This is a genomic window from Synechococcus lacustris Maggiore-St4-Slac (genome assembly GCF_024345595.1).
Lineage (GTDB): Bacteria > Cyanobacteriota > Cyanobacteriia > PCC-6307 > Cyanobiaceae > Synechococcus_D > Synechococcus_D lacustris.
Map to the genome: position 1 here is coordinate 55869 of NZ_JAGQBK010000006.1, position 54200 is coordinate 110068.

Here is a 54200-nt window from a genome sequence, read left to right on the forward strand (position 1 = left end):
AGCGCCGTTTGATCCTTGAACAGGGAGACGACTGGCTGCGAAATGAAGTTAAAAATGCTATTGCTACCCATAATGAGGCAGTGAATTGAAGGCCAGCTGAGCCCAGATGTCGATTACAGCTGCCCTTGATCTGCTGGCTTCCACAAAGCCATTTAGTTTTTTAAGCCCGGTTGAGCAGGCCCAGGCTGCTCAAGCCCTCAAGCCCTTGGTGTTGAGGCCGGGTTCCCGTTTGCATGGTTTTGATGAGTTACCACCAGGGATCTTGATTCTTGTGGAGGGGCAGCTGCGGCTGCTGGCCCAGGATCAAAGGGGTGAAACCTTCACCTTGGAATTGCTTACGCCTGGGGCCATCGCCGGTTGGCTGCCCCTATTGCGGGGAGATTCCGGCCAAGTATTGGCGGCGTCGGTGGTTTCAAAAGGCTGGTTGCTGCCGGCGGCGCAATTTCTTGAATTGGTTAATCGCCATCAGGAATTGCTGGAGTTTTTTAAAGACGGCGGCCTGCCTGAGCGCTATGCCGTGCTGAGTGGATCCAAAGTTGCCGATCTACCCAGGGGTCGTGCCCTGCGCGATTGGGCAGCAAAGGCAGATGCCTCCCCAGCGCTTACTTTGCTTGGTGCCCAGGAGGCTGTGCCCGAAGGCAACTGGCTCTTGAGCACAGGTTGCCTGCCAAACCATGAGGTGGGTGAGAACATTCCCGCTGGTTTAGTGCTTGCTCGGCAAGGAAGATTGCCGGTGCGTTTAATTCCAAGGCCTGAACCATGGCCACCTCAAATTGGTGTGGCTGGCTCCGCTCAGTCAACAATCGCAGGTCAATTGAATCCTGAGCAAGTTGCTGTGGATGTTGATGTGCACGTGGAGGTTTTAGAGCCGGAATGGATTGAAGGCAGTGAGCTGGTGCCCCAACTCAATCAAATGGAGGCCCTGCAGGATTGGTATGGCCGCATTGGCGACGACGGCAGCTTCCCCCATATTTCCGGACAGGGGGAATTGGAGGAACCATTTGCGGTATTGCGCATGTTGTCGCGCAGTTTTGATCTTCCTTTTAGGAGGGATGTAATTCGCAGGATTTTGGCCGATCAATTACAGCGAGCTGAAGGCAAGGGCCTTGGTTTGATGCAATTAGCAGCCGTTGCTGATCTGTTGGGGTTAAGGGCCTCGATGTTGGAAGTGCCGCTTAAATCCGTGAACCGCATTCCCTTGCCAGCCATTGCCCTGGAGGCTGGCCATCCAGTGGTTATCTGGCAGGCCGATGCCAATGGCTTCTTGCTGGGCGATCCCCGCAGCGGCCAAAGAAAACTGCCGGAAGCTGAATTCAGCCAATTGCTAGATGAGAAGGGCAATTTGCCAATCCTCTCCCTTGAGCGGGCTAACACCACACCAAAAGAAAGATTTGGCTTGAGTTGGTTCCTGCCGGCAATTAAACAACATCGAGGCATCTTAATTCAGGTTTTAGTTGCCAGTTTCTTTGTGCAACTTTTTGCTTTGTTGAATCCACTTTTGATTCAACAAATTATTGATGCTGTGATATCTCAGGGTAATTTAAAAAGCTTAAATGTTTTAGGTTCGCTGCTGGTGGCAATGGCGGTTGCTGAGGCGATCTTGGGTTCATTGCGCACCTATTTATTTAGCGACACCACCAATCGCATCGATATATCTTTGGGGTCAACCATTATTGATCATCTGCTGAGGTTGCCACTCAGTTATTTTGCCAAGCGGCCCGTGGGTGAAGTTTCCAGCCGGGTGAATGAATTGGAAAGGATACGCAGATTCCTTACCGGCACTGCACTTACGGTTGTGTTGGATTCGGTTTTTTCAGTTATTTATATAGCAGTTATGTTGCTATATAGCCCAATCCTCACTGTTTGGGCCCTTGGGGTTATCCCGTTTTTCATTGGTTTAACCGCAGCTGCGGCCCCCGTAATTCGCAAACAATTGCGGGAACAAGCTGAATCCAATGCCCAAGTTCAGAGCCATTTGGTTGAAACCCTTGGCGGCATGGAAACAGTTAAGGGTCAAGGCATGGAATTACATAGTCGCTGGCGTTGGCAGCAGCTCTATGGCGGCCAGATCGCTGCGGGTTTTCGCAACACAATCACCAGCACTGCAGCTGGTTCTGCCTCCCACTTTTTAGAACAGTTATCAGGCTTGCTGGTGTTGTGGGTTGGTGCAGGTTTGGTATTGCAAGGCAAGCTAACTTTGGGGCAATTAATTGCATTTAGAATTTTATCTGGCTACGTAACAAGCCCCTTGCTCAGGCTGGCTACGCTTTGGCAAAATTTTCAAGAAACAGCCCTTTCGCTGGAGCGGCTTTCCGATATTGTTGACCATCCCCAGGAGATTGAAATCGCCGGGGAAAATCTCCCACCGCTGCCGCCAATCAGCGGTGCCATCAGCTATGAAAGGGTCAATTTCCGCTTTGCCAGCAGCGGCCAGCTGCAGCTATTAAACATAGATTTTGATATTCCAGCCGGCGCTTTTGTTGGCATTGTTGGCAGCAGTGGATCTGGGAAAAGTACACTGCTTAAGTTATTAACGCGTCTCTACGATCCCCTGGAGGGAACCATTCGCCTTGATGGCAATGATATCTCCAAGGTTGATTTATATTCCCTGCGCCGCCAGATAGGTGTGGTACCACAAGACAGTTTGCTTTTTGATGGCACCGTTCAGGAAAATATCGCCTTAACAAGGCCCGATGCTGATTTTGAAGAGATCGTTAATGCTGCAAAAGTAGCCTGCGCCCATGAATTTATTCAACAGCTTCCAGCTGGATATAGCAGTTCCGTGGGCGAAAGGGGCTCCGGGCTTTCCGGCGGCCAAAGGCAGCGTTTAGCGATAGCGCGCATGATTCTTAAACAACCCCGATTGCTTGTGCTAGATGAGGCAACCAGTGCTTTGGATGTTGATACGGAGCAACAATTAACCCGTAATTTAAGCGAAGCTTACCGCGGACGTACGGTGCTGTTTATTACCCATCGCCTGGGCAATTTGCGCCATGCTGATCATATTTTAGTTCTCCATAATGGAGCCCTGGTGGAACAGGGCCCCCATGGGGACTTAATGGCCCTTGGTGGCCGATATGCCACCTTATTCCGCCAGCAGGAGGCTGCCTTGGTATGAGCAATTTAGTTCGTCGCGATCCCTCTGATCTTCAGGAAATAAGGCTTCGGCCCTCGCCCCGCTGGAGCAAGGCGGTTGTGTGGGCTTTGATCGGCACAGCTAGTTTTGCCTTTTTGTTTGCCCTGCTGGCAAAAATTGATGAGGTGGTGGTAGCCCAGGGCGACCTTGAACCGGCCGGCGCTGTTAAGCCGATCAAGGCTGTTCAAAGTGCTGTGGTTGAGGAGATTTTTGTGAAGGAGGGGCAGGTTGTTGAACCAGGGCAGCCCCTAATTCGCTTTGATACTGATAAATCACAGGCCCAAAAAAGCAATGTAACTAGGCAGCTATTAATCGAGCAACAACGGATTTCGGAGCAGGCAAATGCCAGTAGGGCCCGCTTGGAAAACCTGCAGGCAAAACGTCAAAGTTTAATTGCAAAACGTGATAGCGAGAAGCTGTCTTTAGTTAATCAGGAGGATATTTTACGGCGCCTAGATTATTTAACTAAGCAGGGGGGGATGGGTTTAGTTCAGTATATGCAAGAGAAGGACAAGGGCCAGCAAATGCGCTCTCAGATTGCTCAAACAGAAGCTGCAATTCGGCAAACTGATGCTGAATTAGATGAGGTGAGCTCCGATTTACTTAAGCAGCGCAAGGAAAGCGATCGTCAACTATCCGATCTGGAAAGGCAAAGGGTTGAAGTTAAGGAGCAACTCCAAACCGAATTGCTAAAATCGCCTGTGCGCGGCCAAGTGTTCGACCTCACACCCACCAGTAAAGGTTATGCAGTAGCCCCTAATGAGCCGCTTCTGAAGATTGTTCCCCTTGATAAATTGCAGGCTAAAGTTTATGTTACCAGTAAAGATATTGGTTTCGTTAAAGTTGGCCAATTCTCCGAAGTGAGGCTTGATTCCTATCCGTTCACTGAATTTGGCTCGATCAAGGGTCGTGTTAAGCGCATATCTACTGATTCGTTGCCGCCAGATGAACAGAATCCGCAACCTCGTTTTCCTGTTCTAATTAAGCTTGACCAACAAAAGTTAGAAAAAAATGGTCGTTCCTATGCCCTTAAATCAGGCGAAACCCTAAGCGCGAATTTAGTGCTGAGGGAAAAGCGTGTTATTACCCTGCTCACCGATGTGATCGACCGCGCCTTTGATGCCCTGAAGCCAATCAGATCACCAACAACTTAATTGCTTTAGTTGTTTTAAATATTTATTTGTTCGTTTTGCCTCAGGCATAGGGAGCAGCAACCCCAGCGCTTTATTTCACCGGCGGGTGTTGGGATCTCGCAACGGGGGCAGGCAGCAATGCCGTGCACATCAACGCGGCTCGGGTGATTAGCCCAACTGGCGGCACTATCACCACTTGCTAAATCAGCCAGGGGACTTTGCACCCTCTGCTCTAGTTCGAGCCGTTGCAACGGAAAGCCCGCCCCCCGCAGGGCACCTAGTAATTGGTGTTTGGCATATCTCAGCGCCAGTAACCAATGGGCTTGCTCTACGCCAATCCAAAGCACCGAACCTTGTATCCGTAGTGGCCTGCAGTGGGCGGCCAGTTCAGCCCCTGCAATTTGCGGCCATGCCTGCCAAAGGGCTGCCATGGGTGCCTGGCCATGCCAGTTTGCTTCTAGTTCCTTAAGGCAATTAGCAAGGGCCTTTGCTGGCTGGGGCCGGGGTGGTTGTAGGTAATTAGGCATCAGAAAAGGCTAGGGTCGTTGTGTTGCTGCCGATGTGCTGCCCCCATGGGCTTCTTCGACCGTTTAAGCCGTTTGCTTCGCTCCAATCTCAATGATTTGGTGGGCCGAGCCGAGGATCCAGCCAAAATTCTTGATCAATCCGTTGCCGATATGCAATCGGATTTGATCAAATTACGCCAGGCGGTGGCTTCGGCCATCGCTAGCCAAAAGCGGATTGAAAACCAAGCCCAGCAGGCTGAAAGCCAAGCTAAAACCTGGTATGAAAGAGCAACTCTCGCCCTTAAGAAAGGGGAAGAGGAGCTTGCTAAAGAAGCGCTGAGCCGCCGTAAAACCTATCAAGAAACCGCAACTGCCCTAAACAGCCAACTTTCCACCCAGGCGGGGCAGGTGGAAAATCTAAAAAAGAATTTACTTTCCCTTGAAGGCAAGATCGCCGAGGCGCGCACCAAAAAAGACATGCTTAAGGCCCGGGCCCAAGCAGCCCAGGCCCAAGCCCAGTTGCAGGGGGCTGTGGGTGGTTTAAATACCGATTCGGCCATGGCGGCTTTTGATCGCATGGAAGAAAAAGTGTTGTCTTTAGAGGCCCGCGGCCAGGCGGCGGCAGAATTGGCAGGGGCAGACCTCGATAGTCGTTTTCAAGCCCTGGAAGCCGGCGGTGATGTTGATCAAGAATTGGCGGCCCTCAAGGCAAGCCTTAGCCCCACACCCCTTGCCCTGCCAGACGACAGCAAGAAACCTGAGCTTTTGCCAGCCCAGGCCGCTGAAGTAGACGACGAATTGGAGAAGTTGAAGCGTTCAATCGACAATCTTTAAATATCCTCAGCAACCTTCATCCCTACTTTTTCCATGACTGTTCATCAACTAACTGATGCCAATTTTCAAGCTGAGGTTCTAAATGCCGAATCGCTTGTCTTAGTTGATGTGTGGGCCGCCTGGTGCGGCCCCTGCCGCTTGATGGCTCCATTGATGGAATGGGCAGCAAGCACCTATGGGGAAGGCTTACGGGTTGGAAAACTTGAGGCCGATCCAAACCCAGTTGTTCGCGATCAATTGCAAATAAAAGGTTTACCAACCCTGATCCTTTTTAAAGCTGGTGTTGAACTGGCCCGTTGGGAAGGGGCCATGGCAAAACCCCAGCTGCAGGCTTTTGTGGATGCCCATCTCTGAGCGGCTTAAACGCCTTGGCTCGGGCATTTTTGCCCGCATGGACCAGCGCAAACGTTCCTATGCGGCATCAACTGCAGCCCAGCTGAATCCCCTGCTTGATCTCTCCTTGGGGAGCACTGATCTGCAGCCTCCAAGCCAGGTGCTTTCAGCCATTGCTACCAAATTGCTGGAGCCGGCCAGTGCGGCCTATTGCCTGCAGGCGGGCACCTTGCCCTTTCGTGAAGCGGTAGCCAGTTGGGTGCAGCAGCGCTTTGCGCTGCAGGTGGATCCCCAGCGGGAGGTGCTGCTGCTGGTGGGTTCCCAGGAGGGCACAGCCCATCTACCCCTTGCCTTGGTAAACCCTGGTGATCGCACGTTGTTGCTTGATCCCTGCTACCCAAGCCATCGCGGTGGGATGGTGCTGGCGGGTGCTGAACCTCTGCTGCTGCCCCTGGGCTTAGAGGATGGCTGGCGCCCTTGCTTTGGGCGGCTAGCCAGCAGTGAACTAGAGCAGCTCAAATTAATAATGCTGGGCTACCCCCATAATCCAACGGCCACCACTGGCTGCCAGGGCTGGTTGGATGAAGCGCTGGCCTTAGCAAACCGGCAAGGGGCGGTGCTTGCCCACGACAATCCCTACGTTGATCTTGCCCTTGAAGGGGAAGCGCCTGCCCTATTGCGATCGGAGGGGTGGCGCACAAATGGGATTGAATTTTTTTCCTTCTCAAAAGGCTGGTGCCTTGGCGGCTTTCGCCTCGGTTTTGCCGTTGGGGCCGCCCATTTAATTGAAGCCCTAGGGCAGGTGAAGGCGGTGGTTGATTTCAATCAGTCGCTGGCCTTACAGGCGGGTGCCACGGTTGCGTTAACGCAACTAGCCAGCTGGCCGCAGCAGCTAAGGCCTATTTATAAGGAGAGGCGTGATGCCATGGCAGCTGCCCTGGCCGCAGGCGGTTGGCGGGTGCCTCCAGCTTCAATGGCCCTTTATTTATGGCTGCCACTGCCCGAAAGCTTGAGAAGCCTTGGCAGTGAAGCTGCCTGCGCTTGGTTGCTTGAACGCAGTGGGGTGGCGCTCACCCCAGGCGTTGGTTTTGGTGCTGGCGGTGAGGGCTGGGTGCGGCTTGCTCTGGTGGCGGAAACAAACCAGTTGTTGGTGGCGGCCAAGCGGCTAAATGCAGCCCTGTTGGGGTGCTGAATTGAGTGGATTATTGGCGGCAGGCTGTGGCGGTCGATTGCTGCGTAGAACGCGTGATCTTGATTTGCGCATGGCCTGGCGGCTGCGGGTGCTGCCGGTTTGTGCCAGCACGGAACCCCTCTTAAGCCACTGGTTGGCGGCGCAACCGCTTTTGCCCATAGCGGTGGTTTCAAAAAAGCAGCGCTTTGGTCGGGGCACGGCCCAACGCCATTGGCAATCACCCGCTGGTGGCCTTTGGTTAAGTGCTGCAATCCCTTGGGGCGGAGAGCCACCAGCGGCGGATCGCTTGCCATTGTTGATGGCAGCTGCCCTAATGGCGGAATTAGAACCCCTTGGCCTAGGGGCAGAACTGCATCTAAAACCACCCAATGATTTGATGGTGGGGCAGCAAAAATTAGCGGGAGTGCTCACCTCTGTGGTGTGGCGTGGCGGGCAGGTGCGCCACGTGCGCTTTGGCATTGGCCTCAATGGGCGCCATTCAATCCGTCCTCCGGGCATCACCCTTGAACAATTGCTTGGTAGCCGCTGCCCCCCCTGGCCTAAATTGGTGCACATAGGTTTAAGAGCACTGGAAAGGTTGGCTCTGAATTAACGCAATCACCCTCAACCTGATTACACACCTGAAATGTACAAACTATTTATGTTGCCCTTGCTGCTTCCGCTGTTGGCTCAAATGTTGCCAGCGGAAGAACCACCTTTGATATTTGATAAATCACTGCAGGAGTTGGAGCGGGAGGGGGCAATCACCATCAAGGAAAGCCAGCAGTTGCGCCAGGGGGATTATCCCCAACGCAGTGCACCGGGGCAGCGAGATGTGCCAAACCTAGAAAAGTTATGTAGTTCCGGAGTGATGAGCCAAAGGGAATGCGCCCGAGCCAAGGGAGTTGCATTCGTTGCTAAAAATAAAAATGCAAAATTTGGCGGCCCAGATGGTTTGCCACTTGCACCATTGAGTGTTCCGGTTTCTGCTCTTTTAGTGGGGGGCGAGGGAAGTTTTTCCCTTAGCCAAGTGTTTAGGATTACGCCGAGGCCAGCACCTCTGCTTGGAAATGGCAATCGCAGTTTGATATTTCCTTTGATCGGTAGTGCTGTAACCAGCAGTGATTTTGGCTGGCGGATGCACCCGATTTTAGGAAGCATGATTCTCCATGCCGGCAAGGATTTAGCTGCTCCAGAAGGAACGCCGGTGGTGGCTGCCCTGGCTGGCAAAGTTGTTAGTGCAGGTCTTGCAGGTGGCTATGGAATTGCGGTGGAATTAGAACACCGCAATCCCCAGCGCCGCACCCTCTACGGCCACCTGTCGGAATTGTTTGTGCAATCCGGTGAACAGGTGCGCCAGGGTGAAGTAATCGGTAGGGTTGGCAGCACAGGTCTTAGTACTGGTCCCCATTTGCACTTTGAATTGCGCCGCCCCGACGCCGGGGGTTGGGTGGCGGTTGATCCCGGCAGCCTTTCCCCCAGTGGTGCATTAAGCAGCAAACAAGATTTACTTACGGGATTATTTGATCAATTGCTAAAGGGCCTAGAGCGCAAAACTTAGGATAGTGAACTTAAACAATTTGTAGATCGCTCAAGTTGCCACTATAACCAGTTATTTCAATCACCATATCGTTGTTGGCTTGGAATCCGGCTCTGTTGTCGTTAAGAGCAAGAAAAGTTCGGGTGCCACTACCTGAACCTAAGCTAAAGCTAGCGGCAAGGTTTGCGCCAAAGCTTCTGCTATTTAGAACTTGGCCAAGATCGCCTGCGTTTAAACTGCGAACAGAGCCAAAATTGCGAACAGAACTATTTGCAACTAAGCCATCAATTTGATCAACGCCAATTTCTAGATCGGTGATTCGATCAAAGCCCGTCAGCAAGGAGTCGCCTCGGCCAAAGCTAAATGTGTCGTTGCCTGCACCACCGGTTAGCTTATCGCTTCCGGATAAACCGCTAATTAAATCGTTACCAGCGCCGCCAGAAAGGTCGTTTTCAGCATTGCTACCGGTAATAATATCAGCATTTTCGGAGCCGCGAACATTTTGAAAATGTTCCACAGTGAGGCTGGCGCTACCGATTCCGGGTAAATTATTTATCGTTAGCAAGTTGTTGGCTAGATTTACATTTAATGAGGCTGTGGTGCCAGTGGAGCCGTCTATTGTGTTAATTCTGTTGGGATTGGCTTTAATTACTTCAATATCAAAATTTGATATTATATCCGTACCTAGGCCTCCTGATTTAGCCATAACTCCGCCGCGGGAAAAAGTGAGATCTGCATTCACTCTTGAGTAATCAATGATGTCTGCGCCAGCGCCGCCACTGAGGCTATCGCTACCTGCTGAGGCAAACATTAAATCGTCACCAGCTCCTGAGCTGTAGGTATTGCTATTTGCATCACCAAGCATTACATCGGCGTTATCTGTGCCGGTTAGATTGATTGCTGGGATTGGCCTGTTGGGTGCTGGGCGTGATTGAGTTGTTTGTTGGCGTGCCATGGTGAATTGCTTGAGGGCATAATCAAATTATTTGGCGCATTGCTTTTAGCCTTTGATTAATAGCTCAAGTTTTTGTGATCTTGATCACAGGCTCAGCTGTTTGGCCCTGTGCCTGCAATTTGAAGTACGAGTTGGCTCTCTGCTTTAAGGGCCATCCTTTCAATTTCACTAATCGGCCCCTCTAGCCAGCGGGCCACATCCAGCATTTGTTTAATACCCATGGGTTGGGCTAGGGCGCCGCCCACGGTTGTTGGGATTTCGGCGCAAGCCTCCAGCCAAAGGGTCCAATCACTGCCATCATCACTGGAAGGAATTTCAAGCGTTACTTGCAGCCTCTCACTGGGATCCAGAAGGGTTGCACTAAGGCGGTTTCCACCACTACAGCGAAATAGCACTTGCCATCCGCCCCGTTCAAACAAGGTGGCGGCCTGGTCGCGTAATAGCTGAACACCAGTGAAAGATTGGTTTTCTGGAGCGCTCAACATTTTTATGTGGGCAACTGGCAAGCTTCTAAGTGGTATTGGGCACGATCGATGGTGATTAGCAGCACCTGCTAACAAGTTGGCTTTAGTTGACGATGTGGCCATCGCGGAATAGCAACACCCGTTGGGCGCGTTGGGCCACATCTTGTTCGTGGGTAACCAGTAAAACGGTCATGCCTTCTTGATTTAGTTGATCAAAGATGGCTAAAACCTCCCGGGTGGTGTCTGAATCAAGGGCGCCTGTGGGTTCATCCGCCAGCAACAGCGCTGGCCGGTTGATTATTGCTCGGGCAATGGCCACCCGTTGTTGTTGGCCACCACTGAGTTGATTTGGTTTATTTTTTAAGCGTTCACCAAGTCCCACCCGTTGCAGCGCTGCAGCAGCACGCTCCTTGCGCTCCGCCACAGGAACATTGGCGTAGATCATGGGCAATTCAACATTTTCAAGGGCGCTCATGTTTGAGAGCAAATGAAATTGTTGAAAAACAAAACCCAGATGGCGATTCCTTAAGGTGGCGAGTTCATCGTCGCTGAGTTTATTAACCTCTTGACCCTGCAACCAATAGCTGCCGCTGCTGGGGCGATCAAGGCAGCCAAGAATATTCATGGCGGTGCTCTTGCCTGATCCGGATGTACCCATTACGGCGAGATAATCGCCTTTGAAAACCTTGAGATTTAGTTCGTTAACGGCGCGTACCTCAGTGGCTCCCGCTCCATAAATTTTGCTTATATTAATTAGTTCAGCCACGGCCCCAGGGCTGGGATTGATAGCCATGCTGATTAACCGGTGGGCAGGCGGCCGCTAGCAGCAATAACTTCTTTGAGTAGTGGTGTGCCTTCCACCGCTTGATTTGCCCAAACAAATAGTGGATTTGATAACACTCCTCCCACTGCGGTAACGAGTAAACACACCACAAGGGCGGTGCGCAGTGGTTGCAAACCAGGTAATTTCCAGGTGGGTTCTGGATAGGATTTCACCACATCGGATGCCTCTTGCGGTTCTTTAACAACCATCATCTTGATAACTGAGATGTAGTAGTAGATTGAAATTACTGAAGTAACTAAACCCACCACTACTAATAGATATTGGCCATCGGCCCAGCCGGCAAAGAATAGATATATTTTGCCAAAGAACCCAAGCATTGGTGGTATGCCGCCAAGGGATAGCAGGCAGAGGCTCAAGCCAAGGGTGATTAGGGGATCTTTTTGATATAAACCGGCGTAGTCTGAAATGCGATCACTGCCGGTGCGTAGGGAGAAAAGAATGATGCAGGCAAAGGCGCCAAGGTTCATAAATAGATAGGCGGCCATATATAAAACCATCGCCGAGAATCCCTCCTCGGTGCCACAAACCAAGCCAATCATCACAAAACCAGCCTGGCCAATTGAGCTGTAGGCAAGCATTCTTTTCATTGATGTTTGAGCAAGGGCAACCACGTTGCCAAGGGTCATGCTCAACACAGCCAACACGGTAAATAGCAGCTGCCACTGGGCCTCAAAGCTGCCAAAACAACCCACCAGCAAGCGCAATGCCAAAGCAAAACCTGCCGCTTTTGAACCCACGGAAAGAAAAGCAACCACAGGGGTTGGCGATCCTTCATAAACATCAGGGGTCCATTGGTGAAAGGGCACCGCTGAAATCTTGAATGCCACTGTTGCAAGAACAAAAACTAAGGCCAGGGCCGTTAAGGGCGTGGCGCTGCTCTGCAGGGCAATGGTGATACCAGCCAAATTTGTGGAGCCGCCACTCACGCCATAAAGCAGTGAGGTGCCGTAGAGAAATACGGCCGCGGCAGCTGAACCAACAAGCAGATATTTAAGTGCTGCTTCTGAACTGCGGGCATCGCGCTTCATGTAGCCCGCTAATAGATAACTCGACACTGAAAGTGTTTCTAAAGCAACAAAAATGCTCACCAGATCGGTGGCTCCACAGAGCAGCATTGCCCCAACGGTGGCAGCCAAAAGAATGCTGGCGTATTCCCCCACCGGTGTGCCGCTGCGTTCCACATAACGCCAACTAATCAATAGCGATAACAGGGTGGAAGTTGCCACCACTGCCCTGAAGGCAACCGAGAGGTTGTCGCTGATGAAAGATGCAAAAAATGCCGGTGCAGCCGGTTGATTCCACTGCAGGGCAAGTAAGCCCAAACAGAGGCCGAGGCCGATGTAGCAAAAAGGTGGCACGAATCTTGCCGCTGCCTTTTCCCCTGCTAAATCCGCCAAAAGGCAGGCCAGCAGGGTGACTAGGAGTGCTGCTTCGGGCGCAATTGCCCCAGCATTTAACGACTGGGCCAGGGTTTCCATTGCAGTTGGGTCGGCGCCGTCCTAAGCCGGATGGTAGCCCTGTCCATCGGACTGGTCCCGGTCCACCATGGACTGCGGATCTAACCTGCGGTTTCGGTCCTGTTCTTTACCTGCCCCGGCAGCCTGTGTCCCACACCCTTGTCATCGTTGAGAGCCCCACCAAGGCCCGCACGATTCGCGGTTTTTTGCCGCGCACCTTTCGGGTGGAGGCATCCATGGGGCACGTGCGTGATCTGCCCAATAACGCCAGTGAAATCCCAGCCAGCCACAAGGGGGAAAAGTGGGCAAACCTGGGGGTGAATACCAGTGAAAACTTTGCGCCCCTCTATGTGGTGCCGAAGGATAAAAAGAAAGTTGTTAAGGAGTTAAAAGACGCCCTCAAGGGGGCAGATCAGCTGCTGCTGGCCACAGACGAAGACCGCGAGGGGGAATCGATCAGTTGGCACCTGCTGCAGCTCCTTGATCCGAAGGTGCCCGTTAAGCGGATGGTGTTTCACGAGATCACCGAAGACGCGATTAAGCGCGCCCTTAACGACACCCGTGAGCTCAACATGGAGCTGGTGCATGCCCAGGAAACCAGGCGCATTCTTGATCGCTTGGTGGGTTACACAGTTTCACCATTGCTTTGGAAAAAGGTTGCCTGGGGCCTATCCGCAGGGCGGGTGCAGTCGGTGGCGGTGCGCTTGCTGGTGCAACGGGAACGGGCCCGCAGGGCATTCCACAGCGGCAGCTATTGGGATTTAAAGGCCCAGTTGGAGCAGGGAGGTGTGAAGTTCGAGGCAAAGCTGAACCAGCTGGCCGGCGAACGCATTGCCACCGGTGCTGATTTCGATGAAAACACCGGTGCCATCAAGGCCGGCACCAAGGTGCGATTGCTCACTGAAAGCGACGCCCAGGGCCTGCTCAAAGCGATTGCTTCCGAGGTTTGGCGGGTGGCTGAGGTGGAGGAAAAACCCACCCTGCGCAAGCCGGCCCCACCATTCACCACCAGCACCCTGCAGCAGGAGGCAAACCGCAAGTTGCGCCTTTCGGCCCGCGAAACAATGCGTACGGCCCAGGGGCTCTATGAGCGCGGTTTTATCACCTACATGCGCACCGATTCGGTGCAATTGAGTGATCAGGCGATCACAGCGGCCCGGGCCTGTGTGGAGGAGAAATACGGGGCGGACCACCTCAGCCCCCAGCCGCGCCAATATTCCACCAAAAGCAGAAATGCCCAGGAGGCCCACGAGGCAATCAGGCCAGCGGGTTCAAGCTTTCGCACCCCGGCTGAAGCGGGTTTAAATGGCCTTGATCTCTCCCTCTATGAACTGATCTGGAAGCGCACGGTGGCCTGCCAGATGGCGGATGCCCGGCTCACGATGGTGAGTGCCCAAATCGATGTGGCAAATGCTCGTTTTAGGGCCGGCGGCAAGCGCATTGATTTCGCTGGTTTTTTCCGGGCTTACGTGGAAGGCAGCGACGACCCTGATGCCGCCCTTGAGGGCCAGGAAGTGCTGTTGCCACCCCTGGTGGCCGGTGATAAGCCCAGCTGTAATTCCTGTGAAGCCCTGGGTCACCAAACCCAGCCGCCGGCGCGTTTTAGCGAAGCGGCCTTGGTTAAAACCCTGGAAAAGGAAGGGATCGGCCGGCCCTCCACCTATGCCTCGATCATTGGCACGATTTGCGATCGCGGCTACGCAAATTTGCAGAACAATTCCCTCACCCCAAGCTTTACCGCTTTTGCCGTAACGGCCCTGCTGGAGGAGCACTTCCCCGATCTGGTGGATCCTGGGTTCACAGCGCGGATGGAGAACACCCTCGATGAAATCTCGAACGGTTCAGCCCAGTGGCTGCCATACCTCGACCAGTTTTTCCGCGGTGAGAAAGGCTTAGAGCAACAGGTGGCCCAGCGGGAGGGTGATATCGATCCCACCACCTCACGCACGATTGAATTAGAGGGGCTGCCCTGTGTGGTGCGCATCGGCCGCTTTGGCGCCTACCTAGAGGCAAAACGTCCGGGGGAAAATGGCGAGGAGGAATTGATCAAGGCCACCCTGCCCTTGGATCTAACCCCCGCTGATTTAGATGCCGATCACGCTGAATTGCTGCTTAAGCAAAAGGCAGATGGCCCGGAAAGCCTTGGCATTGATCCGAGCACCGGTGAAGCCGTTTATTTGTTGTTTGGTCAATACGGCCCCTATGTGCAAAGGGGGCAAGCCAGTGAGGAAATTCCAAAACCAAAGCGGGCTTCCCTGCCAAAGGGCACCAAACCTGAGGATCTAAGCCTTGAGATTGCCTGCGGACTGCTGCAACTGCCGAGGCTGCTGGGGGAGCACCCCGATGGGGGCAAGGTGCAGGCGGGCTTGGGGCGCTTTGGCTCCTATGTGGTGCACGACAAAGGCAAAGGCGAAAAGGATTACCGCTCCTTAAAAGCAGAAGATGATGTGCTGCTCGTGCAACTTGAGCGGGCGATGGAGTTGCTCTCCGTTCCCAAAAAAGGTCGCGGTGGCCGCACTGCCCTAAAAGATTTGGGCACTCCTGAGGGCTCAGAGGAAACAATCCAGCTATTTGATGGCCCCTATGGGCTTTATGTGAAGCAGGGCAAGGTGAATGCCTCCTTGCCTGAGGGCACCACGGCGGAAAGCATCACCTTGGAGCAGGCGCTTGAACTATTGGCGGCCAAGGCTGCCACTAAGAAATCCACAGCAAAAGCGAGCAGAGCAACCAAAACAGCCAAAACACCTAAAGCTGCTAAAGCACCGAAATCCACCACCACAACAGCCAGCAAACCCAAAGCCACAAGTCGCACTACCGGCACCAAGGCTGGGCGACCCCGGGCCAGTGCGGTGCGGATTATTAGGGCGGCCGATAGCTGATGGCTTGGTTGCGGTTGGCCGCCATGGCAGTGCTGTTTGCTTTGGCGGCGTGCAGCAATACCCCAATTGGAGAGCAATTGGGCAATAGTTTTGGCCCCACTCCAGCCACAACAAAAACAACAACTCAACCCGTTGCTGTTGCTCCAAAACCAGTAATTAAGCCAGAACCACAAAAACCAGAAATACCAAAACCAGTTCCGCAAGCGGTGGAACCGATTCAACAAAAACCAGAACCGGCAGAACAGCAAAAGCCGGTGCCCTACCGGGTGCTTTTGCGGTTACCCGCCACCGACCCCGCCGCCCCTGCAGAGGCTTTAACCCGCGCCCTGAGGGCTGCCAATTTGCCCTTTGAAGTGGAAACAATCGAAAGGGTGAGGCAGGGCGATGGCCGTTGATCAGCGGCGGCGGGAGGCGAGGCGCCTAACTGAAACGGCCTATATGGCAGCCAGCACCGGTTTGCTATGGGTTGCCATTTATTACCTGCCCATTGGTGATGCCATTTTTCGATTGGCAATCCCTTTGCCTTTAGCCCTATTGCAATTGCGCCAGGGGGGGCGCGCAGCCCTTCAGGGCGTAGCGGTGTCGGTGTTGCTATTGACGGTGTTGATGGGTCCGGTGCGGGGGCCAATGATGCTTTTCCCCTATGGCGCCCTAGCGCTTTGGTTGGGTTGGTGTTGGTGTAGGCGGATTAGTTGGTGGTTTTCGATTGGTATTGGTTTGTTAATCGGCACTGGCGGCCTGTTGGTGAGGGTGGCGGTGTTGTCGCTACTGCTGGGCGAAAATCTTTGGGTGGTGATCACCAGCGCAGCGGCTGGATTGCTGGAGAATTTGGCGGAACGGTTGCAATTGCTGGGGGCGCCGGATCTGCAGCAGGTGGAATTGTTAGCCCTTGGCCTTTTGCTCTTGCAAAACCTCATCTACCTGCTGGCATTGCATGCGGTTGCCCATTGGGTATTCCCGCGGCTCAAGCAGGAACTACCGGCCCCCCCTGCCCTGCTACGCCCCCTGTTGGCCCTTGACCCTCTCTAGCTGGCGCAGCTCAGCCTCAAGCGCCCTAGGGGCAGGGGAAGCCCAGGTGATCCTGGTGCTTGCTGCTACGGCCACCGCTGAGGTGCCTGGCATCTCAGCGGCCGGTGCCACACCAGCCAGCAGGCAATTCACCGCTGCAGCTGATGCAGAGCTGCTGCTGATGGGTCCAGCGGCCAAGTGTCCCCATGGCCTGCCACCCCTGATGGCGGGGGTGAGCCCTGCTTTGATCAGTTGGTGTGTGCTGGAGCACCTAGGCCTGCCTGCTCTGGTGGTGGATGCCGGCTGCGCCGTTGCCCCTGGGATTCCCCACATCCGGCTTGGCGGTAGCCCAGCCCGTTGCCTGAGCAGTGGCAGGGCGATGGAAGATGCCGCGGTGATGCAACTCCATCGGCAGGGCCAAAGGCTTGGCTATCGCTGGGCCCAATGCCATCCGCAGGGTTTGTTGGTGCTTGCTGAATGCGTGCCTGGGGGCACCAGCACCGCAGAGGCTGTGCTCAGCGGATTAGGCCTTGATGTGGCTGGTTTGGTGAGCGGCAGCATGCCCAAACCGCCCCATCAATTGCGGGCCGCTTTGGTGCAGCGGGGGATTGCGGCAGCGATCGCCCGTGGCTGTGAGCTGGGGCAGCCATTGGCGGTGTTAGCGGCCCTGGGGGATCCATTCCAGGCCTTTTCGCTTGGGCTGCTGGAGGGAATTGCCCAGGTGCCTGGCAGTGAAGCGCAGCTGTTGCTGGCGGGTGGAAGCCAAATGGCGGCCGTTTTGGCCCTTGCGCTGGCAAGGGCAGCGCTGCCCTTGCGCCAAGTGATGGCCCAGCGGTTTGCTGTTGTTACCACTGCTTGGGTGATGCAAGAGGCCTGCAGTGAATTAGCTGAGTTACTGATTCGGGTGGGTGCCAGCTATGGGGTGGAGCCTTTGCTCAGCCATGCCAATTTGCATTTTGATAAATGCAAACAGCAAGCCCTGCGGGACTATGAGCTGGGATTTGTTAAGGAGGGGGTGGGGGCCGGTGGTCTCAGTTGGTTGTGGGAATTGGCCGGTTTTAGCCCCCAGGCCCTTGCAGCTGCCTGCGATCAGGCCTGCGCTGAACTCCTATACCGGTAGGGTCGCCCCATGACTACGCCGCTCACTCGCCGTTCGTTGTTAGCGCTGTTATCAGGTGCTGGGTTGCTGGCTGCCTGCAGCGGGCCTAAGCGGCGTTTAGGCGTTCAAAACGGCACCCTGCCACGGGCTTGGTTGCAGCGTTTACCAGCCGGTTGGGGGTTTGAAAGCATCCCATTGGGCACTGGATTACCAAAGCCTGGCCAGGGCCTTGGCCCCTTAGCACTTACCGATGGCTGGGCCACCAGCCAACCAGCCAGCCATTGGCTGCCTTGGCCCGCTAGCGCCGCTACGGAGTTGTTGATGCCAGAGGCCCAGGCCTTGCTCCCCTGGGGATTACCTGTGGCGATGGGCCCGTGGCTGCTGGTATTGCGCGATCGGCCTGATCTATGGCAATCGCTTGCCGATAAAGCTGGATGGCAATTGTTATTGCACCCCAGTTTGCGGGGGCAATTGTTGTTGCCGGCAAGCCAAAGGGTGGTTTTGGATATTGCCAAACGGATCGGCAACCAAGCCGAAATAATGGAACAGCTAAAGCAACAGGCCCTTGGTTTTAATGATGTAGATGCCCTAACACTGCTGCTGAATGGAGAAGCTCAGGCGGCGGTGTTGCCCAGTAGAGCGGTAGTGCCATTGCTGAGAAGCGATAGCCGCCTAAGGGCGTTTCTACCAATTCAAGGTGCACCGCTTTGGTGGAATTTGCTGGTGCGGCCTGCTTCTGCAGCTGCTATCCCACCCTTGGAGTGGTTGCTGGCTCCAAGTAAATCACCATTACTTGATCAATTGTTGCGGGCTGGTTTTACCCCTCCTTTGAAGCTGAAGCTATTAGCGGCAGCCCTATCTCGCCAACCCCAGGCCCAGTTGTTGCGGCCGACTGCTGAATTATTGGAGAGATGCACCACTATTATATAAATAGATACTGTAATAAATAAGCCGCAAATAGCAATTATTTAACCAAGCCAGAGAAATTTTCCGATGAAATTCATGCCTATTTATCCTGCGTTTGCTGTAATGCCTCTTTGAAATATCTATGCAAAATTGAACATGTAAAGCAGGTAATGATATATTCAAATATTCTTGCCTAAATCAGCGCCCCAGAAATATTTTGCTTTCCAAAAGGTTTGTTGCAGATTGCATTGAAAAACAAAAAATGGGTGAGAATCGTGTGCAACAAACAATTTTGCTGCGTCCGCTCCCATGGCTGATCACGAAGGGCGAAAGCTCAGCGTTCGAGAAATGATCAACGCTCACCTTTTCCCAGTTCTGGCGCTGGTGGCAACAGCAAGCTCGGTTTCTATTGCTTTGTCGCTTGGCCCCATTGCTGGCCAGGCTTCAAGGTGGAACAAGTGCTTCGACGGCGGTTTGGCTTGGTTGGATCGCAATAGCCCACGCATTAAGGGTGGAGATCGCCTGTCTATTGCAGCTAATTTTTGCAATGGTGGATCGCCAAATAAACCGGCTCGTTAATGGCTGGTTTATTTACTTCATTGGTTTGAGTTAGTGGCGATTAATCCCAAAGGCGCCTGCCGGGTTTGCTGGCTAGTAGTTGATGGGTTTCCGTGAGCAAAGCCGGAATAGGCAAATTTAAGGGGCAGCGCGGGATGCAATTGCCACAGGCAGCGCATGCACTGGCATTGTGTTGTTCAAACCAATGGCCGGCATTACCTGCCATTGCGTAGCGCTCTTTGGCATGGCTGAGCATGTTGTGGCCAAGGGCCAGATTGCGCAGCCGCAACATTTCAGGAATCGGCACTTGATTCGGGCAGGGCAAACATTCGCGGCATTGGCCGCAATGGCTATCACCCAAGCGTTGCCGCTCTTGTTGATGCAGGTTTTCGATGGCTCTGCTTTCCTCAGCTGTTAGGGGCCCATCAGCGTTGGCCAGCTTTTCGGCCCAATTCAGATCGCTTGGTTTGGCAGCCCCAAGGCTGAGGCTGCTGATCCCTTGGGCCAATAAAAATCGATAGGCCAGCTCGAGCGGCTGAAAAGGGGCGCAGTGTTGCAGCAGCAATGCTGGTGGCGCATAAAGTTGCCCGCCCTTATCGGCCGGAGAAATTGCAAGCACTCCCATGCCCCTAGCCAGCGCCATTTGGGCTAGCGGCAGCCGTAGGGGATCAAACAAATGCAAATGCAGGTTTGCAAAGGCAAAACAACCACTGCTGATGGCAGCACTAATTAATTCCGGGCTGCCATGGCTGCTGAACCCCACCTGGCCAACCAACTTCTCCCCCAGGGCCCAGGCCATAAATTCAGCGCCGGGGCCAGCTAGGGCCCAAGCCAAATGCTGCTTGAGGTTGATGCCATGTACGGCAAGATTGTTCAGATGGGTAATGCCCAAGCGTTCCAGGCTGCGTTGCAATTGCTCTTTTGCCGCTGCCAAGTTCATGCCAGGCAATATTTTAGTTGTGATTACTAGCTGTTTTGGCTTGATCGCTAAACGTTTAATTGCAAGGCCTAGGTAACACTCACTTTGGCCGTAGGCCGGTGCCGTTTCCAGGTGGTTGATGCCAATGGCTACGGCCGCCTCCAGCACCTCCTGCAACTGGCTGGGCCCAGTAAGGGCCCGCATGGTGCCAAGGGTGAATAGGGATACAGCTGGCCCCTTGCCAAAGGGGCGTTGGCCTGGGGATTCAGCTGCTTGGCTTTGAATTGGCATCACTATCGGGCTGGGCTTTGCCCTGTTGGCGAATCAAATCAGCGGGGCTTAAGCCATCAACAAAGCGGCGAAAATCGGCGATTTCTTCAGCATCAGCTTCGGCATCCACTGGAATCGAGGCATCACTTACAACTTCCTCCAGCATCCATAAACCGCTGCCGGTGCGCAAAGCAAGGGCGATGGCATCGCTGGGGCGACAGTCGATTTCGTGGTTTTCACCAACGGTGTCGGTAACTTTCAAAACAGCCCTAAAAGTGTTGGCTTCGATGCTGTGGATAATCACCCGTTCCAGCTCCAAGCCAGCCACGGCCATCAGATTTGCCATTAGGTCGTGGCTGAGCGGTCGCGGCGGCGCTAGTTCCTGCAACCCGGCCACAATATTTTGAGCCTGGGATTGATCAATCCAGATCGGCACTTGCCGCCGGCCGGAGGGATCACGCAAAAGCACTATCGGGCTTCTACTGGCGGCATCAAGGGCTATCCCAGCCACCGTCATTTCCACCATGGCAACGGTGCGGTGTGCTCCCATGATTATGGCTATGTATGCACTGCCAGGGCCATGTTTACCGGATTAGTGCAGGCCATCGGCCAGGTGCACCCCATAGCCGGCGGGCTGCGGGTGCAATGCCAAGGGCAACAGCTTGCCCCTTTAGCCCTTGGGGACAGCGTTGCTGTGGATGGGGTTTGCCTAACGGTGCGGAAATTAACCAGTGATGGTTTTGAAGCTGATGTGAGCCCAGAAACCCTGAGCCGCACCACCCTTGCCCAGGCGGGGGGGTGGGTGAATCTTGAGCCGGCCCTTGCGGTGGGTGATCGCCTCGGCGGCCATTTCGTGAGTGGCCATGTGGATGGCCTTGGTGTGGTGCGGGCAATCCAATCCCTGGGCAATTCCTGGCGCCTTGAATTGGCATGGGAAGATCAAAGCTTTGATCGCTATATCTGCGATAAGGGCAGCATTACTGTGAATGGCATCAGCCTCACCATTGCTGGCACTGGTGCGGGCGCTAGTTTTTGGCTGGCGGTTATTCCGGTGAGCTGGGAGCAAACCACCCTTAAATATCTAAAAATTGGTGATCGCGTTAATTTGGAAGCTGATTTATTAGCTAAATATGTGGAAAAACTACTTCGATCTCCCGCCTCTAACGCCATTGATGAACATTGGTTGCTTCAAAATGGCTGGACTGTTTAAATCATTATTGGTTGCCTTTCCCCTTCTGAAACCATGTTGAAAACTTTCACGATCGCCGAGGGCATTCTTTTGCTCGTTTTAGGCTTTTTAGCATTGATATTTCCGGTGGTTGCCTCTTTTGGTGTTACGGCAGTGGTGGGCATTGCATTTTTGCTCGGCGGCATTATTGGTTGGATCAATAACATCAGTCGCCGCCATGACTTAAAGGCATGGTTAGTGTTTTGGCGTTTGGTGGTTTCCACCCTATTTCTGATCGCTGGCTTTTCAATATTGCAACAAATCTCCAGTGGCCCATTTGATGCAGCCGCTCAGGTGCTGGCCTTGGCCGTGGCTATAGGCATCGTATTTTTAGTGGAGGGTGTTGTGGCAATCGTTGCTTCCCTCAACCACCGGGAAATTAACGGCTGGCGCTGGGGATTGGCAAATGGGGTGGTTACTTTGATCCTTGGAGCACTGATTATTTCTATGAAATTTTGGGGGCTGCTATCGGTTTTGGGAATTTTAGTTGGGATTAGTTTTGTATTTTCAGGTATTGATTTAATTGCTTTTGGTAGTTGCCTGCACGGCGATAACAAATCAAAAAAAGCTTGAATTAAAAACTATTCAGCATCGCTAATTTCTTGCGCTTCAGTTTCCCCCTCATCCTTAGCGGTGAGGGGCCTAAGCCAAATGGTGCCCGTTTCTTGGTGCAGTTCAATGCTGCATTCTTGGCCGGGTTCTAACCCCAAGCGTTTTGTGTAGGCATGGCCAACCAAAAGATTGCCATTGCCATGCACCCGGGTGCGATATTCAGCCTGCCTGCCGCGAAATCCATCGCTATCAACTTCTGGTATGGCAAACCCTTTTGCATGTACTAACGCTTTTAGGAATGCTTTTTTTAATACCCGTCCGCCAGGCCCCACATAACCGCATGCCTTTGCAATTTGCTCAACGCTATTGCTGCTTAGATCCCTGGTTCGATTCAATAGGGCTTCGCCCATAAGTTGTTCGCTGGGGATCATTATAAAAATCAAAGCTCAACTGATTCTGACGCCCTTGGGGTGGTGCTGGCAACCGCTTTTCAAAGCAGATAAAGAAGTCCGAACAGAACCACCCAAATCACATCCACAAAATGCCAATAAAGTTCAACAGCAGCAATGCCGAAATGTTTCTCCGGGGTGAAATAACCGGGCCTGGCAGCCTGGGCCCAAACGATCAGAATCATTAGGGCTCCAAGGGTTACGTGGAGGCCATGAAAGCCAGTGAGAGCATAAAAAGTGCTGGCAAATAGGTTATCGGTTAAGCCAAATGGCAAGTGGAAATACTCATACATCTGGCCGCCTAGAAAAGCGATCCCCATCAATGCTGTGGTGAGCAACCAGGCTCTACATGCGCCCATATTGGCTTTCATCAGCTCCTTGCTGGCCCTATGGAAGGTGAAACTGCTGGCAATCAAGATGGCGGTATTAATTGTAGGTAGCAGCAGCTCAAGTTCGTAGATGGCTCCCGCCGGCAGGGGATTAACAGCCCTGAAGGTGAGATAGGCGGCAAAAAAACCAGCAAAGGTCATGCCATCGGCCACCAGAAAGGTAGCTAAACCAAACATCCGTAAATCCGGATGTTCGTCGTGGCCGTGTGAAGAGTGTTCTGTTGAAAGAGTGTTGGCTTGTTCAGCACTTTCAATAGCAGGTTGTGTTGTTGTCATTGGGGGTTCCTCCAAAGATCACTGCCGGTGGCAACTTTTAAATCAATTACGCCCAGTTCAGTGCCATAGCCGTAAGGTTCATGCACCAATGGTGCCGCCCCCTTCCAGTTCTCTACTGGCGGGGGAGAACTGGTAAGCCATTCAGGTGTTAGAGCTCTCCAGGGGTTGTCGCCGGCTTTGGCGCCCCACCAGATGCTACCGATCACATTAATTAGAAAGGGTATGGTGCTGATCGCCATCAAAAGGGCACCCACGCTACTAACTTGATTCATCAAAGTGAATTGGGGGTCGTATTCAGCCACACGCCTTGGCATGCCATTGAGGCCGAGCCAATGTTGGGGACCAAAACAAAGGTTGAAGCCAATAACAGTTAAAAGCAAATGCAGGCGGCCCAAATGTTCATTTGCCATATGACCTGTGAATTTGGGATACCAATGATAGATAGAGGCAAATATCACAAATACTGTGCCTCCATAAACAATGTAATGGAAGTGGGCAACAACAAAGTATGTGTCGTGAACATGCACATCAAATGGAACCTGAGCTAGGGCAACTCCAGTGATTCCTCCAAATACAAACTGAAGGATGAAGGCGCAGGAAAATAACATGGCACTATTAAGGGCGATGCGACCCTGCCATAGGGTGGCGATCCAATTGAAAAATTTGATTCCAGTTGGAACTGCAATAAATGCTGTGGCAATCGTAAAAAAGAGCCTCATCCAAGGCGGTGTGCCACTGGTGAACATGTGATGGGCCCACACAACTAAACCAAGCACAACAATGGCAAGGATTGAGTAAACCATAGTTACGTAGCCAAACAATGGTTTACGGGCATGAATTGGTAATATCTCGCTTACCAAGCCAAAGGCTGGCAACACCATTATGTAAACAGCTGGGTGGGAATAGAACCAGAAAAGGTGCTGGTAAACAACAACATTGCCACCTTGGGAAGGATTGAAAAATCCTGTGTGGGCAACGATATCCATACTCAACAGTATTAATGTGCCTGCTAAAACCGGAGTTGATAGCACCACCAAGATGCTTGTGCCAAGCATCGCCCAGCAATACATGGGTAGCTGTAATAACTTCAGGCCCGGCTGGCGGAATTTCAAGATGGTTGCGATGAAATTAATACCACCAAATATTGAACTTCCCCCCAAAAGCAGCACACTCACAATCCAAATTATTTGACCCATGGCTGGGGTTGTAATACTCAGCGGTGGGTAGGCTGTCCAGCCGGCTTGGGCTGCTCCACCAATGAAGTAGCTGCTGATTAGTAATAGGCCAGCCGGGGGGATCATCCAGAAGGCAACTGCATTAAGCCTTGGGAAGGCCATGTCGCGGGCGCCCACATAAAATGGGATCAGGTAGTTGCCAAAGCCACCATTAACCACTGGCACTATCCAGAGGAAAATCATTATGGTGCCGTGCAACGTGAGCACTTGGTTATAGGTTTCTCTGCTAACGAAATCAGATATTGGTGTGGCTAATTCGGTTCGGATAACCCCTGCCAGTGCACCACCCACAAAATAGAAAAGAAAACCACAAACTATGTATTGTAAACCGATTACTTTGTGATCAAGGCTGAAGCTGAAATAGCGCAACCAGCTGGTTGGTTGCAGGCTGCTGTGGGCCTCTGGGCTTTTAATTGGCGGTAGAGCAATTGTCATGAGAGGGTGGCGGGGGTGTTTTTCTCTATCCAGGCATCAAAGCCATCAGGTTCTTGAACAACCACGTGGGATCGCATCCCGCCGTGATATGGGCCACAAAGTTCAGCGCAAACAATTGGGTAGTCGCCACTTTTTTTAGCGGTGAAACTTAGAACCGTTGTTTGGCCAGGGATAATATCTTGCTTGATTCGAAATTGGGGTACCCAAAAAGCATGAATAACATCGTTTGCTTTCATGCGTAATTCCACCATTTGACCCGTGGGAACGTGAAGTTCACCACTGGTGATGTTTTGCATTGGATAGTGGAAGATAAAAGCAAATTGCAGCGCTGTTACCTCAACGGGTAAAACATTGCTATCGCCGGTGGGGGCAATCCCTCCCCAGATGCGCTCTTGGTCTTGGGGGCCACTGGTGCGCACGGAAGCCAATTGCTCAGAGGCATGCATTGCCCCGTGGCCATTTAGATCAGCCATGCCGCCCATGCGGTCGTAGATGTCGTAGCTGTAGATGCCAATAAATAGCACCACCACCGCTGGAATTACGGTCCAAAAAAGCTCAAGCGAAAGGTTGCCTTCGATTGCTGGGCCATCGAGGGTGTCGCCTTCTTTGCGGCGAAAACGCACCAAGCTGAACACCACAAGGCCGGTCATTCCCAGCAATAAAACCGTGCCGATCGCAAGTAAAACCTTGAATAGTTCGTCGTAAACAGGCGCATTAATGCTTGCGCTTTCAGGTAGCAGATTTGAGTAATTAGCGGCCCAGAACCCTGCAAGCACTAAGGCCATGCCAGCAACCAGGGTGATAATCGAGGCGGGAATGCGCATGGGCGCGTTGATAACAAACCATTCCTTTCACCCTATGCAATTTGAATGGCTCAGCAAGGATCAGAAGGAAAAGATTTCCTTTCAGATGCTGAAAGCCTCACCGGAACCAGAACACAACACTTGCTTAAGCCTTGCAGCGCTTCAGCATCGCTAGCGTTCAAGCGGATTGTTCAACAACGCGGCTTGACACCTTTCACCCTGCCATCCCTAAACCCTTTAAAACTTTCCCGCCAGTTGGTGGTGGCATTGGTTGCGCTGGTGGTAATTGGTGGCGCCACCAGGGTTATGGAGGCAGGTTTGGCCTGCCCAGATTGGCCCCTCTGCTACGGCAGCCTCTTGCCTAGCCGTGAGATGAATCTCCAGGTGTTCCTGGAATGGTTCCATCGCCTTGATGCCTTTTTCGTTGGCATCGGCCTGATTGTGTTGCTGGTTTCTTCGCTGATTAACCGCGCTAGTGGCCCCCGATGGCTGCCCTGGTTAAGCGGTTTAGCCCTGCTGTTGGTGGCAACCCAAGGGGCCCTAGGCGCCCTCACCGTTAGCCAATTACTGCGCTTCGACATCGTTACCGCCCACCTAGCAACAGCGCTGCTTTTAGTTGCCTTGCTAAGCGCCATTGCCCAATTGCTAAATCCAGCATTGCCTGGCCCGAGGCCTCGGGGTGCAGGCCTTTTAGCTGTTGTTGCCGGTGTGTTGGTTTTTGGCCAATGCGTTGCCGGGGCATTGATGGCAACCCAATGGGCCTCTGGCCGTTGTTTGCGTTTGGCTGAGGGCTGCGCTTGGCTTTCGGCCCACCGCAGCCTTGCTACCCCTGCCGCCAGTTGTTGTGCCCTGTTGGCAATTCTGCTCTTGGCTTTCCCTTGCCCCATCGCTGCCCGCAGGCTTGGGGTGGCAGCCGGTGCCTTGGCTGCCTGCCAAGTGGTGCTTGGTGTTCTCACCTTGAAGCTCGCCCTAGCGGAGCCTTTAGTAACCGTTGCCCATCAATTACTGGCTGCACTGTTAGTTGCCACCTTGCCCGCCGTTGCCTTGGCCCTGAGGCCCAATTCACCTTTGGAGTTATCCCATGGCTGAAGCCGTTGCCATTGCTGTGCCTCTTTCAACCCGGGAGCAGGTGGTTCCCAGCCGCGCCAGGTTGAAATTGCCCCCCTGGCTTGAAATTGCCAAACCGCGCCTCATCCCCCTACTGCTTGCCACCACCCTTGGCGGCATGGCACTAACGGAAAGTTGGCCAATGCCTGCCCCCCGTTTGGCCTGCACCCTTGGCGGCGGTGCCTTGGCAGCAGCAGCAGCCGGAGTGCTGAATTGCCTTTGGGAGGAACAGCTTGATGGACGCATGCTGCGCACCAGCGGCCGCGCCCTTCCCTCCGGCCGCCTTAGTGCAGCTAAAGCGTTCAACATTGCCGTTGCCCTTGCCTGCAGTGCTGGCTTGCTTCTGGTGATGGGGGTGAATTGCCTGGCGGCGAGTTTGTCGCTTTTGGGGCTTTGCAGCTATGTGTTGCTCTACACCGTGGTGCTTAAGCCCCGCACCACCCAAAACATCGTTATTGGTGGTGTGGCTGGAGCGATTCCACCCTTGGTGGGAGCGGCGGCGGCCACTGGTCACATCGGCCTTGGCGGCTGGTGGTTGTTTGGCCTTGTAATGGTTTGGACCCCAGCCCATTTTTGGGCCCTTGCCCTGCTGCTGGAAGACGACTACCGCTCCGTAGGCATCCCGATGTTGCCTGTGGTTAAGGGCCCTTTTGTGACGGGTAACGCGATTATTCGCTACGCCTGGGCAACCATTGCTGCCAGTTTCCTCGGTGTTTTTATCCTCCCCACCGGTGGTTTGTTCTATGGCTTGATGCTGCTGCCATTTAATGGCCGCCTGCTGCAGATGGCTCAGCAGCTTCATCAAGATCCCTGCGATCGCGTGCGGGCTAAGGGTTTATTTCGCTGGTCGATTCTTTATCTTTTCGGCATTTGTTTATTGCTTTTGCTAGCGAGAACCACCGCTGCCGCCCAATTCAACCTTCAGTTGCCAAGCCTCTTCAACATGTTTAGTGGTGCACCTTTTTAAGCTGCTATTGAAGCCAACACGTCTGTGATCACCCTCGAGCACATCAGCAAGCGCTACGGCGGCATTACGGCCCTCGATGGAATTTCCCTTGAGGTTCCAAAGGGTTGCCTCTATGGCTTGCTTGGTCCTAATGGCGCCGGTAAAACCACAGCCCTACGCATACTTTGCACCCTGCTGGCGCCAGACCAGGGCAGGGTTGTAATCGCCGGTGTTGATGCCTTAGCCGATCCGCGCGGGGCAAGGCAGCAGTTGGGCTATGTGGCCCAAGAGGTGGCGATCGACAAAATTCTCAGTGGCCGTGAGCTTTTGGAGCTGCAGGCCAGCTTGTATCACCTGAGCGCCGCCAGGGCCCGGGAGCGGATCGCCATGCTCACGGCCTTGCTTGGCATGGATGAATGGTTGGATCGCCGTTGCGGTAGCTATTCCGGTGGCATGCGCCGCCGTTTAGATCTTGCCTCTGGTTTGCTCCACAACCCTGCTGTTTTAGTGCTGGATGAGCCCACCGTTGGCCTCGACATTGAAAGCAGGGCAGCCCTTTGGGATGTGCTGCAGCAATTGCGGGAGCAGGGCACCACGATCCTGTTGAGCAGCCACTACCTGGAGGAGGTGGATGCCCTGGCTGATCGTTTAGCAATTTTGGATCGCGGTTCTGTGATTGCCGAGGGCACACCAGCTGAATTGAAACGGGAGCTCGGCGGTGATCGCATCACCCTGCGGGTGCGGGAATTCGCAAGCCATGATGAGGCCCAAAAGGTGCAGCAATTGGTTCAGGGCCTTAAAGGGGTGAGCCAGGTGTTGATCAATCGTGCCCAGGGCCACGCGATTAATTTTGTGATTGAGGCGGAGGGCTCAGAAGCTTTGTTGCAACTGCGCCAACAATTAGATGCTGCCGAGGTGCCTGTGTTCTCTTTGGCCCAAAGCCGCCCCAGCCTCGATGACGTTTACCTGCAAGCCACCGGCCGCACCTTGATGGATGCCGAGTTGGCGGCCGTTTCTAGCCGTGATCCCAAGGCGGAGAAAAAGCAGGCCATGCGTTGAACCAGCGGCTTGATCTTTTCAGCTCATTTTCCTATTGATTTTTGCCCGTGTTTGCCTCCACTGCCATTGCTGAACTAAGCCAAGAAACCCTCGCCTTAAGCAAGCGTTTGTTTCTACAGCTGCAACGCAGGCCATCCACCTTGGTGGCTGGAATTTTGCAACCGTTGATCTGGCTGGTGTTGTTTGGTGCCCTATTTGCTAAGGCTCCCATGGGCCTGTTCCCCGGTGGCGGCAGCTACGGCAAATTTTTGGGGGCTGGAGTGATTGTTTTCACTGCTTTTAGCGCTGCCTTAAATGCCGGCTTGCCGGTGATGTTTGATCGCGAATTCGGCTTTTTGAACCGTTTGCTGGTGGCACCGCTGCGCTCGCGCTATTCAATAGTGCTGGCTTCTGTGCTCTACATCACCAGCCTGAGCTTGGTGCAAAGTTTGGCGATCATGGCAGCGGCTTGGGGTTTGGGTTATGGCTGGCCAGGTGGCACAGGGCTGCTTGTGGTGCTCGGCACTTTGCTGTTGTTGGTGGCTGCCGTAACGGCATTGAGTTTGGCTTTGGCTTTTGCCTTGCCTGGTCATATTGAGTTGATCGCAGTGATCTTTGTTGCCAACTTGCCCCTGCTGTTTGCAAGCACCGCGTTGGCACCAATCAGCTACATGCCTGGCTGGTTGGGCTGGCTTGCATCCCTAAATCCCCTTACCTTCGCGATTGAACCGATCCGAGCTGCATACCTGGGCCAGTTTGCCTTTGATGCTGTGGTGCTTGAGGCCCCCTATGGAGCCCTCACCGCCGCCCAATGTTTACTGTTGCTTTTGGTGCTTTCTGCCGGTTTATTTGTGTCTATCCGGCCCCTTCTCAGCCGGAAATTGAGCTGAAACCGTGGCACCCCATCTGCTTTCTTTTTCCGCCCGCGCCCGCCAGGAGCAGGAGGCTTTGAAAGTAGCCCTGGCAAATGGCGATGGAGCCAGCCTTAAAAGCATCAGCGAACGGCTCGTCCATCGCCAAGGGCCAGGGGCTTTGCAGTTGCTGATGCGCAAACTTGCCAGCAATGCAGAGGCGCTTGCTTTTTGGCAGCAGCAATTGTTGCCAGTTGATATTTTAGCGCTTGAAACTATACCTATTGAAAGTATATCTAATGAAACTAGGTTAGTTGAAAATATGCCAGTTCAACAAATTTCAGCCAAATACTATGAAGAAGTTAAAGAAGTTAAAGAAGTTGTTGAAAGTTGCCCGCCCGAGCCAATAGCTGAGAAAAAAATCGAAGTTGCTAGGCGACTGCGAGGCTGGTTGCCCAGCTGGAATGGCCCCCTGCGCCAGGCCAGTTGATTGCCATGGCTCACCCATCTGTTCCTAAAGGTTTGATCGTTTCGGTGCAAGCACCTGAGGGTTCTCCCATGCGGGAGCCTGAGGTGATTGCTGCCATGGCGGAAGCCAGTTTGCTCAATGGTGCTGTGGGGGTGCGACTAGAGAGTCCCGAGCACATTGGTGCTGTGCGGCGCCGTTGCCCTAAGGCCCTGATCATTGGCCTATGGAAACGCAGTTTTCCAGATAGCTCCGTTTATATCACCCCCGGTTGGGATGAAATTCGCCAGGTGTGGTCTGCCGGGGCAGATGTGATTGCCATTGATGCCACCGAACGCCCCAGGCCAGGGGGGCAGCAGTTAGCTGAATTGGTGCGGCGGGTGCAGATGGAATTGAATGCACCTTTGATGGCTGATGTTGATAGCTTGGCCAATGGTTTGCGGGCCGCTGCCTTGGGGTGCCAATGGGTGGGTACCACCCTATTTGGCTACACCGAAGCCACTGCTCAGCTGGAGCCCCCCGCCTGGCAATTACTCGCCCCCCTGCGTGAACAGTTACCAGCAGAAGTGGGCTTGATCTGTGAGGGCGGCATTGCCAATGCAGCAGAAGCAAGCCGTGCGTTAGTGGAAGGTGCGGATGCGGTGGTGGTGGGCACGGCGATCACTGGGGTGGATCTGCAGGTGGCCCGTTATGTGGAAAAAATACAGAGCCAATTAACCCCCTAAACCAGCAGGGCTGCTTAGCCTTAGCGCGAGTGAATTCTGCCGATGACCTTCCTGGTATTAGCGGCTTTAGGCCTGCTGATGGCGCTCATATACATACCCTTGCGCATCACCCTCACCCTCACAGCAAGGGGGAGGCGCTTGAAATTGCTTCAGAGGATCCGCTTGTTGCGTCAACAATTAGCCACCGAACTCACCCCATCAACATCCCCCCATCCACCTGCAACACCTGGCCCGTGATGTATGCAGCGGCTGGATCAGCGGCTAAAAATCGCACGGCCCCAGCCACCTCAGCCACTTCCCCGTAGCGCCCTAGTGGGATTGCAGCAAGTAAAGCTTCGGCTTGTAGATCCTTGGTCATATCGGTTGCAATAAAACCAGGTGCCACCGCATTAACGGTGATGCCGCGGCTTGCTAATTCCTTGGCGCTGCTTCGCGTAAAGCCGATCACCCCCGCTTTGGCGGCGGCGTAGTTGGCTTGCCCCGCATTGCCCATTAAGCCCACCACCGAGGTGATATTCACAATCCGCCCCCTTTTTTGCTTGAGCATTGGCCTGGTAACAGCCCTGGTGCAAAGGAACACACCGGTGAGATTGAGGTTGATTACCGCTTGCCAATCGCTTGTTTTCATGCGCATCAATAGGCCATCACGGGTGATGCCAGCGTTATTAACCAACACATCAAGGCTGCCGCTGCGTTTGATAACAGCCTCCACCAAGGCGTTTACCTCCTCTTCTTGGCTCACATCTGCCTGGAGGGCATAGGCGCTGCCCCCTTGGGCTGTGATTTCAGCCACCACAGCATCGGCGCCGGCATTGGAATTGGCGTAATTAACAGCAACAGTGGCTCCAGCGGCTGCGAGTTCTAAGGCAACGGCTTTGCCAATTCCCCTGCTGGCCCCCGTAACTAGGGCGGTTTGGCCCATTAGGGGGGAGGTGGCTTGGCTCATGGCGGCAGCGAAACTGGCGCGATCGTACGGTTGCGCTTAACCCTGCACCGCACTGCTGCTTTCAAGGGCAGCACCCAAAAGCCTTTCCAGGGCCTCAAGCTGCTTGGGGCTACCCATTACCACCAGCCGCTGGCCTGGGGCCAAGGTGGTGTGGCCGCTGGGATTAGCAACTAAGCCCTCCACACCATGAATTGCCAGCACTAGGGCACCGCCGCTGCGTCTGCCGAGGTCTAGGTCGATCAAACTGCGGCCGATCACCTCATGGGCCAGGTTTGGATTATTTACCAGTTGAAATTCCTCAACTTCGCAGTTGGAACCCGCCAGTAGATCAAGAAAATTAAGGGCTAGGGGCCGCAGGGCGGTGGCCGCCATGATTCGCCCGCCGGCGATATAGGGAGAAACCACTGAATCGGCACCGGCTTGCCGCAATTTGCGCTCTGCTTCACCACTATCTGCCCTTGCAATCAAGCGGCAGCTGGAGCACAAACCCCTGGCGCTAAGCACCACATAAAGATTGGCGGCATTGTTGGGCAAGGCTGCCACTAATGAACGGCACTGCTTAATACCAGCTTCTTGCAATGTTTCATCAAGGGTGGCATCACCATTGAGAACCTCTAAATGGCGGTCGCGGGCGGCTGTTATTCGGCCTGGATCGGTTTCGATTACTAAAACAGCAATACCTTCAGCGCTTAGCTGTTCGGCAATTTCCCTGCCGATGCGTCCGTAGCCGCAAACGATTACGTGGTTGCGCATGCGTTGGAGTTCTTGCATCCGTTGCCAGCGCCGGCGCCGCTGGAAATAACCAGTTTCCTGCAGACTAAGCAGCCATTGCAGGGTTTGCTGCACCACCACAATGCCGCCTAGCAACATCAATACCGTTACCCAGCGGCCAGCTGGGCTAGTTATCGCCTGATCGCCATAACCAACGGTGGTGAGCGTGATCGCCACCTGCCAAAAACAATCACCCCAATCCCAGCCTTCAGTGAGGCGATAGCCGCTGGCGCCACCAAAAATCACCACTGCTAGGGGCATTAATGGTGTAGTTAGCAGGGGGGCAAGGCGCTTTCGCCAGCGTGGACGCCAGCGTGAACGCCTTGGTAAAAAAGACGTCATCAGAGCTCAAGCAAAAGCTTGGAATGGTGGAGGGATTGAAGCGTTTCCACAGAGAAGATTCAGCAAGATGTTCCCATTGAAGGTCAGCAACAACAGTGCGTTTGGCTTGTAGACCTAAGGCGAGGGAAGCTATGAGCTTTTAAAGGGATTGCGAATCTCAAGGCCTTCAAAATGCTGGCCAACATTGAAGTCCTCGCTGTAGAGAACCGAGCAATGGCTTCTGATTGCTGCTTCCAAGATCAAAGCGTCGAACCAGGCAATCTGGTTGGCTGCTGCCAATTCGTGGGCATCAAGCACAAGGGCCGTATCGGTTGGCACAACTTCAAAATCCGCAAGCGCTTCCAGGGCTCTACGAGCTTCCGAGGCGGAAATGAAAGGTTGTAATTTGCGCGCCATCACGGCTCGCAATTCAATTAATACCTGGGTGCTGATAACAATCTCATCGTGTTGGGCTAATTGGCGTAGCCAATTTTTGGTGAATTGCCCTTTTTGGGCTTCCCGTTGATCCAGGCGATAAACCCAAAGATTGGTGTCAACAAACACTCGCATGGTCAGCCCAGGCTGCGCCCGTGGAGCGACTCCCGGCTCCATGGGGCCTGGCTGGCGCTACTGGAGCGATCAGCAACCGCATCAAAGGCATCAAGAGCCTGGATTCGTCTGGAGCGGGCATCCACGTAGCGGCTGAGGTAATCACGCACCAAGGCGTTCACTGAGGTTTTCTCCCGCAGCGCTGCTTCCCGTGCCTTGCGCAAAAGGTTGTCATCAAGGCTGAGGGTGAGGTTTGCCATCGCCATGGATTTGAGCGCAACCTGATCCTAACGATAAAATCAGTGCTACACAGAACCCGTGCTGAAATTTGCAAACGGATGAGTCTGTCAAGGTTCTAATTTTTTGAGCGAGCTGCAACTGCTTTTAGTGGGTTATGGCAACACGATTCGTGTGAGCAGCCCAAAGGAGCAAATAAAACAACAGTGCGTTTGGTTTGTATCGACGCGCCAGAAATCAGCCAATACATCGAAGGTTGTGACCGTGAAACCTATTCACGCCTTGAAAATGAAGCACGCTTAAAAAGTTTTGGGGTGTGGGCAGTGCCCGGTGGCATTAAACGGCCCTGGGATTACAGAAGGGGTAGGGAAGCAACCTGATTTGGTGTGGATTAATCAACCATTGGAAGTACTAGGAACAAGCCTCCAAGTGTTCTTTGCAAGGGATGCGCAAAACGCTCCTAAGGGTGACATCTTTCCTGGCAGCTACCGCCACCACTGCCAGCAAAGTTGTCACCCCTGTTATTTAAATCCCTGGGGGCTTAATGGAGCAGCTTAATAACTACTTACAGCTGAGCTTTCCATGTTGATGAATTTTTCAAGCTGCCGTTGCAAACCCCAAGGCTTTGAAAACTGATTTTTGATTTAGTTGATTTAAGGGTTGATCCCCCCGCAATTGCTCTAAATCAACAAGGGTTACGCCCGTTAAGGCTGCTAAGCGGCTTGCCACTGGGTTGCTGCTCACCAGCACATCCGCACTTGCCACCTGGGCGGCCTGATTGATCAAATTGAGGCCTGAAAACCCACAAATCCTGGCTTGGGGCAAATGTTGTTGCACCCCATTTGGCAGGGCATCCCATTGGCTTTGGGGCCAATCATCACTGCCACCAGCAGGGGCTAACAACAAAAGTGGTCCATTGCCCTGGGGAAATTCAGCCTGGGCTTTGGCAAGGGCCTTGGCGGGTAATTTGAGTTGAAATGGCTTGGGGTTTGGGCTGAGCCCTAGCGGTGCAAGAAAATCAAGCAAATCAGCACTCGAAATAATGCTGGTGGCGGAGAAACCAGCGCGGGCAACCCTCACTGGTATGTGGCTAAGGCTTAGCAATAGATCAAGGCGCCAATTGGAGGCAAGGTTGAGGCAGGCTTGAAAATCGGGCTCCCTAACGCAGCCCAGCAGGTTGGTCCAGTCGGCTAGTGATACGGCGGCATCAAAACCAAAGGGCAATATTTTTTCTACGGCTGGCAGCAATTTCCATAGCGGTGCCATCGCTGCTGGACAAGCCACCTGCAGTTGGGCGGCCAAGCCATCAGCTACCTGAGCTGCAAGGGGCAGGGCATCCAGCTGGGCTTTGGCCCCACCAGGGACGAAAAACAACACACGCATCAGCAGAAACGAGCCAACCCTGGTAACGGGATGGTCGAATTGTATGGAGCTGATTCCGAAACGCTTGCATCTGCTGATCGTTGCTGCCGGCAGTGGCCGGCGGATGGGCCACCAGCGCAACAAGTTGTTGTTGCCCCTAGAAGGCAGGCCCTTACTGGCCTGGACCCTGGAAGCGGCCCTGCAAAGTGATGAAATTAGTTGGCTGGCGGTGGTGGGTCAGGAGCAGGATCGCCAGGAGATCAACATCATTCTTGCCAGCCTTGCGCCTCAAAAGCCCGTGGTTTGGGTGCAGGGCGGTGCCACTCGCCAGGCTTCTGTGGCCCTGGGGCTTGAGGCTTTACCGGCCGCGGCCGCCTATGTGTTGATCCACGACGGTGCCCGTTGCCTGGTCGAACCAGCCCTGTTTAACCGCTGTGCGATTGCCTTAAGGCAAGGCGCTGAGGCCTTGATCGCTGCGGTGCCCGTAACCGACACAATTAAGCAGGTGGATAGCGATGGCTATATCCGCAATACCCCAGAGCGGTCTGGGCTGTGGGCCGCCCAAACCCCCCAGGGCTTTGCCTTGCCAGCCTTAAGGGCAGCCCATCAAAGGGCAATGGCTGAGGGGTGGCAGGTAACTGATGATGCGGCCTTATTTGAGCTCTTGGGCTTACCGGTGCGGGTTTTAGAGGCAAGCACGGCCAATTTGAAGGTAACCACACCTCTGGATTTGGAGTTGGCCGCTGCTTTATTAAGGCGCCGCAAGGCTTAGCAAACCCCTGTCGCCATCAAGGCAGGCCCTGCGGCCAAGGGGCAAAACAGCATTGGCGCTGCCATGGCCCACGGGTAAACCGGCCAGCCGCGGTATGCCAAGGCTTTCGGTGCGTTCTTGCAGCACCTGTTCCAGTTGAAATCCCTGTTCAGAATCTTGATCACAGCCTTCAAAACTGCCAAAGCCGATCGCTGCCAATTTCTGCAGGGCGCCGCATAGGCGCCAATGGGTGAGCATGCGATCGATTCGATAGGGCGCCTCCCCCACGTCTTCAAGGATCAACACAGCCCCCTCTAAATCTGGGCACCAGCGGCTGCCGAGCAGGTGGGTGGCAACCGTGAGGTTTGCCACCAGTAGGGGCCCCTCCCCCTTGCCGCCGCCCCAGCCCCTACCAAGTAGCGGTGGAACAGCTGCTCCCTGCAGCAGTAGCCGCAGCCGCTCTTGGCTCCAGCTTGGTTCCGCCGCAAGGGTTGTTACCAGGGGGCCGTGGAGGGCACCAAGCCTGCCACTGGCTTGGTGGGCCCAAAGCAAACTTGTTACATCAGAAAAACCCAACAGCAAGCCCTCTGGTGGCTGCCAGCCAAGTTCCAGCAGCCGCGCTGCCCCCCAGCCACCGCGGGCGCAGGCCCATAAATCAGCTGTTGCATCAAAATCCGCCAGCCTTTGGCCATCGCTGCCGGCCAGATAACCCCAGCGACGGTTTGCGATCTGGGGCAGCTCCAATTGAATGCCCCAGCTGCCCAGCAGCTCTAGGCCCGCCTGCAAATTTTTTAGCTCCCCCAAAGCCGAACTAGGGGCCACGATGCGCGCCTTCATTGGGGGTAGCGGCCAAGGATTAAGGCAAATAGCAACAGGGAACCAAGCAGCACTTGGCGTTGAAAATGTTTGCCACTTTGCAGTTTGCCGTTTTGTTCATCCCGTTTCAGCAACCACCACTCCCTGATAAAACCGCAGGCCGCCAGCAGGGCAGGCAGCAGAAACCCAGCTCCCATGCCGGCGCTAAGGGCCGCTGATACCAGCAGCAGCCAAGTGGCCCCATAGCAAATTCCCACCACCGGCACCACCTGCTGCCCAAGGCTGAGGGCACTGCTGCGTATCCCAAGCCTTTGATCGTCGGCCCTATCGGCCATCGCATAAACCGTATCGAAGCCAAAGGTCCAAAAAATTGTTGCGCCGTAGCAACCCCATAGGGGCCAGCCACCAGTGAGGCTGCCCCGGGCTGCAGCCCAGGGAATTAACACCGCAAAACCCCAGCAAAGGGCTAAAAGCAACTGAGGAAAGCCAAACCAGCGCTTAGCTGAGGGATAAATCAACACCAAAGGCAAGCTGATTAGGGCAAGGCCAAGGCAGAGGGAGCGCTGCGGCAGGGCGAGCACCACAGCAAGGGCTACCCCAAGGCATAAAAGGAGCAAAGCCAGGGCAAAACCAGGGCCCAGGGCACCCCTGGCTAGGGGTCTGGCACTGGTGCGACTCACCTGGGCATCGATCTTGCGATCCCAAAGGTCGTTAGCGATGCAACCTGCCCCGCTAACAGCCAGGCCCCCCAACAGCACTAATGCCACTAAAAAAACATCTGGTTTGGCTTGCTCAAGCCAGAGGCTCCAGGCTGCAGGCAGCAATAAAATCAAACGCCCGCTGGGTTTTTGCCAGCGCAACAGCTCTAGCCAGGCGGGCCAATCGAACTGTTTTGGCTTAGAAGCGGAACGAGGGGTTGATGCCACCAAGAGCGGTGTTGCGATGCGAGAGTGTGCCACGGCTCTACGGGATCCTGCGGTGACAGCACAAACCACGTCGCCAAAGGAAGGCATGCGGCGGGTTGCAGCCATTGATTTAGGCACTAATTCCACCCATTTAGTAATAGCGGCAGTGGATCCATTGCTGTGCAGTTTTTCCGTGCTTTTAGCGGAAAAATCAACCACCAGGTTGGGGGAACGGGATGCCGATAGCGGTGAATTAACGCCCCAGGCGATGGAACGCACCCGCTTGGCGCTGCGCCATTGCCGTGAGCTGGCCCATAGCCATGGGGTTGAGGAAATTGTTGGGGTGGCCACCAGCGCCATGCGCGAGGCGCCCAATGGCCTTGCCTTTCTGGCGGAATTGAGGGAAACCCTTGGTTTAAACCTTGAGGTGATCAGCGGCACGGAAGAGGCGCGCTTGATCTACCTGGGGGTGCTATCTGGCATGGATTTTGCCGATCGCCCCCATTTGATTTTGGATATTGGCGGTGGATCCACCGAATTGGTTTTGGCCGATGCCCAGGAGGCCAGGGCCCTTACCAGTGCTCGGGTGGGGGCAGTGCGGTTGCAACGGGATTTTGTTAAGAGCGAACCCTTGGAAAGGGAAAGGGTGAATTTTTTGCGGGCATTTATTCAAGGTTCCCTAGAGCCATCGGTGGACAAGGTGCTGCGCCGGCTGGCACCAGGCGAAACCCCAACGATGGTTGCCACAAGTGGCACCGCCATGGCTGTGGCAGCTCTGCTGGAAGCGGAATCAAGCCGCAGTTCAGCCCGCTTACATGGCAAAAAGGTAAGCAAAGCTGAGTTGGATGCCTTGGTGGAGCGGATACTGCCGCTCACGCCCCTGCAGCGGGCTGCGTTGCCGGGAATTAATGAGCGCCGCGCTGAAATTTTGGTGCCTGGTTTGCTGGTGCTGCAAACCGCCATGGCCCTACTCGGGATGGATCAATTCGTGGTTAGCGATCGAGCCCTAAGGGAGGGTTTGATCGTTGATTGGATGTTGCGCCATGGCTTGATTGTTGATCGATTTGCATATCAAAGTGAAATCCGCCAACGCACTGTTTGGCATCAAGCGCGCAAATTCGGTGTGGATGGCGGCAGGGCTGAACGGGTGGCAAGCCATGCCTTGGAACTATTTGATCAAACCAAAGCAGGGTTCCATAATTTTGGCCCAGAGCAGCGTGAACTGCTCTGGGCGGCAGCAATGTTGCACAGTTGCGGCTTACACATAAATACCAGTGGTTATCACAAACATTCCTGGTATTTGATTAATAATGGCGAGCTGCTTGGCTATTCACAAAGTGAGCAACTTGTGATTGCTTCATTGGCCCGTTATCACCGCCGCAGCCTACCTAAAAAACGCCATGAAAGCTGGCTATTGCTCGATCGCGAGCAGCGCCAAGTGGTTGAAAGCCTCTCCCTGTTATTGCGCCTTGCCGTGGCGATGGATCGCAGGCCGGAAGCTGTTATTGATGGCTTACAATTAGTTATTAAGGATCGCGTTATAAATCTGCAACTTCTACCTTTAAATCCTACAGACGACCTTAGCCTTGAGCTTTGGAGTTTGGAAAGTTGTGCCGCCGCATTTCGCGATGGTTGCGGCTACAACTTGTGTTGTAGTTTAACAACAACTAGGGTTTCGGAGCAGTTGCGGGCGGCATAAATTTCAGCCATTCAACTTTCTCGATGGGCCCTAATGTTTTACTGGGGCCATCGCCTAATTGAATTTGCACTAGATCTGGTCGGCCGGCGCGCAGCTCCAGGCCTTTGCCAAGTGGGAATAAGCGATTTCCTTTGAAATTTCCCTGGAAAAGTATTTTTTTATCATCCAATTGCCGCACTGATAGCCAGGCATTCTGCTTGGCGGTTATGCGCAAATTAGTGATGTTGGATTTCTTGTTTTGCGGTTTCGGAGCTGCTGATGTTGGCGTAGAGATTGATTGATTGAGCGGTTTAGCTGATGGTTGTTGCTGATTTGATAGTTGCTTAAAGGTGATGCTGCCAATGCCTGCAACTAGGGCAATAGCCAGTAGCCAAAACAAGCCTTGGGGTTTTGATGAGCTAGCAGGTTTAGTGGTGGATGCCGTTAGCCAATCTTTGGTGCCCTCTTCCCTATTTGGCATATTTTCACGGCGCTTGCTGGAAGCACCCATCACCGCTATGGCAGCCAAGCTGGGCGACTGGGCAGCAGCTTGCTCCAGAAGTGGCCGTAATTCGCTAACCAGTTGATCGGCATCAAGGTTGAGGGCCCCAGCCAATCGGCGCACTTGGGCCACGGCAAAGGCGTTCTCTGGCCATTGCTGAAGGTTGGCGTTCTCCAGGGCTTCGATTTGCTCAGTTCGCATGCACAGTTGCTTTGCCAGGGCCTCCAGCTCCACCCCTTGGCCCAAGCGCTCCCTGCGGAGGCGTTCGCCAAAGGCAACCAAGCCTCCGTTATCTAGCAGTGGCTGTTCAGGGGCGCTCAAAAGTAATTTTCCTTTTAAAACACTGAGTAATTTTGGCGCAAAATCGCAGTTTGTCACTAAATTGTTAATTAGAACTACAGATTAAAGTAATTATATTGTTAATATGAATGAAAGCTATCTATTAATAATATGGGCGATACTGGATTCGAACCAGTGACCCCTTCCGTGTGAAGGAAGTGCGCTACCACTGTGCTAATCGCCCATTAACCAAAAGTTTACCCCCCGGTGGCGCCCAGCTGCAGTAAAGAATGGGGGTTGGGTTTGTTGCTGGCCAGTGCGCGAGGTTGATGTGTTGATCGTGGGGGGAGGTGTTTCAGGCACCGCCCTGCTCTTTTGCCTTGCTCGCTACACCAGCCTTGGTTCGCTGCTGCTCTTGGAAAAGGAAGGGCAGCTGGCGACCATTAATTCCCGGGCCACCAACAACAGCCAAACAATCCATTGCGGCGACATCGAAACCAACTACAACCTTGAAAAAGCCCTCAAGGTGAAACGCCGTGCCTCGATGTTGGTGCGCTACGGCGAGCTCTTGCCTGAGGCTGAACGCAAGCGGGTGTTGTTTTCTTTCCCAAAGATGGTGCTTGGGGTTGGCCCCAAGGAATGCGAGTTCCTGCAGGAACGATTCCAGCAATTTCAGCCCCATTTCCCTGGAATGGAATTGCTTGATGCGGAAGCCATCGCCCGCTGGGAGCCAGCTGTTGCCATTGGCTCCGATGGCTTACCCCGGCCTGAACAAATAACTGCCATCGGCATTGCCGATAGCGCTTCTGCGGTTGATTACCAGGCTTTAGCTGAATCATTTGTTGCCCAAGCAAAGGCGGCTCTTAACTCAGGGCCTGAACAACAACAGCAGAGGCAATTAGAGGTGCTGTTAAACCAAAAGGTGCGCAGCATCGAAAAGCAAGCAAATGGATATTTGGTAACTACTGCAACAGAAACAATCAGCGCCAGATATGTGGTGGTGAGCGCTGGCGCCCACAGCCTTTTATTGGCCCAGGCCATGGGCCATGGCTTGGAGTATTCCTGCTTGCCGGTGGCGGGTAGTTTTTACTTCACACCAAAGCTTTTAAACGGCAAGGTTTACACAGTTCAAAACGACAAATTGCCATTTGCCGCAATTCATGGCGATCCAGATGTGCTTGTGCCAGATAAAACTCGCTTTGGCCCCACCGCTCTTTTGCTGCCGCTTTTGGAGCGTTATAAACCTGCTAGTTTTTGGGAATTCCTAAAGGTTTTGCGCCTTGATAGTGCCGTTTTAAGTGTTTTATGGCAGTTGTTTAGGATTCACGATATTCGTAATTATATTCTGCGTAATTTGTTATTTGAGGTGCCCTGGTTAAGGCGGTGGTTGTTTTTGCAGGATCTGCGCAAAATAGTGCCTGGGGCAAGCCTAAAAGATTTACATTTTGCTGAAGGTTACGGTGGTGTTAGGCCACAACTTATTGATAAAAAAAATAAAAAATTGATGTTAGGGGAAGCGCGAATTAGCTGCGATGGGCCGATTGTTTTTAACGTAACGCCATCGCCTGGGGGCACCGATTGCCTTGGTAATGCAGAGCAAGATCTGTTGGCAATTGTGGAGCGGCTGGGCTGCAGCTTTAAGGCTGAACAGCTGCAGGCGGAATTGCATGGCCCTGGGGCCTAAATAGGTGGTTGTGTTCGGCGCTGTAGAGCTTTGAGCGTGCAGCCCCAGAGGCGCCAAGGGCAGGGCTAACCAAATACAGGGTGGTGCGCTCCAAGCCCTTGCTTTGGCTGAAATTAGCCAAGCCTTTGAGCGGCACTAGTTGCAACTTTTGATCTGGCCAGCTCACCCGATAACCCACGGCTACCAAGGTATCCGCCGGGTAATGCTTTAAGAGCACCTGCTCCACCTCTTCCACATGGCGAGCGCTGAGATAAAGGCACAGGCTGGCCCCTAGAGCTGCCAATTTCTCCAGGGATTCCCTTTCTGGCGTGCCGGTGCGACCGCTGGCGCGGCTAAGCACGATCGTTTGCACCAGGCCTGGGATTGTTAGTTCAGCCCCTAGGGCTGCTGCCGTGGCTTGATAAGCACTTATCCCAGGGATCACCTCCACCTCGATTTGAGCATCGGCTAATCGGGCGATTTGCTCCTGGAGGGCGCCATATAAACAGGGATCGCCGTCGTGGAGCCGCACCACCCGCAATCCCTTGTTTACCCCTGCCACCATCGCGGCCAGCAGTTCCTCCAGGGTGAGGTTGCCACTGCGCAGTTTTTCGCAATCGGCCGGTGCTAGCGCTGCAATCTGGGGGGACACCAGGGAATCGGTCCACACCAACAGTTGGGCTTGTTCAATGGCTCTTATGGCCCGAAGCGTGAGCAGGTCGGGGGCGCCGGGGCCAGCTCCAACAATTTGAACCTTGGCTTGATTAATCAATTGGCCTGCCGGGGTCGGGGAGGGGGCGCTTTAGGGCAAGCAACCAAGCTAAACCTGCTGCACCAGCTAGGGCCAACAGCAGGCTCACCAATTGCGCCATCCGGAGGCAATTTGCTTGCTCAAGGCTGCCCCAAAGGCAGAGGGGATCAAGCCTCAAGCCCTCAATCCAATATCTGCCCAAGCTATAAACCAGTGCGTAGATGCAGCTGATTCCACCCAGGGGCAAGAGCCAATCACCATTGCTGCGGCGACGCCTTATCAGCAGGATTAACAACACAAATAAACCTAGATCCCAGATTGATTCGTATAAAAAAGTAGGGTGAAACCAGTTTTCGCTTAGGTAAGCGGCGGGGCGATTAGCCACTGGAATCCATAATTTCCATGGCAGGGAAGTGGGTAGCCCAAAGGCTTCCGAATTAAAGAAATTGCCCCACCTGCCAATCGCTTGGCCGAGCGCTACCGATGGCAGCAGCACATCCATTAAGGCCCAAAAAGATAACTTCATCCACCGGGCATAGGCAACTACGGCAAGGGATCCCCCCAGTAATGCCCCATGGATGGCGATGCCACCTTTCCATATTTGGAATGCTTCAAGCCAATTAATTTGATATTGGCGCCATTCAAATATCACGTAATAAAGCCTTGCTCCAATAATTGCACCCAGAACTATTAGGGGCAAAAGATCAGAGATAACTCCAGCCTCAAGGCCCCGCATTTTTGCAAGGCCGCTGGAAACCCATAGGCCCAGTAGAACTGCTAGGGCAATCAATAGGCCATACCAACGGATGGCCAAGGGGCCAAGCTCCACCAGCAGCGGCCCCGGCGACTGCAATACAGCTAAGGGCATTGAATCAAACGCCCTCGGCGGCTTGAACCTTCTCGATCTGACGCTTTTTCAGCACCAACATGATCTGGGCGATGGCAACAGCTGCAAGGAACGCAAGCAAGCCATAAATACGCACTGGATTTTGCAGCACCACCTCAGCATCGATCTGGCCAAAACCGCCCACATTTGGATCAGAGGTGAGGGGAACGCCAGCGGTAACGCTGTCGCCAACTTTGATTAGCAGTTCAGGGCCAGCCGGTATTACCTCATCCACACTGCTGCCATCTGCCGCGCTGATGCTTACGGTGGAGCCGCCCTTGTCGTTGCTGCTGATCGCGCTTACCTGGCCGCTCACTGAAGCATTGAAGGCACCGTTATTGCTCTTTTCGCCGGTGGGATAAACCTGGCCGCGGCCGCGGTTGCCACCGATATGCAGTTGATATTTACCGAAATGGATCGAAGAATCAGTGGCGGGATCAGGGGAAAGGATCGGGAACACAATTTCCCTGTGCTCATCGCCGGGTAGGGGCCCCACCAACAAAATGTTGGGCTGGCTATCGCTGTATTGGGTGTAGTAGACGCCTTTTGTTTCTTCTTTTAGTTCCTCAGTGAGGCGATCTTGAGGGGCGATTACAAAGCCATCGGGCAACATCACCACCGCGCCCACATTGAGGCCGCTGCGGCTGCCGTCGGCAGCAACCTGCTGCACAGCTGTGTCGTAGGGAATCTTCACCACCGCTTTGAAAACGGTGTTTGGCATCACCGCTTGGGGCACTTCAACCTGGGTGAGCTTTTTAGCTAGGTGGCAGTTGGCGCAAACGATCTTGCCGGTGGCCTCCCGGGGGTTGTCGTAGTTCTGCTGAGCCCAGAAGGGATAGGCCCAACTGGCCTGGGGGGCCACCAAAAGGCTGATGGCCAACAGCAAGGAGCTGAGCAGCAGGGATAGGGAACGACGCATCAGAAGAGGTTTAAAGAGGTGTAATTAAATGACGGCTTTTAGGCCCACCAGGGCTTCTCGCCGTTGCGGAAGTCGGTTTCAGTCCACTGGCTGAGGAACACATTGTCGTTTTCCACCGACACATGGGCCAAGGCAAGCGAGAGGGGAGCAGGACCCCTAACCACCATGCCGGTGCTGTCGTATTGGGAGCCGTGGCAGGGGCACATGAACTTATTGGCGCCACTATTCCAAGGCACCACACAGCCCAAGTGGGTGCAGATGGCATTGATGCCGTAGTTGCCGATCGCTTCTGGCCCTTCCACGGTCAAATAGGTGGGATCGCCCTTGAGGCCCTGCACCAAATTGCGGTCACCATCCTTATGGCTGGCAAGCCAGCCGCTTGCTGTAACTACATTTCCAAGTTCGTCTTTAGCGGTGGTGCCGCCGCCGCCGCCGGCAGCTTTAGGGGGTATGAAGTAGTTGGCCACTGGGTAGAGCGCCCCCAGGGCAACACCCGTTACGGATCCGAAGGTGAGCAGATTCATGAACTGCCGACGGCCCATGCCGGGCACGTCCTTGGCCGAAATCTGGGTCATAGGGGAACGCACCGCCGTAGATCAACCCATTATGAACCTTGCACTCCGCCATGCTGTTGCCCTGTTGCATCACCAGGCAGTGCCCCTCAGCGCCGAGGAGTTGATCGCAATCCTGCAAAGCCGTTGGGGCGTTTCCTACCACTTGCAGTTCCATCGCCGCGCAGGACGCTTGTATTTCCAAGTGATGTGGGGCTATCTGGAGCAGCAATCCTTCCCATTGGATGCCGCTGAATATCAACTGCACCTAGGGCAGTTGGCGGAGCAGTTAAACGGCCTAGGGGTGGCCGATCAGGTGAGGCAATGGCTGCTCAACAGCCGCGATAAACCACGCCTTGGCAAGGCCCTTAGCTTCCCTTTGCCGGATCAGGGGCGGCTGAGTGAATTCCTTCTGTGAGCGCCACAAGGCCCACCCCCACAAGGAATAGGGCGCTGATGGCGCCACTTAGGAGCAACATCGTTACCGGATCCGTGGAGGGGGTGAGCACAGCTCCCCCAACGGCTGAAAGCAAAATCACAAGCCGCCAACTGGCCAGCATTGGCCGCCAGCGCACGAGGCCAAGCAAACCGAGCAGCAGTTGCAAAACGGGCAGCTGAAAAGCCAGGCCGGTAGCCACCATCAGTAGCAAAACGAAATCCAAATAGCGCTCAATCGACCAAATCGGCTCCACCACATCAGCGCCGTAGCTCACTAAAAAACGCAAGGCGGCAGGTACCAGCGCCCACCACGCAAAAGCAAGACCCACAAGAAAAAGCACGGCTGATGCGGCCACGGCGGGGGCCACCAGCTGCCGTTCGCGTTTATTCAGGCCGGGCATCACAAAGGCCAATCCCTCGTAGAGCACATAGGGAAGGGCAAAGGTGAGGCCCGCATAACCGGCCACCTTGAGCGATACAAATAAAAATTCACCTGGGGCTAGCTGCAGAAAGCGAATGCCTTGGGCTGGTTCCTCCAGCAATTTCACCAGAGGTCGTACCCAGAGCAGGCAGAGGGCTGCTGCGGCCACCACTGCCCCAAGGCTGCGCAATAGGCGCCAGCGCAATTCCTCTAGGTGGTCGGTGAAGCTCATCTCCACCTCAGCTGGGAACTCCGTTTTATTCATTGGCGCAGGCTAGGTAGTAGCGCTAGGGCACGATCCGGTTCCGCCCAGATGATTTCGCCACCCCCATGGCGCACCAAACCCGCCTCCATGCCGGGAATGCGTTGCAGCTGTTCCACAGGCACCATCACCACGGGTACCCGGGCATTGCCGCGGCTGCGGCTGAAATGGGCGGCAAGGTTGGCCGCCGCCTGGAGATCAGCTTCGCTGGCAAGTTGCTCAGAGCCCTTCAGCACCACGTGGCTGCCGGGTTGCTCCTGGGCATGGAACCAAAGGTCGCCGCGACGGGCTTGGCGAAAGCTGATCCAATCGTTTTGGCGATGGTTGCGACCCACCAGTAAGCGCAGGCCCCCAGGACTGATTAAGGCCATTGGTTGCGGCTCCCCTTCCTGGTGCCTTTGCAGCCGTTTGGTTTGGGAGCCCGTTGCTTGAAAAGGGCTGAGGTCTGTTTGGAGTGCCTCCAGCAGTTCCAGGTCGTTTGGATTAGCTAGTTCCAGTTGCAGCAGGCTGTTTTCCAATAGTTCAAGGCGGCGGCGGTGGTAGCTGAGCCGTGGCTCGATCGCTGCTACGGAACGGCGCAACTTGCGGGCTTTTTTATAAAACTTTTGGGCTTGAAACACCAGGCTCAGCTGCGGGTTGAGCTCCACGGCAAGGCTTGCGCCACCTGCGGGATCAGCCAAAAGCAGTTGCTGATGGCCCGTGCTGGCCACATCAGGCCTACAAAGGAGCAGATCCGCCTGTTTCTGCAGCAGGCTTTCGCCGGCGCAGCGGCTTAGTAATTCCTCTTGCTGCTGCAATTCCCGCTGTTCGCGGCCCAATAATTGCCCTAGTTGATGGCTGAGTTTTTGCTTGGTTAGTTGCCATTGACGGCGTTTCTCGCCTGCGGCATAGAAAGCGGCTAGGGCGTAGTTCAGCCGGGGCTCAGCTTGATTATTTGCTTGTTGATCTGTTTGTTGGTTGCTGCCCCAACAGCGATAACCCTCACCCCATGGGGTAAAACCCAGCTGGCCTTGATCCAGATCCCTAAGCCAATGGCACCAGGCTTGATGGAGCTCAAGCCATTGGGATTCGCCCAGCTCGTTTACCAAATCGCTATTGCTGAGGCCCGCTGCCTGCAGCAGTTGGTCCCGCAGGGCGGGCCCTAGGCCGCGGTAGCTCTGCAACATCGCCTTAGCCAATGTTTCTGGCCGCAGGGATAGCCGTTGGCGCCACTGCTCAAATGATTCGTTCAGGCTGGGAATTGCCCCCTGCAGGGGCGGTGGTGGGCTGTAGCTATCGCCGGTGCCGATGGGTCTTAGGCGTGATTGGTGCGCCTGCACTTGGCGGCCGATGGCGATCACTTGATCCTGTTCATCAAGCAGAAACAAGTTGCTGTGGCGCCCCATCAACTCGATTACCACCTGCCGTTTGAGGCTGCCCCCAGGCCGCTCAGCAAAACCAAGCTGCACAACCCGCTCCCAAGGGGGCTGCTGCAGGCTCACCAGGGCTAAACCGCTAAGGCCATGCTGCAGTTGTTGGGCCATGGTGCTGCCTTCGCCAAGCCTGGCTGGGGCGGGCAGGCAATGGAAGCGGGCAGCATCTGCTTGCCAGCGCAATTCAAGCCACAGCCTTTGGCTAAGGGTGCGAAAGCCAAGCTGCACAGCGCCAGGGCAAGGTTGTTGGGCCTTTTCAAAGCGGGCTGGCAGCAGCAGTGGCTGCAGTTCAGTTACCACTGCTTTTAGGCAGGTGGTGTCTTGGGGTTGCATGGCCTTAGTTTCGCCAAGCGTCAATACCCGGAAGGATTAGTAGCGAATGAACTTGCAGCGAATGAACGTGCAGCAACCCAGGCTCACGGTGTTGAGCGGCCCCAGTGGAGTGGGGAAGGGCACTTTGGTGAAGGCGCTACGAATGAAATATCCCCAGCTATGGCTTTCCGTTTCAGCCACCACTCGATTGGCCAGGCAGGGGGAAGTGGATGGAATTGATTACTTTTTTAAAAGCAGCGCTGCTTTTAAAGCGCTGGTGGCCAGCGGTGGCCTGTTGGAGTGGGCTGAATTTGCCGGCAACTGCTACGGCACACCAAGGCAACCGGTGGAGCAACGGCTTGCTGCTGGTGCACCGGTGTTATTGGAAATTGAATTAGAAGGCGCCCGCCAGGTGCGCAAATCTTTCCCCCAGGCTTTTCAAATCTTCCTGAAACCACCATCCATGGCGGTGCTTGAAGCCAGGATTAGGGGAAGGGGTACAGAACAGGAGGAGGCAATCCAGCGGCGTTTGGCTAGGGCCGAGCAAGAATTAAAGGCAGAGGTTGAATTCGATGCGGTGGTGGAAAACAACGAATTAGCTGATGCCCTAGCCCAACTGGAGTTGCTGATGGGGTTTAGCCAGGAACAAACAACATGTCCGGAAACAAATGATTGAATTCAATCATGATTACGGCAGTGATTGTGAACCAAAATGCAGCAAATACTGGGGCGGTGGTGAGAAATTTTTTCATGGTTTGTGGCTAATTTTTTGTGGCTGCTAAATGAAAGGTGTTTTGGGTGCTGTTTCCTTTGATATCAGCGGGGCGAAACGGTTACTTTGCTGTCGTCTTCCGTAAGTTTGTTGGAAGTTAGTTCAGCAAAAGCAGCCAGGGGCCACTTGGCGGCATCAAGGGTGCACTTGAGGGCGATGGGAAGGTCGATCTGGATCTCCTTCATGTTCGCGTCTTTGCCCTTAACGGCCTGGATGTAGGAGCGGCCAGCCCAGCCAATGCAGCCGGTGATGTAGAGGAAAGCGATGCCGGGAAGCATGAAATCACCGGCGTGGCTCCAGCGGCCATCCACTACCAGGTGGGGTAAGCCATCGCTGCCGCAAAGGGCCTGGCCATAGCGCTCGAAGCGAGCTTGGGCCGAAGCGGTTTTGGCTGTTTTTGCCCTGGATTGAAAGCGAACGTTCTCACTGCAAGGGGTGAGACCGGCCAGGCTCGCATGGGCCAATGGAGCAAAACCCAAAAGCAGATAGCCGCAGAGAGCCACGGCAAATACTTTTGAAAACGCTTTGGAGATCAGTTGTTGCATGATGCGCATGATGGGCAGGCCCGCTCTGCGGTTGCTGCCAGCAGATTAGTTGTGGTTACTCCCCCTAATGCCAACGGTTCTTGCCCTCGAAACAAGTTGTGACGAGTCTGCGGCCGCGGTGGTGCAAAACGGCCTAGTGCTCAGCAGTGAAGTGGCAAGCCAGGTGGAGGAACACGCCCTGTTTGGTGGGGTGGTGCCGGAACTTGCCTCCCGCCGCCATGTGGAGGCACTACCCCATCTAGTTGAAAGCGCTTTAACAAAAGCCCAGATTGAGCTGAGCAGCCTCGATGGCGTGGCGGCCACCGTGGCACCAGGCCTTTTAGGGGCCCTGATGGTGGGATCCGTTACGGGACGCTGCTTGGCCCAATTGGCTGGGGTGCCGTTTATCGGCATTCACCACCTAGAGGGTCACCTTTGTTCGGCGCTGAGTGGCAACCCAGCCCCTGAACCGCCCCTAATGGTGCTCCTGGTGAGTGGCGGCCACACCGAATTAATAGCGCTGAGGTCCTTTGGTAATTACGAACGCCTAGCCGGCAGCCGTGATGATGCGGCGGGAGAAGCTTTCGACAAAGTTGCCCGCCTCCTCGGTTTGGCCTATCCGGGGGGACCGGCCCTTGAAATTGCCGCCCGTGGCGGCGATCCGCTGCGCTTTCGGTTCCCGCCAGGGCGGATCTCCCTGCCGGAAGGGGGCATACACCCCTACGACTTCAGCTTTAGTGGCCTAAAAACCGCAGTGCTCAGGGAGGTGCAGCGCTGGCAAAGCGCCGGTAAGCCTTTGCCGGTGGCGGATCTAGCCGCCTCTTTTCAGCAGGTGGTGTGCAAAGTTTTGGTGGAACGCAGTGTGCGCTGCGCCATTGATCAGGGCTTGCCTGGCTTAGTGGTGGTTGGTGGGGTGTCGGCTAATGGGGAGTTGCGGCGCCAACTAACTGGCGCATGTAGTGCCGCGAGCCTCAATTTGCATCTAGCCCCCCTGGCCTGGTGCACCGATAACGCAGCGATGATTGGTTTAGCTGGCTGCAAACGCCTGCAATTAGGGCAAAGTTCAGCCTTAAATCTTGGCGTAGCGCCCCGCTGGCCCCTGGCAAAAGCCCACAAGCTTTATGGAGCTGCGCCTTTTTAATTAAAAAAATCATTTAATATTTCCAAATTAATTTCGCTTTGCCATGGCCCCCACCAACCAGCTTGATCGAACTGAGTTGAACGCTTGGCGCCGTGGTTTCACCCCCCAAGCCGAGATTTGGAATGGCCGTTTGGCAATGCTTGGCCTTTCCCTGGGCCTTGGTGCCTTGGTGGTTTGGCGTTTGATTGCCACCGCCTAGGGCTCTTTAGGATCAACCTGCTTGTTATTTGCCCTTGGCTTCCCTACCGCGCGTCACTCTGGTGCTAGGCACCAGACCGGAAGCCATCAAATTGGCACCGGTAATTTTGGCCTTCCAGGCGTCGCCACTATTTGAAACCAGGGTTGTTTTAACCGGCCAGCACAAGGAGATGGTTGCCCAGGTGATGCAGTTGTTTCAACTGCAAGCCCAGCGGGATTTGGAATTGATGACCCCAAGGCAAACCCTCACCCACGTAACCTGCGCTGCCCTCGAGGGTTTAAGGCTTGAATTTGGAGAAAACCGCCCCGATTTGGTGCTGGTGCAGGGTGATACCACCACAGCCTTTGCTGCAGCCCTAGCTGCTTTTTACGATCAAATCCCAGTTGGCCATGTGGAAGCTGGCCTGCGCACCAATAATTTGTTTGATCCATTTCCTGAGGAGGCAAACCGGCGCTTAATTTCCCAGGTGGCTCAGTTGCATTTCGCACCAACAACTGAATCGGCCAAAAATTTGCAAGCATCAGGTGTGGTGGGGGAAATACACACCACTGGCAACACAGTTATTGATGCTTTGTTGTTGATGGCAGCTGCCGCACCCCGTTGTGATGTGCCGGGCCTTGATTGGCAAAAACACCGGGTGATTCTCGCCACGGTGCACCGGCGCGAAAATTGGGGAGCGCCCCTAAAACACATCGCCATGGGTTTTTTAAAGGTGCTGGAACGCCACCCCGATACGGCATTGCTATTGCCATTACATAAAAATCCAACGGTGCGGGAACCATTGCAGGAATGGCTTGGTGATCATCCACGCGTATTTCTCACCGAACCGCTTGATTACGACCGTTTAGTGGCTGCAATCCGTGGCTGCACATTATTACTTACAGATTCAGGTGGTTTGCAAGAAGAAGCTCCATCTTTGGGTAAACCAGTGCTTGTTTTAAGGCGCACCACCGAACGCCCAGAAGCAGTGGAAGCAGGCACAGCAAAATTAATTGGCACTTCCACTGAAGCGATAGAAGCTGAAACCTGCCTGTTGCTTGAAAACAAGGCTGCCTATGAAGCAATGGCCATGGCCCACAACCCCTTTGGTGATGGCAAGGCCAGTGAACGAATCGTTGCAGCTAGCGCGGCATATCTAGCGGTTAATTAATTAGATAGTTAATTCTCTTTGCGTTTCTTTGCCCATGGTGGTAGATCGATAAATACCCTTTCGCCTGCTTTAATCCCACTGAGTATTTGAGTGTTGCGGCCGCTGCTACTGCCAAGGCTTACCTCTTGAAAGCGCGGTTGGTTGCCAGGCCCCGGCACCAGCAGGCCAGGTTTGCCGTTTTCAGTTACGATTGCAACTGTGGGGACCAGGGGTTTTGGCGGCAGGCGGCCCGCATCAAAATCTATGTCGGCAGTCATGCCGATGCGTAAGGTATTTGGTGGTGGATTAAGTAAACCTAATTCAACTTTTACAGTTGTTACGTTGCTGCTTTTTTCCGTGCGAGGTGAGATGCGTTGCACTTTTGCTTCAAAACGTTTTTCTGGAAATGCATCAACGCGAATGCTGGCAGCTTGCCCATATTTAATGCGGCCGATATCACTTTCAGGCACCTTGGCATTTACCTGTAAACCAGAGGCCAATTCAACAATTGAAGAGCTGGTGGCTCCTGCTGTTGCACTGGCAGCGGTGGTGGGGGTTACGTAGGAGCCGGGATCTGCGTAGCGGTTGGTGATAGTGCCTGCAAATGGAGCGCGAACAACTAAATCGCCAGATTCAACCGATCTTTGCGCTAAGCGTTGGCGGGCGGCATTGTAAAGGGCTTGGCTGCTTTCGTAGGCAGCTTTGTAGCGGCTGATGTCGTCGCCACTGATTGCACCATCACTAAACAATGAACGCCGGCGTTCGTATTCATTGCGGCTGCGATTTAGATCAACTTTTGCTGAATCAATTTGGGCTTGGAGTTCCTCTAAACGGTTGCGGATGTCGCTGGGATCCATGCGGGCCAATGGTTGGCCAGCTTTAACTACATCACCCTCATCAACATAAAGTTCTAATAATTGACCCTGTTTTTTAGGGCTTACATTTACCCTTTGCTGCGCTTCTATTTCACCGCTTGCTGTGATTATCCCAGCCAGGCTGCCCCGGCGCACTTCGGTTGTGTAAGGGGTGATGTTGCGCTTTGGGCCCTTAAGCAGCTGCAGCACTAAAAAGCCACTGCCGCTGCCCAGCAGCGCCAATAGCAATATTGCTGGCCACCAACGCCGCAGTAGGGGTGGCGGGGATTGGCTTGAGGTGGGTTTGCTGATGGCTGAGCAACGATCTGCAAGCATTCTTGATGAATTTGCCAGCAGTGGCGAGTGCGGCTCCCCCAATCTAGATTGAATCAATGCTGAAAGCCGGAATCGTGGGGCTGCCCAATGTGGGCAAATCCACCCTTTTTAATGCCCTTGTGGCCAATGCCCAAGCCCAGGCGGCCAATTTCCCGTTTTGCACGATCGAGCCCAATGTGGGCACTGTGGCGGTGCCAGACCCAAGGCTTGAGCAATTGCGGCAGCTATCCAATTCAAAAGATGTGGTGCCCACCAGGGTGGAATTTGTTGATATCGCTGGCTTAGTGGCAGGGGCCAGCCAGGGGGAGGGGTTAGGTAATAAGTTTTTGGCCAATATCCGCGAGGTGGATGCGATTGTTCATGTGGTGCGTTGCTTTGAAGACAACGATGTGATCCATGTGAGCGGTTCCGTTGACCCGGTGCGTGATGCGGAAGTAATTAATTTGGAGCTAGCACTTGCAGATATTTCCCAAATTGATAAACGGCGAGAGCGTTTAAAAAAGCAACTGCGTACCAGTAAGGAAGCTCAGCTAGAAGATGATTTACTCGCCCGCATTGGCGTGGAACTCGATGGTGGCGGTGCTGCGCGTAATTTAAATATAAGCAGTGAGGAGTATCTTATGATTAAACCGCTTGGTTTATTAACAGCAAAGCCGATTATTTATGCGGCCAATGTAAGTGAAGATCACTTGGCGGGCGGCAATCCATTTGTTGATTCGGTTGCTGAATTAGCAAAAAAAGAAGCTGCTCAAACTGTAAAAGTAAGTGCTCAAGTTGAAGCGGAACTAGTTGAACTTGGCGAAGATGAACGCAATGATTACCTTGAGGGTTTGGGCGTTAGTGAAGGTGGATTACGCAGTTTGATTAGCGCCACCTATCAACTGCTTGGCCTTCGTACTTATTTCACCACAGGTGAAAAAGAAACCCGCGCTTGGACCATCAAAGCAGGCATGACGGCACCGCAAGCAGCTGGGGTGATCCACACCGATTTTGAACGGGGTTTCATCCGCGCTCAAACAATTGGCTATGACCAATTGCTAGAAGCAGGTTCCCTTGCAGAAGCCAAGGCCAAGGGTTGGTTGCGCAGTGAAGGTAAGGAATATGTGGTGGCAGAAGGTGATGTGATGGAGTTTTTATTTAATGTTTAGCTTTAGGTTGTTTGGCTGTAATTTCCGTAGCCAGGGCTCCAGGGGTTCGCAACGGATGCCATCAATCAAAAGCGGTTCTGGTGCAAAAGAAAGCAATACACGTTCCGCTTGAGGGTAATCAACGCCAAAAGCTTTTAGTCCAGTTAGATCACGCTTATCGATGCGGGCACTGCGCTTCACCTCAATCGCCCAAAACAGATCGGGGCCATACACCACGAAATCCACTTCTAGGCCGGAGCGGGTGCGCCAAAAGCTCAAGCTATCGCCTTGGCGCCGCAATTGACAAAAGGCACGCAGGTGCTGAGCCACAAGTGTTTCTAAGGCCAAACCTTCGATTTCTTGCGCAGAATCGAGGGGGCCACGGGGCCGCAGGCTGCGATACACGCCAACATCAAAATAAAAGAATTTGTGGTGCTGAACTAGTTGCCGTTTGGCCCGTTTCTGAAAAACAGGCAATTGAAAACTAATTAGTAAATCCTCGAGAATAAATAGATAACTTTCGGCCCGTTTACGAGGGATCTCAGCTTCGCGGGCAAGGGAGGCCAGATTGAGTTGGCTTGCTTGGGAAAAGCTGATCACCTCTAAAAAACGGCCGAAGTCGCCGATTTGGCGCACCAACATCAGCGGCTTGCCAAATCAAAGGCACTAGGCCGATCTTGAGCGCCCTTTAAAGATCAAAAGCAGCGCCAAGCGTCCGCCCAGCAGACTGGCAGCGCCATGCTCCGGTTGTTCCTCCAACAGCGAATGCACCACATCAAGCAGCTGGGGTGCCTTCTGGATTTCATCGATCACAATTGTGTGGGCTTCAGGCTCGGCGGCGATGCGCTCCCGCAGCCGCTCCGGTCTGGCCTGT

Annotated in this window: 64 protein-coding genes and 1 tRNA gene (2 of these 65 cut by a window edge); 33 read left to right on the forward strand and 32 right to left on the reverse strand. The window is 54.1% G+C overall.

What is annotated here, in order from left to right; genetic code table 11:
- The 3 genes in view from KBY68_RS06320 to KBY68_RS06330 are tightly spaced (at most 17 nt apart) and all read left to right on the forward strand, a layout consistent with a single transcriptional unit that may run on beyond the window.
- Positions 1 to 89 carry the 3' end of a peptidylprolyl isomerase gene (locus KBY68_RS06320; protein WP_255096361.1) on the forward strand. It extends 640 nt beyond the left edge of the window, so the window shows 89 of its 729 coding nt (coding positions 641–729); its start codon lies beyond the left edge, outside the window; its stop codon occupies positions 87 to 89.
- A gap of 17 nt (positions 90 to 106) precedes the next feature.
- Complete coding sequence (locus KBY68_RS06325) at positions 107 to 3118, forward strand: peptidase domain-containing ABC transporter (RefSeq protein WP_255096362.1); 3012 nt, start codon at positions 107 to 109, stop codon at positions 3116 to 3118.
- The gene (locus KBY68_RS06330) at positions 3115 to 4290 is read left to right on the forward strand and encodes a beta-barrel domain-containing protein (protein WP_255096363.1); all 1176 of its coding nucleotides are present in this window, start codon (positions 3115 to 3117) and stop codon (positions 4288 to 4290) included. The genes KBY68_RS06325 and KBY68_RS06330 overlap by 4 nt, the downstream gene beginning before the upstream one ends.
- 14 nt (positions 4291 to 4304) lie before the next feature.
- Here the strand turns inward: KBY68_RS06330 and KBY68_RS06335 are convergent, their stop codons facing one another.
- Positions 4305 to 4796, reverse strand: coding sequence for a DciA family protein (locus KBY68_RS06335; protein ID WP_255096365.1), 492 nt, complete (start codon positions 4794 to 4796; stop codon positions 4305 to 4307).
- 45 nt (positions 4797 to 4841) lie between these two features.
- Between KBY68_RS06335 and KBY68_RS06340 the strand changes: the two genes are divergently transcribed.
- From KBY68_RS06340 to KBY68_RS06360, 5 genes are read left to right on the forward strand one after another with little or no spacing between them, the layout of a single operon-like run.
- Positions 4842 to 5609, forward strand: coding sequence for a PspA/IM30 family protein (locus KBY68_RS06340; RefSeq protein WP_106499894.1), 768 nt, complete (start codon positions 4842 to 4844; stop codon positions 5607 to 5609).
- A 33-nt stretch (positions 5610 to 5642) separates the two neighbouring features.
- Entirely contained in the window at positions 5643 to 5963 is a 321-nt protein-coding gene (locus KBY68_RS06345; RefSeq protein WP_255096367.1) for a thioredoxin family protein, read from the forward strand.
- A complete protein-coding gene (locus KBY68_RS06350) occupies positions 5950 to 7134 on the forward strand; it encodes an aminotransferase class I/II-fold pyridoxal phosphate-dependent enzyme (RefSeq protein WP_255096368.1) in 1185 nt (394 codons plus the stop codon). Before KBY68_RS06345 ends, KBY68_RS06350 begins: the two co-directional genes overlap by 14 nt.
- A complete protein-coding gene (locus KBY68_RS06355) occupies positions 7112 to 7726 on the forward strand; it encodes a biotin--[acetyl-CoA-carboxylase] ligase (protein ID WP_255096369.1) in 615 nt (204 codons plus the stop codon). Before KBY68_RS06350 ends, KBY68_RS06355 begins: the two co-directional genes overlap by 23 nt.
- 48 nt (positions 7727 to 7774) lie before the next feature.
- A complete protein-coding gene (locus tag KBY68_RS06360; protein WP_255096370.1) occupies positions 7775 to 8674 on the forward strand; it encodes a M23 family metallopeptidase in 900 nt (299 codons plus the stop codon).
- Positions 8675 to 8684: 10 nt separating this feature from the next.
- Here the strand turns inward: KBY68_RS06360 and KBY68_RS06365 are convergent, their stop codons facing one another.
- The 4 genes from KBY68_RS06365 to KBY68_RS06380 all read right to left on the reverse strand — a co-directional run bounded on the left by KBY68_RS06365 (position 8685) and on the right by KBY68_RS06380 (position 12394).
- A complete protein-coding gene (locus tag KBY68_RS06365) occupies positions 8685 to 9608 on the reverse strand; it encodes a bluetail domain-containing putative surface protein (protein ID WP_255096371.1) in 924 nt (307 codons plus the stop codon).
- A 92-nt stretch (positions 9609 to 9700) separates the two neighbouring features.
- Entirely contained in the window at positions 9701 to 10093 is a 393-nt protein-coding gene (locus KBY68_RS06370) for a hypothetical protein (RefSeq protein ID WP_106499888.1), read from the reverse strand.
- Between the two features lie 82 nt (positions 10094 to 10175).
- Positions 10176 to 10865 carry an ABC transporter ATP-binding protein gene (locus KBY68_RS06375; protein WP_255096372.1) on the reverse strand — a complete coding sequence of 230 codons (690 nt, stop codon included), beginning with the start codon at positions 10863 to 10865 and terminating at the stop codon, positions 10176 to 10178.
- 5 nt (positions 10866 to 10870) lie between these two features.
- Positions 10871 to 12394: an NAD(P)H-quinone oxidoreductase subunit N gene (locus KBY68_RS06380; RefSeq protein WP_255096373.1), complete on the reverse strand. Its 1524-nt coding sequence runs from the start codon at positions 12392 to 12394 to the stop codon at positions 10871 to 10873.
- 125 nt (positions 12395 to 12519) lie between these two features.
- Here KBY68_RS06380 and topA point away from each other — a divergent pair, with 125 nt between their 5' ends.
- From topA to KBY68_RS06405, 5 genes are read left to right on the forward strand one after another with little or no spacing between them, the layout of a single operon-like run.
- Positions 12520 to 15252, forward strand: coding sequence for a type I DNA topoisomerase (gene topA, locus KBY68_RS06385; protein ID WP_255096374.1), 2733 nt, complete (start codon positions 12520 to 12522; stop codon positions 15250 to 15252).
- Positions 15252 to 15647 (forward strand): hypothetical protein, encoded by a 396-nt coding sequence (locus tag KBY68_RS06390; RefSeq protein ID WP_106499884.1) that lies wholly within the window; start codon positions 15252 to 15254, stop codon positions 15645 to 15647. Before topA ends, KBY68_RS06390 begins: the two co-directional genes overlap by 1 nt.
- On the forward strand, positions 15637 to 16281 hold the full coding sequence (locus KBY68_RS06395; protein WP_106499883.1) for a DUF2232 domain-containing protein: 645 nt from the start codon (positions 15637 to 15639) through the stop codon (positions 16279 to 16281). Before KBY68_RS06390 ends, KBY68_RS06395 begins: the two co-directional genes overlap by 11 nt.
- Positions 16268 to 17380: a nicotinate mononucleotide-dependent phosphoribosyltransferase CobT gene (gene cobT, locus KBY68_RS06400; RefSeq protein WP_255096376.1), complete on the forward strand. Its 1113-nt coding sequence runs from the start codon at positions 16268 to 16270 to the stop codon at positions 17378 to 17380. Before KBY68_RS06395 ends, cobT begins: the two co-directional genes overlap by 14 nt.
- A 9-nt stretch (positions 17381 to 17389) precedes the next feature.
- Positions 17390 to 18289, forward strand: a complete 900-nt coding sequence (locus KBY68_RS06405) for a type 2 periplasmic-binding domain-containing protein (RefSeq protein ID WP_255096378.1) — start codon at positions 17390 to 17392, stop codon at positions 18287 to 18289.
- A gap of 155 nt (positions 18290 to 18444) precedes the next feature.
- Here KBY68_RS06405 and KBY68_RS06410 read toward each other — a convergent pair whose 3' ends face one another.
- On the reverse strand, positions 18445 to 18576 hold the full coding sequence (locus tag KBY68_RS06410; RefSeq protein WP_255096380.1) for a hypothetical protein: 132 nt from the start codon (positions 18574 to 18576) through the stop codon (positions 18445 to 18447).
- Between KBY68_RS06410 and KBY68_RS06415 the strand changes: the two genes are divergently transcribed.
- Entirely contained in the window at positions 18575 to 18844 is a 270-nt protein-coding gene (locus KBY68_RS06415; protein ID WP_255096381.1) for a hypothetical protein, read from the forward strand. The two genes, KBY68_RS06410 and KBY68_RS06415, sit on opposite strands and share 2 nt — an antisense overlap.
- Positions 18845 to 18884: 40 nt before the next feature.
- Here KBY68_RS06415 and KBY68_RS06420 read toward each other — a convergent pair whose 3' ends face one another.
- Both KBY68_RS06420 and KBY68_RS06425 read right to left on the reverse strand, forming a co-directional pair.
- Positions 18885 to 20033 (reverse strand): aldo/keto reductase, encoded by a 1149-nt coding sequence (locus KBY68_RS06420; RefSeq protein ID WP_255096382.1) that lies wholly within the window; start codon positions 20031 to 20033, stop codon positions 18885 to 18887.
- Positions 20008 to 20538: a bifunctional nuclease family protein gene (locus KBY68_RS06425; protein ID WP_255096435.1), complete on the reverse strand. Its 531-nt coding sequence runs from the start codon at positions 20536 to 20538 to the stop codon at positions 20008 to 20010. Before KBY68_RS06425 ends, KBY68_RS06420 begins: the two co-directional genes overlap by 26 nt.
- 54 nt (positions 20539 to 20592) lie before the next feature.
- Here KBY68_RS06425 and KBY68_RS06430 point away from each other — a divergent pair, with 54 nt between their 5' ends.
- A complete protein-coding gene (locus KBY68_RS06430; RefSeq protein WP_255096384.1) occupies positions 20593 to 21222 on the forward strand; it encodes a riboflavin synthase in 630 nt (209 codons plus the stop codon).
- A 33-nt stretch (positions 21223 to 21255) separates the two neighbouring features.
- Complete coding sequence (locus KBY68_RS06435; protein WP_255096385.1) at positions 21256 to 21813, forward strand: HdeD family acid-resistance protein; 558 nt, start codon at positions 21256 to 21258, stop codon at positions 21811 to 21813.
- An 8-nt stretch (positions 21814 to 21821) separates the two neighbouring features.
- Here KBY68_RS06435 and KBY68_RS06440 read toward each other — a convergent pair whose 3' ends face one another.
- The 4 genes from KBY68_RS06440 to KBY68_RS06455 are packed head-to-tail and all read right to left on the reverse strand — an operon-like array spanning position 21822 to position 25400.
- A complete protein-coding gene (locus tag KBY68_RS06440; protein ID WP_106500172.1) occupies positions 21822 to 22223 on the reverse strand; it encodes an AbrB/MazE/SpoVT family DNA-binding domain-containing protein in 402 nt (133 codons plus the stop codon).
- 59 nt (positions 22224 to 22282) lie between these two features.
- Positions 22283 to 22906 carry a cytochrome c oxidase subunit 3 gene (locus KBY68_RS06445; protein ID WP_106500173.1) on the reverse strand — a complete coding sequence of 208 codons (624 nt, stop codon included), beginning with the start codon at positions 22904 to 22906 and terminating at the stop codon, positions 22283 to 22285.
- Positions 22903 to 24576 carry a cytochrome c oxidase subunit I gene (gene ctaD, locus KBY68_RS06450; protein WP_255096386.1) on the reverse strand — a complete coding sequence of 558 codons (1674 nt, stop codon included), beginning with the start codon at positions 24574 to 24576 and terminating at the stop codon, positions 22903 to 22905. The genes KBY68_RS06445 and ctaD overlap by 4 nt, the downstream gene beginning before the upstream one ends.
- On the reverse strand, positions 24573 to 25400 hold the full coding sequence (locus KBY68_RS06455) for a cytochrome c oxidase subunit II (protein ID WP_106500175.1): 828 nt from the start codon (positions 25398 to 25400) through the stop codon (positions 24573 to 24575). Before KBY68_RS06455 ends, ctaD begins: the two co-directional genes overlap by 4 nt.
- A gap of 183 nt (positions 25401 to 25583) precedes the next feature.
- Here KBY68_RS06455 and KBY68_RS06460 point away from each other — a divergent pair, with 183 nt between their 5' ends.
- From KBY68_RS06460 to KBY68_RS06490, 7 genes are read left to right on the forward strand one after another with little or no spacing between them, the layout of a single operon-like run.
- Positions 25584 to 26468 carry a COX15/CtaA family protein gene (locus tag KBY68_RS06460; protein ID WP_255096387.1) on the forward strand — a complete coding sequence of 295 codons (885 nt, stop codon included), beginning with the start codon at positions 25584 to 25586 and terminating at the stop codon, positions 26466 to 26468.
- The gene (locus KBY68_RS06465) at positions 26461 to 27453 is read left to right on the forward strand and encodes a heme o synthase (protein WP_106500177.1); all 993 of its coding nucleotides are present in this window, start codon (positions 26461 to 26463) and stop codon (positions 27451 to 27453) included. The genes KBY68_RS06460 and KBY68_RS06465 overlap by 8 nt, the downstream gene beginning before the upstream one ends.
- Before the next feature lie 24 nt (positions 27454 to 27477).
- The gene (locus KBY68_RS06470) at positions 27478 to 28491 is read left to right on the forward strand and encodes an ABC transporter ATP-binding protein (protein WP_106500178.1); all 1014 of its coding nucleotides are present in this window, start codon (positions 27478 to 27480) and stop codon (positions 28489 to 28491) included.
- Between the two features lie 41 nt (positions 28492 to 28532).
- Complete coding sequence (locus KBY68_RS06475) at positions 28533 to 29360, forward strand: ABC transporter permease (RefSeq protein ID WP_106500179.1); 828 nt, start codon at positions 28533 to 28535, stop codon at positions 29358 to 29360.
- Positions 29361 to 29364: 4 nt separating this feature from the next.
- Positions 29365 to 29811, forward strand: coding sequence for a hypothetical protein (locus tag KBY68_RS06480; protein ID WP_255096388.1), 447 nt, complete (start codon positions 29365 to 29367; stop codon positions 29809 to 29811).
- A gap of 5 nt (positions 29812 to 29816) precedes the next feature.
- Entirely contained in the window at positions 29817 to 30512 is a 696-nt protein-coding gene (locus KBY68_RS06485) for an N-acetylmannosamine-6-phosphate 2-epimerase (RefSeq protein ID WP_255096389.1), read from the forward strand.
- 42 nt (positions 30513 to 30554) lie between these two features.
- Positions 30555 to 30749, forward strand: a complete 195-nt coding sequence (locus KBY68_RS06490) for a hypothetical protein (protein WP_255096390.1) — start codon at positions 30555 to 30557, stop codon at positions 30747 to 30749.
- Here KBY68_RS06490 and fabG read toward each other — a convergent pair.
- The 4 genes from fabG to KBY68_RS06510 form a co-directional block, all read right to left on the reverse strand.
- On the reverse strand, positions 30703 to 31458 hold the full coding sequence (gene fabG / locus KBY68_RS06495; RefSeq protein WP_255096391.1) for a 3-oxoacyl-[acyl-carrier-protein] reductase: 756 nt from the start codon (positions 31456 to 31458) through the stop codon (positions 30703 to 30705). The two genes, KBY68_RS06490 and fabG, sit on opposite strands and share 47 nt — an antisense overlap.
- Before the next feature lie 36 nt (positions 31459 to 31494).
- The gene (locus tag KBY68_RS06500) at positions 31495 to 32571 is read right to left on the reverse strand and encodes a potassium channel family protein (RefSeq protein ID WP_255096392.1); all 1077 of its coding nucleotides are present in this window, start codon (positions 32569 to 32571) and stop codon (positions 31495 to 31497) included.
- A 129-nt stretch (positions 32572 to 32700) separates the two neighbouring features.
- A complete protein-coding gene (locus KBY68_RS06505; RefSeq protein ID WP_255096393.1) occupies positions 32701 to 33120 on the reverse strand; it encodes a PIN domain-containing protein in 420 nt (139 codons plus the stop codon).
- A gap of 2 nt (positions 33121 to 33122) precedes the next feature.
- The gene (locus KBY68_RS06510; RefSeq protein ID WP_255096394.1) at positions 33123 to 33365 is read right to left on the reverse strand and encodes a DUF6364 family protein; all 243 of its coding nucleotides are present in this window, start codon (positions 33363 to 33365) and stop codon (positions 33123 to 33125) included.
- Positions 33366 to 33542: 177 nt separating this feature from the next.
- Here KBY68_RS06510 and KBY68_RS06515 point away from each other — a divergent pair, with 177 nt between their 5' ends.
- On the forward strand, positions 33543 to 33716 hold the full coding sequence (locus tag KBY68_RS06515) for a hypothetical protein (protein WP_255096395.1): 174 nt from the start codon (positions 33543 to 33545) through the stop codon (positions 33714 to 33716).
- Positions 33717 to 33933: 217 nt separating this feature from the next.
- Here KBY68_RS06515 and KBY68_RS06520 read toward each other — a convergent pair whose 3' ends face one another.
- Positions 33934 to 34719, reverse strand: coding sequence for a glycosyltransferase family 9 protein (locus tag KBY68_RS06520; protein ID WP_255096396.1), 786 nt, complete (start codon positions 34717 to 34719; stop codon positions 33934 to 33936).
- 64 nt (positions 34720 to 34783) lie between these two features.
- Here KBY68_RS06520 and ispD point away from each other — a divergent pair, with 64 nt between their 5' ends.
- A complete protein-coding gene (gene ispD / locus KBY68_RS06525) occupies positions 34784 to 35470 on the forward strand; it encodes a 2-C-methyl-D-erythritol 4-phosphate cytidylyltransferase (protein WP_255096436.1) in 687 nt (228 codons plus the stop codon).
- Here the strand turns inward: ispD and KBY68_RS06530 are convergent.
- Both KBY68_RS06530 and KBY68_RS06535 read right to left on the reverse strand, forming a co-directional pair.
- Positions 35450 to 36286: a S66 peptidase family protein gene (locus KBY68_RS06530; protein ID WP_255096397.1), complete on the reverse strand. Its 837-nt coding sequence runs from the start codon at positions 36284 to 36286 to the stop codon at positions 35450 to 35452. The genes ispD and KBY68_RS06530 overlap by 21 nt on opposite strands.
- Positions 36283 to 37191 (reverse strand): 4-hydroxybenzoate polyprenyltransferase, encoded by a 909-nt coding sequence (locus KBY68_RS06535; protein WP_255096438.1) that lies wholly within the window; start codon positions 37189 to 37191, stop codon positions 36283 to 36285. Before KBY68_RS06535 ends, KBY68_RS06530 begins: the two co-directional genes overlap by 4 nt.
- 85 nt (positions 37192 to 37276) lie before the next feature.
- Between KBY68_RS06535 and KBY68_RS06540 the strand changes: the two genes are divergently transcribed.
- Positions 37277 to 38869, forward strand: coding sequence for a Ppx/GppA phosphatase family protein (locus KBY68_RS06540; RefSeq protein WP_255096439.1), 1593 nt, complete (start codon positions 37277 to 37279; stop codon positions 38867 to 38869).
- Here the strand turns inward: KBY68_RS06540 and KBY68_RS06545 are convergent.
- On the reverse strand, positions 38838 to 39728 hold the full coding sequence (locus KBY68_RS06545; protein WP_255096399.1) for a helix-turn-helix domain-containing protein: 891 nt from the start codon (positions 39726 to 39728) through the stop codon (positions 38838 to 38840). The two genes, KBY68_RS06540 and KBY68_RS06545, sit on opposite strands and share 32 nt — an antisense overlap.
- A gap of 73 nt (positions 39729 to 39801) precedes the next feature.
- Positions 39802 to 39873, reverse strand: a tRNA-Val gene (locus KBY68_RS06550).
- A gap of 72 nt (positions 39874 to 39945) precedes the next feature.
- Between KBY68_RS06550 and KBY68_RS06555 the strand changes: the two genes are divergently transcribed.
- The gene (locus KBY68_RS06555; RefSeq protein WP_255096400.1) at positions 39946 to 41313 is read left to right on the forward strand and encodes an FAD-dependent oxidoreductase; all 1368 of its coding nucleotides are present in this window, start codon (positions 39946 to 39948) and stop codon (positions 41311 to 41313) included.
- Here KBY68_RS06555 and cobM read toward each other — a convergent pair.
- From cobM to petC, 4 genes are read right to left on the reverse strand one after another with little or no spacing between them, the layout of a single operon-like run.
- Positions 41267 to 42064 (reverse strand): precorrin-4 C(11)-methyltransferase, encoded by a 798-nt coding sequence (gene cobM, locus KBY68_RS06560; protein ID WP_261345743.1) that lies wholly within the window; start codon positions 42062 to 42064, stop codon positions 41267 to 41269. The genes KBY68_RS06555 and cobM overlap by 47 nt on opposite strands.
- Positions 42057 to 42911, reverse strand: a complete 855-nt coding sequence (gene lgt / locus KBY68_RS06565) for a prolipoprotein diacylglyceryl transferase (protein ID WP_255096401.1) — start codon at positions 42909 to 42911, stop codon at positions 42057 to 42059. The genes cobM and lgt overlap by 8 nt, the downstream gene beginning before the upstream one ends.
- Positions 42912 to 42915: 4 nt before the next feature.
- On the reverse strand, positions 42916 to 43848 hold the full coding sequence (gene petA, locus KBY68_RS06570; protein WP_255096402.1) for a cytochrome f: 933 nt from the start codon (positions 43846 to 43848) through the stop codon (positions 42916 to 42918).
- A 38-nt stretch (positions 43849 to 43886) separates the two neighbouring features.
- Positions 43887 to 44423, reverse strand: a complete 537-nt coding sequence (gene petC, locus KBY68_RS06575; protein WP_106499825.1) for a cytochrome b6-f complex iron-sulfur subunit — start codon at positions 44421 to 44423, stop codon at positions 43887 to 43889.
- Positions 44424 to 44454: 31 nt separating this feature from the next.
- Between petC and KBY68_RS06580 the strand changes: the two genes are divergently transcribed.
- Positions 44455 to 44817 carry a DUF3067 family protein gene (locus KBY68_RS06580; protein ID WP_255096404.1) on the forward strand — a complete coding sequence of 121 codons (363 nt, stop codon included), beginning with the start codon at positions 44455 to 44457 and terminating at the stop codon, positions 44815 to 44817.
- Here KBY68_RS06580 and tatC read toward each other — a convergent pair.
- Positions 44768 to 45523, reverse strand: coding sequence for a twin-arginine translocase subunit TatC (gene tatC / locus KBY68_RS06585; protein WP_255096405.1), 756 nt, complete (start codon positions 45521 to 45523; stop codon positions 44768 to 44770). The two genes, KBY68_RS06580 and tatC, sit on opposite strands and share 50 nt — an antisense overlap.
- Positions 45520 to 47289: an Rqc2 family fibronectin-binding protein gene (locus tag KBY68_RS06590; RefSeq protein ID WP_315855651.1), complete on the reverse strand. Its 1770-nt coding sequence runs from the start codon at positions 47287 to 47289 to the stop codon at positions 45520 to 45522. The genes tatC and KBY68_RS06590 overlap by 4 nt, the downstream gene beginning before the upstream one ends.
- 37 nt (positions 47290 to 47326) lie before the next feature.
- On the opposite strand from KBY68_RS06590, the gene gmk reads away from it, so the two are divergent.
- Positions 47327 to 47920 carry a guanylate kinase gene (gene gmk, locus KBY68_RS06595; protein WP_255096406.1) on the forward strand — a complete coding sequence of 198 codons (594 nt, stop codon included), beginning with the start codon at positions 47327 to 47329 and terminating at the stop codon, positions 47918 to 47920.
- Here the strand turns inward: gmk and KBY68_RS06600 are convergent.
- A complete protein-coding gene (locus KBY68_RS06600; protein WP_106499821.1) occupies positions 47880 to 47996 on the reverse strand; it encodes a Photosystem I reaction center subunit IX in 117 nt (38 codons plus the stop codon). The two genes, gmk and KBY68_RS06600, sit on opposite strands and share 41 nt — an antisense overlap.
- Before the next feature lie 64 nt (positions 47997 to 48060).
- On the reverse strand, positions 48061 to 48561 hold the full coding sequence (locus tag KBY68_RS06605) for a Photosystem I reaction center subunit III (protein ID WP_106499832.1): 501 nt from the start codon (positions 48559 to 48561) through the stop codon (positions 48061 to 48063).
- 67 nt (positions 48562 to 48628) lie between these two features.
- On the opposite strand from KBY68_RS06605, the gene tsaD reads away from it, so the two are divergent.
- Genes tsaD through wecB form a run of 3 tightly spaced genes read left to right on the forward strand, consistent with a single transcriptional unit; the run spans position 48629 to position 51030 of the window.
- Complete coding sequence (gene tsaD, locus KBY68_RS06610; RefSeq protein ID WP_255096407.1) at positions 48629 to 49681, forward strand: tRNA (adenosine(37)-N6)-threonylcarbamoyltransferase complex transferase subunit TsaD; 1053 nt, start codon at positions 48629 to 48631, stop codon at positions 49679 to 49681.
- 43 nt (positions 49682 to 49724) lie between these two features.
- Entirely contained in the window at positions 49725 to 49880 is a 156-nt protein-coding gene (locus tag KBY68_RS06615; protein WP_106499819.1) for a high light inducible protein, read from the forward strand.
- A gap of 34 nt (positions 49881 to 49914) precedes the next feature.
- Complete coding sequence (gene wecB / locus KBY68_RS06620) at positions 49915 to 51030, forward strand: non-hydrolyzing UDP-N-acetylglucosamine 2-epimerase (RefSeq protein WP_106499831.1); 1116 nt, start codon at positions 49915 to 49917, stop codon at positions 51028 to 51030.
- A gap of 8 nt (positions 51031 to 51038) precedes the next feature.
- Here wecB and KBY68_RS06625 read toward each other — a convergent pair whose 3' ends face one another.
- Positions 51039 to 52199 (reverse strand): efflux RND transporter periplasmic adaptor subunit, encoded by a 1161-nt coding sequence (locus KBY68_RS06625; protein ID WP_255096408.1) that lies wholly within the window; start codon positions 52197 to 52199, stop codon positions 51039 to 51041.
- Between the two features lie 56 nt (positions 52200 to 52255).
- Here KBY68_RS06625 and ychF point away from each other — a divergent pair, with 56 nt between their 5' ends.
- Complete coding sequence (ychF, locus tag KBY68_RS06630; protein ID WP_255096409.1) at positions 52256 to 53347, forward strand: redox-regulated ATPase YchF; 1092 nt, start codon at positions 52256 to 52258, stop codon at positions 53345 to 53347.
- Here ychF and KBY68_RS06635 read toward each other — a convergent pair.
- Together KBY68_RS06635 and KBY68_RS06640 are read right to left on the reverse strand one after the other, a co-directional pair.
- On the reverse strand, positions 53333 to 53968 hold the full coding sequence (locus KBY68_RS06635) for an ATP-binding protein (RefSeq protein WP_255096411.1): 636 nt from the start codon (positions 53966 to 53968) through the stop codon (positions 53333 to 53335). The two genes, ychF and KBY68_RS06635, sit on opposite strands and share 15 nt — an antisense overlap.
- A 24-nt stretch (positions 53969 to 53992) precedes the next feature.
- Positions 53993 to 54200, reverse strand: the 3' portion of a protein-coding gene (locus KBY68_RS06640) for an AAA family ATPase (protein ID WP_255096412.1). The gene runs 128 nt beyond the window's last position; only the last 208 of its 336 coding nucleotides appear in the window; its start codon lies off the right edge, out of view — the gene reads right to left on this strand; it ends in the stop codon at positions 53993 to 53995.

Coding starts and splice junctions, on each gene's coding strand:
- KBY68_RS06325 (WP_255096362.1), top strand. CDS start 107: ATGTCGATTACAGCTGCCCTTGATCTGCTGGCTTCCACAAAGCCATTT.
- KBY68_RS06330 (WP_255096363.1), top strand. CDS start 3,115: ATGAGCAATTTAGTTCGTCGCGATCCCTCTGATCTTCAGGAAATAAGG.
- KBY68_RS06335 (WP_255096365.1), bottom strand. CDS start 4,796: ATGCCTAATTACCTACAACCACCCCGGCCCCAGCCAGCAAAGGCCCTT.
- KBY68_RS06340 (WP_106499894.1), top strand. CDS start 4,842: ATGGGCTTCTTCGACCGTTTAAGCCGTTTGCTTCGCTCCAATCTCAAT.
- KBY68_RS06345 (WP_255096367.1), top strand. CDS start 5,643: ATGACTGTTCATCAACTAACTGATGCCAATTTTCAAGCTGAGGTTCTA.
- KBY68_RS06350 (WP_255096368.1), top strand. CDS start 5,950: ATGCCCATCTCTGAGCGGCTTAAACGCCTTGGCTCGGGCATTTTTGCC.
- KBY68_RS06355 (WP_255096369.1), top strand. CDS start 7,112: ATGCAGCCCTGTTGGGGTGCTGAATTGAGTGGATTATTGGCGGCAGGC.
- KBY68_RS06360 (WP_255096370.1), top strand. CDS start 7,775: ATGTTGCCCTTGCTGCTTCCGCTGTTGGCTCAAATGTTGCCAGCGGAA.
- KBY68_RS06365 (WP_255096371.1), bottom strand. CDS start 9,608: ATGGCACGCCAACAAACAACTCAATCACGCCCAGCACCCAACAGGCCA.
- KBY68_RS06370 (WP_106499888.1), bottom strand. CDS start 10,093: ATGTTGAGCGCTCCAGAAAACCAATCTTTCACTGGTGTTCAGCTATTA.
- KBY68_RS06375 (WP_255096372.1), bottom strand. CDS start 10,865: ATGGCTATCAATCCCAGCCCTGGGGCCGTGGCTGAACTAATTAATATA.
- KBY68_RS06380 (WP_255096373.1), bottom strand. CDS start 12,394: ATGGAAACCCTGGCCCAGTCGTTAAATGCTGGGGCAATTGCGCCCGAA.
- KBY68_RS06390 (WP_106499884.1), top strand. CDS start 15,252: ATGGCTTGGTTGCGGTTGGCCGCCATGGCAGTGCTGTTTGCTTTGGCG.
- KBY68_RS06395 (WP_106499883.1), top strand. CDS start 15,637: ATGGCCGTTGATCAGCGGCGGCGGGAGGCGAGGCGCCTAACTGAAACG.
- KBY68_RS06405 (WP_255096378.1), top strand. CDS start 17,390: ATGACTACGCCGCTCACTCGCCGTTCGTTGTTAGCGCTGTTATCAGGT.
- KBY68_RS06415 (WP_255096381.1), top strand. CDS start 18,575: ATGGCTGATCACGAAGGGCGAAAGCTCAGCGTTCGAGAAATGATCAAC.
- KBY68_RS06410 (WP_255096380.1), bottom strand. CDS start 18,576: ATGGGAGCGGACGCAGCAAAATTGTTTGTTGCACACGATTCTCACCCA.
- KBY68_RS06420 (WP_255096382.1), bottom strand. CDS start 20,033: ATGCCAATTCAAAGCCAAGCAGCTGAATCCCCAGGCCAACGCCCCTTT.
- KBY68_RS06425 (WP_255096435.1), bottom strand. CDS start 20,538: ATGGTGGAAATGACGGTGGCTGGGATAGCCCTTGATGCCGCCAGTAGA.
- KBY68_RS06430 (WP_255096384.1), top strand. CDS start 20,593: ATGTTTACCGGATTAGTGCAGGCCATCGGCCAGGTGCACCCCATAGCC.
- KBY68_RS06435 (WP_255096385.1), top strand. CDS start 21,256: ATGTTGAAAACTTTCACGATCGCCGAGGGCATTCTTTTGCTCGTTTTA.
- KBY68_RS06440 (WP_106500172.1), bottom strand. CDS start 22,223: ATGATCCCCAGCGAACAACTTATGGGCGAAGCCCTATTGAATCGAACC.
- KBY68_RS06445 (WP_106500173.1), bottom strand. CDS start 22,906: ATGACAACAACACAACCTGCTATTGAAAGTGCTGAACAAGCCAACACT.
- ctaD (WP_255096386.1), bottom strand. CDS start 24,576: ATGACAATTGCTCTACCGCCAATTAAAAGCCCAGAGGCCCACAGCAGC.
- KBY68_RS06455 (WP_106500175.1), bottom strand. CDS start 25,400: ATGCGCATTCCCGCCTCGATTATCACCCTGGTTGCTGGCATGGCCTTA.
- KBY68_RS06465 (WP_106500177.1), top strand. CDS start 26,461: ATGGCTGAAGCCGTTGCCATTGCTGTGCCTCTTTCAACCCGGGAGCAG.
- KBY68_RS06485 (WP_255096389.1), top strand. CDS start 29,817: ATGGCTCACCCATCTGTTCCTAAAGGTTTGATCGTTTCGGTGCAAGCA.
- KBY68_RS06490 (WP_255096390.1), top strand. CDS start 30,555: ATGACCTTCCTGGTATTAGCGGCTTTAGGCCTGCTGATGGCGCTCATA.
- fabG (WP_255096391.1), bottom strand. CDS start 31,458: ATGAGCCAAGCCACCTCCCCCCTAATGGGCCAAACCGCCCTAGTTACG.
- KBY68_RS06500 (WP_255096392.1), bottom strand. CDS start 32,571: ATGACGTCTTTTTTACCAAGGCGTTCACGCTGGCGTCCACGCTGGCGA.
- KBY68_RS06505 (WP_255096393.1), bottom strand. CDS start 33,120: ATGCGAGTGTTTGTTGACACCAATCTTTGGGTTTATCGCCTGGATCAA.
- KBY68_RS06510 (WP_255096394.1), bottom strand. CDS start 33,365: ATGGCGATGGCAAACCTCACCCTCAGCCTTGATGACAACCTTTTGCGC.
- KBY68_RS06520 (WP_255096396.1), bottom strand. CDS start 34,719: ATGCGTGTGTTGTTTTTCGTCCCTGGTGGGGCCAAAGCCCAGCTGGAT.
- KBY68_RS06530 (WP_255096397.1), bottom strand. CDS start 36,286: ATGAAGGCGCGCATCGTGGCCCCTAGTTCGGCTTTGGGGGAGCTAAAA.
- KBY68_RS06540 (WP_255096439.1), top strand. CDS start 37,277: ATGCGGCGGGTTGCAGCCATTGATTTAGGCACTAATTCCACCCATTTA.
- lgt (WP_255096401.1), bottom strand. CDS start 42,911: ATGCCCTTAGCTGTATTGCAGTCGCCGGGGCCGCTGCTGGTGGAGCTT.
- petA (WP_255096402.1), bottom strand. CDS start 43,848: ATGCGTCGTTCCCTATCCCTGCTGCTCAGCTCCTTGCTGTTGGCCATC.
- petC (WP_106499825.1), bottom strand. CDS start 44,423: ATGACCCAGATTTCGGCCAAGGACGTGCCCGGCATGGGCCGTCGGCAG.
- KBY68_RS06580 (WP_255096404.1), top strand. CDS start 44,455: ATGAACCTTGCACTCCGCCATGCTGTTGCCCTGTTGCATCACCAGGCA.
- tatC (WP_255096405.1), bottom strand. CDS start 45,523: ATGAATAAAACGGAGTTCCCAGCTGAGGTGGAGATGAGCTTCACCGAC.
- gmk (WP_255096406.1), top strand. CDS start 47,327: ATGAACGTGCAGCAACCCAGGCTCACGGTGTTGAGCGGCCCCAGTGGA.
- KBY68_RS06600 (WP_106499821.1), bottom strand. CDS start 47,996: ATGAAAAAATTTCTCACCACCGCCCCAGTATTTGCTGCATTTTGGTTC.
- KBY68_RS06605 (WP_106499832.1), bottom strand. CDS start 48,561: ATGCAACAACTGATCTCCAAAGCGTTTTCAAAAGTATTTGCCGTGGCT.
- tsaD (WP_255096407.1), top strand. CDS start 48,629: ATGCCAACGGTTCTTGCCCTCGAAACAAGTTGTGACGAGTCTGCGGCC.
- KBY68_RS06615 (WP_106499819.1), top strand. CDS start 49,725: ATGGCCCCCACCAACCAGCTTGATCGAACTGAGTTGAACGCTTGGCGC.
- KBY68_RS06625 (WP_255096408.1), bottom strand. CDS start 52,199: ATGCTTGCAGATCGTTGCTCAGCCATCAGCAAACCCACCTCAAGCCAA.
- ychF (WP_255096409.1), top strand. CDS start 52,256: ATGCTGAAAGCCGGAATCGTGGGGCTGCCCAATGTGGGCAAATCCACC.
- KBY68_RS06635 (WP_255096411.1), bottom strand. CDS start 53,968: ATGTTGGTGCGCCAAATCGGCGACTTCGGCCGTTTTTTAGAGGTGATC.